The 55634-nt window shown below is 67.2% G+C and carries 57 protein-coding genes, 1 tRNA gene and 1 pseudogene (1 of these 59 running past the window's edge); 25 read left to right on the top strand and 34 right to left on the bottom strand.

Annotated features, from left to right (window positions below):
• Positions 1 to 93 precede the first annotated feature (93 nt).
• Positions 94 to 1506, bottom strand: coding sequence for an aminotransferase-like domain-containing protein (locus H289_RS0100010; protein ID WP_020098692.1), 1413 nt, complete (start codon positions 1504 to 1506; stop codon positions 94 to 96).
• A gap of 78 nt (positions 1507 to 1584) precedes the next feature.
• Between H289_RS0100010 and H289_RS0100015 the strand changes: the two genes are divergently transcribed.
• The 5 genes from H289_RS0100015 to H289_RS0100035 all read left to right on the top strand — a co-directional run bounded on the left by H289_RS0100015 (position 1585) and on the right by H289_RS0100035 (position 6505).
• Positions 1585 to 2232: a pyridoxamine 5'-phosphate oxidase family protein gene (locus H289_RS0100015; protein ID WP_020098693.1), complete on the top strand. Its 648-nt coding sequence runs from the start codon at positions 1585 to 1587 to the stop codon at positions 2230 to 2232.
• A 191-nt stretch (positions 2233 to 2423) separates the two neighbouring features.
• Complete coding sequence (gene dnaK, locus H289_RS0100020; RefSeq protein ID WP_020098694.1) at positions 2424 to 4286, top strand: molecular chaperone DnaK; 1863 nt, start codon at positions 2424 to 2426, stop codon at positions 4284 to 4286.
• Positions 4283 to 4918, top strand: coding sequence for a nucleotide exchange factor GrpE (grpE, locus tag H289_RS0100025; protein ID WP_020098695.1), 636 nt, complete (start codon positions 4283 to 4285; stop codon positions 4916 to 4918). The genes dnaK and grpE overlap by 4 nt, the downstream gene beginning before the upstream one ends.
• A 28-nt stretch (positions 4919 to 4946) precedes the next feature.
• Positions 4947 to 6137, top strand: a complete 1191-nt coding sequence (gene dnaJ / locus H289_RS0100030; protein ID WP_020098696.1) for a molecular chaperone DnaJ — start codon at positions 4947 to 4949, stop codon at positions 6135 to 6137.
• The gene (locus H289_RS0100035; protein WP_020098697.1) at positions 6134 to 6505 is read left to right on the top strand and encodes a heat shock protein transcriptional repressor HspR; all 372 of its coding nucleotides are present in this window, start codon (positions 6134 to 6136) and stop codon (positions 6503 to 6505) included. The genes dnaJ and H289_RS0100035 overlap by 4 nt, the downstream gene beginning before the upstream one ends.
• A gap of 3 nt (positions 6506 to 6508) precedes the next feature.
• Here the strand turns inward: H289_RS0100035 and H289_RS0100040 are convergent, their stop codons facing one another.
• From H289_RS0100040 to H289_RS0100060, 5 genes are read right to left on the bottom strand one after another with little or no spacing between them, the layout of a single operon-like run.
• A complete protein-coding gene (locus tag H289_RS0100040) occupies positions 6509 to 7234 on the bottom strand; it encodes a potassium channel family protein (RefSeq protein ID WP_020098698.1) in 726 nt (241 codons plus the stop codon).
• Between the two features lie 37 nt (positions 7235 to 7271).
• A complete protein-coding gene (locus H289_RS0100045) occupies positions 7272 to 8171 on the bottom strand; it encodes an aldose 1-epimerase (RefSeq protein ID WP_020098699.1) in 900 nt (299 codons plus the stop codon).
• 14 nt (positions 8172 to 8185) lie between these two features.
• On the bottom strand, positions 8186 to 9352 hold the full coding sequence (locus H289_RS0100050) for an FAD-binding oxidoreductase (protein WP_020098700.1): 1167 nt from the start codon (positions 9350 to 9352) through the stop codon (positions 8186 to 8188).
• A complete protein-coding gene (locus H289_RS0100055; RefSeq protein ID WP_020098701.1) occupies positions 9342 to 9986 on the bottom strand; it encodes a CYTH domain-containing protein in 645 nt (214 codons plus the stop codon). Before H289_RS0100055 ends, H289_RS0100050 begins: the two co-directional genes overlap by 11 nt.
• 15 nt (positions 9987 to 10001) lie before the next feature.
• The gene (locus H289_RS0100060; protein ID WP_020098702.1) at positions 10002 to 10667 is read right to left on the bottom strand and encodes a GAP family protein; all 666 of its coding nucleotides are present in this window, start codon (positions 10665 to 10667) and stop codon (positions 10002 to 10004) included.
• Between the two features lie 187 nt (positions 10668 to 10854).
• On the opposite strand from H289_RS0100060, the gene clpB reads away from it, so the two are divergent.
• Positions 10855 to 13401, top strand: coding sequence for an ATP-dependent chaperone ClpB (gene clpB, locus H289_RS0100065; protein ID WP_020098703.1), 2547 nt, complete (start codon positions 10855 to 10857; stop codon positions 13399 to 13401).
• A gap of 94 nt (positions 13402 to 13495) precedes the next feature.
• On the opposite strand, the gene H289_RS0100070 is transcribed toward clpB, so the two are convergent.
• Together H289_RS0100070 and H289_RS0100075 are read right to left on the bottom strand one after the other, a co-directional pair.
• Positions 13496 to 14572, bottom strand: coding sequence for an NAD(P)H-dependent amine dehydrogenase family protein (locus H289_RS0100070; RefSeq protein WP_020098704.1), 1077 nt, complete (start codon positions 14570 to 14572; stop codon positions 13496 to 13498).
• A 4-nt stretch (positions 14573 to 14576) separates the two neighbouring features.
• Positions 14577 to 15551, bottom strand: coding sequence for an aromatic ring-hydroxylating dioxygenase subunit alpha (locus H289_RS0100075; RefSeq protein WP_020098705.1), 975 nt, complete (start codon positions 15549 to 15551; stop codon positions 14577 to 14579).
• A 69-nt stretch (positions 15552 to 15620) separates the two neighbouring features.
• Between H289_RS0100075 and H289_RS0100080 the strand changes: the two genes are divergently transcribed.
• The 5 genes from H289_RS0100080 to H289_RS0100100 all read left to right on the top strand — a co-directional run bounded on the left by H289_RS0100080 (position 15621) and on the right by H289_RS0100100 (position 19863).
• A complete protein-coding gene (locus H289_RS0100080) occupies positions 15621 to 16226 on the top strand; it encodes a TetR/AcrR family transcriptional regulator (protein ID WP_020098706.1) in 606 nt (201 codons plus the stop codon).
• A 66-nt stretch (positions 16227 to 16292) separates the two neighbouring features.
• A complete protein-coding gene (ttfA, locus tag H289_RS0100085) occupies positions 16293 to 17105 on the top strand; it encodes a trehalose monomycolate transport factor TtfA (RefSeq protein ID WP_020098707.1) in 813 nt (270 codons plus the stop codon).
• A gap of 24 nt (positions 17106 to 17129) precedes the next feature.
• A complete protein-coding gene (locus H289_RS0100090) occupies positions 17130 to 18041 on the top strand; it encodes a hypothetical protein (protein ID WP_036419920.1) in 912 nt (303 codons plus the stop codon).
• Positions 18013 to 18699 (top strand): TrmH family RNA methyltransferase, encoded by a 687-nt coding sequence (locus tag H289_RS0100095; protein ID WP_051128367.1) that lies wholly within the window; start codon positions 18013 to 18015, stop codon positions 18697 to 18699. The genes H289_RS0100090 and H289_RS0100095 overlap by 29 nt, the downstream gene beginning before the upstream one ends.
• A gap of 15 nt (positions 18700 to 18714) precedes the next feature.
• A complete protein-coding gene (locus H289_RS0100100) occupies positions 18715 to 19863 on the top strand; it encodes a glycoside hydrolase family 76 protein (RefSeq protein WP_020098710.1) in 1149 nt (382 codons plus the stop codon).
• 1 nt (position 19864) lies between these two features.
• Here the strand turns inward: H289_RS0100100 and H289_RS0100105 are convergent, their stop codons facing one another.
• Positions 19865 to 20185 (bottom strand): DUF732 domain-containing protein, encoded by a 321-nt coding sequence (locus H289_RS0100105; RefSeq protein WP_020098711.1) that lies wholly within the window; start codon positions 20183 to 20185, stop codon positions 19865 to 19867.
• A gap of 228 nt (positions 20186 to 20413) precedes the next feature.
• Between H289_RS0100105 and H289_RS32700 the strand changes: the two genes are divergently transcribed.
• The 4 genes from H289_RS32700 (at position 20414) to H289_RS0100125 (ending at position 22747) form a co-directional block, all read left to right on the top strand.
• Positions 20414 to 20632 (top strand): hypothetical protein, encoded by a 219-nt coding sequence (locus H289_RS32700; RefSeq protein WP_138158296.1) that lies wholly within the window; start codon positions 20414 to 20416, stop codon positions 20630 to 20632.
• 105 nt (positions 20633 to 20737) lie between these two features.
• Positions 20738 to 21190 carry a lipoprotein LpqH gene (locus H289_RS0100115; RefSeq protein WP_036419921.1) on the top strand — a complete coding sequence of 151 codons (453 nt, stop codon included), beginning with the start codon at positions 20738 to 20740 and terminating at the stop codon, positions 21188 to 21190.
• A gap of 38 nt (positions 21191 to 21228) precedes the next feature.
• Positions 21229 to 22386 carry a chromate efflux transporter gene (chrA, locus tag H289_RS0100120; RefSeq protein ID WP_029104610.1) on the top strand — a complete coding sequence of 386 codons (1158 nt, stop codon included), beginning with the start codon at positions 21229 to 21231 and terminating at the stop codon, positions 22384 to 22386.
• A 121-nt stretch (positions 22387 to 22507) separates the two neighbouring features.
• Complete coding sequence (locus H289_RS0100125; RefSeq protein ID WP_138158297.1) at positions 22508 to 22747, top strand: hypothetical protein; 240 nt, start codon at positions 22508 to 22510, stop codon at positions 22745 to 22747.
• A gap of 14 nt (positions 22748 to 22761) precedes the next feature.
• Here H289_RS0100125 and H289_RS0100130 read toward each other — a convergent pair whose 3' ends face one another.
• The gene (locus H289_RS0100130; protein WP_020098716.1) at positions 22762 to 23115 is read right to left on the bottom strand and encodes an Rv2640c family ArsR-like transcriptional regulator; all 354 of its coding nucleotides are present in this window, start codon (positions 23113 to 23115) and stop codon (positions 22762 to 22764) included.
• A gap of 99 nt (positions 23116 to 23214) precedes the next feature.
• Between H289_RS0100130 and H289_RS0100135 the strand changes: the two genes are divergently transcribed.
• Positions 23215 to 23640: an ArsI/CadI family heavy metal resistance metalloenzyme gene (locus tag H289_RS0100135; protein WP_020098717.1), complete on the top strand. Its 426-nt coding sequence runs from the start codon at positions 23215 to 23217 to the stop codon at positions 23638 to 23640.
• Positions 23637 to 25105, top strand: a pseudogene (gene arsB, locus H289_RS0100140) (ACR3 family arsenite efflux transporter). The gene H289_RS0100135 and the pseudogene arsB overlap by 4 nt, the downstream one beginning before the upstream one ends.
• Here arsB and H289_RS0100150 read toward each other — a convergent pair.
• Together H289_RS0100150 and H289_RS0100155 are read right to left on the bottom strand one after the other, a co-directional pair.
• Positions 25102 to 26151: an oxygenase MpaB family protein gene (locus H289_RS0100150; protein WP_231387938.1), complete on the bottom strand. Its 1050-nt coding sequence runs from the start codon at positions 26149 to 26151 to the stop codon at positions 25102 to 25104. The pseudogene arsB and the gene H289_RS0100150 overlap by 4 nt on opposite strands.
• Before the next feature lie 17 nt (positions 26152 to 26168).
• Positions 26169 to 26801 carry a TetR/AcrR family transcriptional regulator gene (locus tag H289_RS0100155; protein WP_020098721.1) on the bottom strand — a complete coding sequence of 211 codons (633 nt, stop codon included), beginning with the start codon at positions 26799 to 26801 and terminating at the stop codon, positions 26169 to 26171.
• Between the two features lie 66 nt (positions 26802 to 26867).
• On the opposite strand from H289_RS0100155, the gene H289_RS0100160 reads away from it, so the two are divergent.
• Positions 26868 to 28775 (top strand): acyl-CoA dehydrogenase family protein, encoded by a 1908-nt coding sequence (locus H289_RS0100160; RefSeq protein ID WP_020098722.1) that lies wholly within the window; start codon positions 26868 to 26870, stop codon positions 28773 to 28775.
• On the opposite strand, the gene H289_RS0100165 is transcribed toward H289_RS0100160, so the two are convergent.
• Positions 28772 to 29296, bottom strand: coding sequence for a DUF1254 domain-containing protein (locus H289_RS0100165; protein WP_020098723.1), 525 nt, complete (start codon positions 29294 to 29296; stop codon positions 28772 to 28774). The two genes, H289_RS0100160 and H289_RS0100165, sit on opposite strands and share 4 nt — an antisense overlap.
• 143 nt (positions 29297 to 29439) lie before the next feature.
• The gene (locus tag H289_RS0100170) at positions 29440 to 29712 is read right to left on the bottom strand and encodes a hypothetical protein (RefSeq protein WP_020098724.1); all 273 of its coding nucleotides are present in this window, start codon (positions 29710 to 29712) and stop codon (positions 29440 to 29442) included.
• Between the two features lie 180 nt (positions 29713 to 29892).
• Between H289_RS0100170 and H289_RS0100175 the strand changes: the two genes are divergently transcribed.
• The gene (locus tag H289_RS0100175; protein ID WP_020098725.1) at positions 29893 to 30891 is read left to right on the top strand and encodes an AraC family transcriptional regulator; all 999 of its coding nucleotides are present in this window, start codon (positions 29893 to 29895) and stop codon (positions 30889 to 30891) included.
• 4 nt (positions 30892 to 30895) lie between these two features.
• Here H289_RS0100175 and H289_RS0100180 read toward each other — a convergent pair whose 3' ends face one another.
• The 7 genes from H289_RS0100180 to H289_RS31665 all read right to left on the bottom strand — a co-directional run bounded on the left by H289_RS0100180 (position 30896) and on the right by H289_RS31665 (position 37127).
• On the bottom strand, positions 30896 to 31387 hold the full coding sequence (locus H289_RS0100180) for a hypothetical protein (protein ID WP_020098726.1): 492 nt from the start codon (positions 31385 to 31387) through the stop codon (positions 30896 to 30898).
• Positions 31388 to 31389: 2 nt separating this feature from the next.
• On the bottom strand, positions 31390 to 33375 hold the full coding sequence (locus H289_RS0100185) for a glycoside hydrolase family 183 protein (protein WP_020098727.1): 1986 nt from the start codon (positions 33373 to 33375) through the stop codon (positions 31390 to 31392).
• A gap of 95 nt (positions 33376 to 33470) precedes the next feature.
• Positions 33471 to 33836, bottom strand: coding sequence for a hypothetical protein (locus H289_RS0100190; RefSeq protein WP_020098728.1), 366 nt, complete (start codon positions 33834 to 33836; stop codon positions 33471 to 33473).
• Between the two features lie 6 nt (positions 33837 to 33842).
• Complete coding sequence (locus tag H289_RS0100195; protein ID WP_020098729.1) at positions 33843 to 35240, bottom strand: threonine/serine exporter family protein; 1398 nt, start codon at positions 35238 to 35240, stop codon at positions 33843 to 33845.
• Positions 35241 to 35257: 17 nt separating this feature from the next.
• Positions 35258 to 35662, bottom strand: coding sequence for an HNH endonuclease (locus H289_RS0100200; protein WP_029104612.1), 405 nt, complete (start codon positions 35660 to 35662; stop codon positions 35258 to 35260).
• A gap of 43 nt (positions 35663 to 35705) precedes the next feature.
• Positions 35706 to 35780 (bottom strand) — tRNA-Thr (locus H289_RS0100205).
• A 42-nt stretch (positions 35781 to 35822) separates the two neighbouring features.
• Positions 35823 to 37127 (bottom strand): hypothetical protein, encoded by a 1305-nt coding sequence (locus tag H289_RS31665; protein WP_020098731.1) that lies wholly within the window; start codon positions 37125 to 37127, stop codon positions 35823 to 35825.
• Positions 37128 to 37259: 132 nt separating this feature from the next.
• On the opposite strand from H289_RS31665, the gene H289_RS0100215 reads away from it, so the two are divergent.
• Both H289_RS0100215 and H289_RS0100220 read left to right on the top strand, forming a co-directional pair.
• The gene (locus H289_RS0100215) at positions 37260 to 37979 is read left to right on the top strand and encodes a response regulator transcription factor (RefSeq protein ID WP_020098732.1); all 720 of its coding nucleotides are present in this window, start codon (positions 37260 to 37262) and stop codon (positions 37977 to 37979) included.
• A gap of 44 nt (positions 37980 to 38023) precedes the next feature.
• Positions 38024 to 39538: a sensor histidine kinase gene (locus H289_RS0100220; RefSeq protein WP_020098733.1), complete on the top strand. Its 1515-nt coding sequence runs from the start codon at positions 38024 to 38026 to the stop codon at positions 39536 to 39538.
• On the opposite strand, the gene H289_RS0100225 is transcribed toward H289_RS0100220, so the two are convergent.
• The 5 genes from H289_RS0100225 to H289_RS0100245 are packed head-to-tail and all read right to left on the bottom strand — an operon-like array spanning position 39485 to position 43801.
• Positions 39485 to 39889 carry an HIT family protein gene (locus H289_RS0100225; protein WP_020098734.1) on the bottom strand — a complete coding sequence of 135 codons (405 nt, stop codon included), beginning with the start codon at positions 39887 to 39889 and terminating at the stop codon, positions 39485 to 39487. The genes H289_RS0100220 and H289_RS0100225 overlap by 54 nt on opposite strands.
• A 9-nt stretch (positions 39890 to 39898) precedes the next feature.
• Positions 39899 to 40876, bottom strand: coding sequence for an enoyl-CoA hydratase/isomerase family protein (locus H289_RS0100230; RefSeq protein ID WP_020098735.1), 978 nt, complete (start codon positions 40874 to 40876; stop codon positions 39899 to 39901).
• Between the two features lie 9 nt (positions 40877 to 40885).
• Positions 40886 to 42247, bottom strand: coding sequence for a cytochrome P450 (locus H289_RS0100235; RefSeq protein ID WP_020098736.1), 1362 nt, complete (start codon positions 42245 to 42247; stop codon positions 40886 to 40888).
• Positions 42248 to 42262: 15 nt separating this feature from the next.
• Positions 42263 to 43177, bottom strand: coding sequence for an SDR family NAD(P)-dependent oxidoreductase (locus H289_RS0100240; protein WP_020098737.1), 915 nt, complete (start codon positions 43175 to 43177; stop codon positions 42263 to 42265).
• The gene (locus H289_RS0100245) at positions 43178 to 43801 is read right to left on the bottom strand and encodes a PaaI family thioesterase (RefSeq protein WP_020098738.1); all 624 of its coding nucleotides are present in this window, start codon (positions 43799 to 43801) and stop codon (positions 43178 to 43180) included.
• A 461-nt stretch (positions 43802 to 44262) separates the two neighbouring features.
• On the opposite strand from H289_RS0100245, the gene H289_RS0100250 reads away from it, so the two are divergent.
• The 4 genes from H289_RS0100250 to H289_RS0100265 are packed head-to-tail and all read left to right on the top strand — an operon-like array spanning position 44263 to position 49634.
• Entirely contained in the window at positions 44263 to 45429 is a 1167-nt protein-coding gene (locus H289_RS0100250; protein WP_020098739.1) for a thiolase family protein, read from the top strand.
• Positions 45407 to 47662, top strand: a complete 2256-nt coding sequence (locus H289_RS0100255; RefSeq protein ID WP_020098740.1) for an MMPL family transporter — start codon at positions 45407 to 45409, stop codon at positions 47660 to 47662. Before H289_RS0100250 ends, H289_RS0100255 begins: the two co-directional genes overlap by 23 nt.
• An 8-nt stretch (positions 47663 to 47670) precedes the next feature.
• Entirely contained in the window at positions 47671 to 48636 is a 966-nt protein-coding gene (locus H289_RS0100260; protein ID WP_155943977.1) for an SDR family NAD(P)-dependent oxidoreductase, read from the top strand.
• Entirely contained in the window at positions 48636 to 49634 is a 999-nt protein-coding gene (locus H289_RS0100265) for an NAD-dependent epimerase/dehydratase family protein (protein ID WP_029104614.1), read from the top strand. The genes H289_RS0100260 and H289_RS0100265 overlap by 1 nt, the downstream gene beginning before the upstream one ends.
• On the opposite strand, the gene H289_RS0100270 is transcribed toward H289_RS0100265, so the two are convergent.
• From H289_RS0100270 to H289_RS0100305, 8 genes are all read right to left on the bottom strand, one after another.
• Positions 49622 to 50044, bottom strand: coding sequence for a nuclear transport factor 2 family protein (locus H289_RS0100270; RefSeq protein ID WP_177127400.1), 423 nt, complete (start codon positions 50042 to 50044; stop codon positions 49622 to 49624). The two genes, H289_RS0100265 and H289_RS0100270, sit on opposite strands and share 13 nt — an antisense overlap.
• A 70-nt stretch (positions 50045 to 50114) precedes the next feature.
• Positions 50115 to 51245: an NDMA-dependent alcohol dehydrogenase gene (locus H289_RS0100275; RefSeq protein ID WP_020098744.1), complete on the bottom strand. Its 1131-nt coding sequence runs from the start codon at positions 51243 to 51245 to the stop codon at positions 50115 to 50117.
• Between the two features lie 92 nt (positions 51246 to 51337).
• Positions 51338 to 51913, bottom strand: a complete 576-nt coding sequence (locus H289_RS0100280) for a nuclear transport factor 2-like protein (protein WP_020098745.1) — start codon at positions 51911 to 51913, stop codon at positions 51338 to 51340.
• 17 nt (positions 51914 to 51930) lie between these two features.
• Complete coding sequence (fdx, locus tag H289_RS0100285) at positions 51931 to 52137, bottom strand: ferredoxin Fdx (RefSeq protein WP_020098746.1); 207 nt, start codon at positions 52135 to 52137, stop codon at positions 51931 to 51933.
• A 1-nt stretch (position 52138) separates the two neighbouring features.
• Positions 52139 to 53491 carry a lanosterol 14-alpha demethylase gene (cyp51, locus tag H289_RS0100290; RefSeq protein WP_020098747.1) on the bottom strand — a complete coding sequence of 451 codons (1353 nt, stop codon included), beginning with the start codon at positions 53489 to 53491 and terminating at the stop codon, positions 52139 to 52141.
• Positions 53488 to 54342, bottom strand: a complete 855-nt coding sequence (locus H289_RS29385; RefSeq protein ID WP_029120417.1) for an SDR family oxidoreductase — start codon at positions 54340 to 54342, stop codon at positions 53488 to 53490. The genes cyp51 and H289_RS29385 overlap by 4 nt, the downstream gene beginning before the upstream one ends.
• On the bottom strand, positions 54343 to 55530 hold the full coding sequence (locus tag H289_RS0100300; RefSeq protein WP_020098750.1) for a cytochrome P450: 1188 nt from the start codon (positions 55528 to 55530) through the stop codon (positions 54343 to 54345).
• Positions 55531 to 55568: 38 nt separating this feature from the next.
• Positions 55569 to 55634, bottom strand: partial view of a TetR/AcrR family transcriptional regulator gene (locus H289_RS0100305; protein ID WP_029104616.1) — the final stretch only. The gene runs 540 nt beyond the window's last position; the window shows 66 of its 606 coding nt (coding positions 541-606); its start codon lies off the right edge, out of view — the gene reads right to left on this strand; its stop codon occupies positions 55569 to 55571.

A 55634-nucleotide genomic window follows, 5' to 3' on the forward strand; every position in this document is an offset into this window, starting at 1 on the left:
CAACGAAGAACGCATCGCCGACGAACAATCGCGCCGCATCGAACACGAAAAGATCCGGGCAGCAGAAGAAGGCTGGAATGAACCCGCACCGTTCTAGGTGGCGATCGCCGTGGCAGTGCAATCGGCGAAGCGCCTGGCGGTCGAGCGGTCGATCTGCGCGAAATTGACTGCGATGCCGTTTATCTCGGAGTCGGACCGCCGAGGGAAGGTCGACAGTGGCGTGACGATGAGACCGTCGGCCTCAAGCGATGCGGCGACGTCGCGGTCGCGGTGATCGGCGGGCAGCAGGATGGCGACGTGCAGTCCGGCTTGGACGCCGAGCACGTCGAGATCGGGACAGCGTGCCTCGAGTTCCGTGATGAGAATGTCTCGGCGGCAACGGTATTCGCGGCCGGCCCGGGCCAGGTGTCGTTGCAGTTCCCCGGCGGTGATCAGTTCGGTGAGGGCGATGCGCGTGATGGTCGAGACCGCGATGCGGTGGTCGCGAAGGTAAGTCTGGACCGCGTCACGCAGGGGCAGTGGTGGCACCAACCAGGCGGCGCCCAGGCTCGGTGCGAGCATCTTGGACGCAGTGCCGACGTAGGCCACGTGTTCCCCGGCGCCGGGAATCGACCGGATGGCGGGAAGTGGCGCAACGCCGTAGCGGAACTCGCCGTCGTAGTCGTCTTCGATGACGATCGACCCGGTGCGCTTGGCCCACGCAACGAGCGCGGCCCGCCGATTCACCGAGAGTCGGTGCCCGAGCGGGTATTGGTGAGCCGGTGTCGTGTAGACGATGCCGGCCTCGTCGCCGAGTCTGTCGACGCACAGCCCGTCATGGTCGACGGGAACGAAAACCAGATCCAGGCCGGCGCGGCGGAATTCGTGAGCCGCGGCGGGGTAGCAGGGCGATTCGAGGTAGCAGCGGGTGAGACCACTCACGGCCGCCAGCGTCTGAAAAGCCGCCGTCGATCCGGGAATGTCGAAAACCGTGTCGGTGTCGATGCCCCGATTGGTGCGCAGGTGGCGGGACATGGCGGCAGTGAAGGCATCGTCGGTGTCCTGCCAGGGCGAGAGCGTCGTCGGTGGGGACGACGCCGCGGCCCGCCACACACGCGTCCAGGCCCGCATGTCGATGAGTCCGGTGTCCGGGGTGCCCGGGCGCAGATCGACAGCATCGGTGTGGTGCACCGCGGTATGTGCTGCCGGCGCGACGTTGGTCTTCTCGAGGCGGGGCGCGCGGCTGGACAGTCCGGCGCGGGCGGCCGCAGTGGCGCCGACGGTTGTCCGGGTTCCGGCGCCGGGGACGCCTTCGAGAAATCCGGCCGCGACCAATTCGTCGTAGGCTGCGGCGACCATCGTCCGCGAGGCCCCGAGCTCATGCGCGAGTGCGCGGGTTGACGGCAGCCAGTCGCCGTCGCCGACCTGCCCGGCGGCCATCAATGCCACCAGTTGGCTCGCGATCGCCCGGGCGCTGAGGTCGGTGGTATCGAGAGGCAGATGTACCGCCCGGGTGTGCCGCGCCACCCCCGCCAGAATACTGGCCTGCCAGAAATAGTATTTCTGGCTATTCAGATAAGGCCGCAATCATGGTGATCTGGGCTCATGGAAAAGGTCACCCGTAAGTATGGTCGTCAGTCCACGGCACGCGCCGCGCTGGAGGAGTTCCTCGATGAGCAGTGGTGGGGCGTGCTCAGCATCGGCGACGTGGCCCGTCCGAACGGCAAGGTCCGGCCGCTGGCGGTGCCGACGCTGTACGTCCGTCACGGCGACCGGATTCTCATCCACGGTTCGACCGGCGCGGGCGCGCTCGGTACGAAGGGGGCGGGCGCGCAGGTCGCCTTCTGCGTGACGGCCATGGACGCACTTGTGGTGGCGCACAGCACTTTTGACTCGTCGGTGCACTACCGCTCCGCGGTGCTGTACGGCGAGGTGGAGCCGGCGCGCCGGGAAGATCGGGCGGCCTTGCTCGAGCGCTTCAGTGAGCTGCTGATCCCCGGTCGCACCGCCGAGGTGCGCGCGATGTTGCCCAAGGAGATCGCGGCCACCAACGTCATCTCTCTGCCGATCGTCGACGGCGACTGGGTGTACAAGGTCAACGGCGGGCCCGTCGCCGAACCGGACGAGGAGACCACCGCCTGGGCGGGCATCGTGCCGTTCTCGGTCACCTACGGCGCACCCCAGCGAGCGGAGTGGTCGACGGCCGAGTTGCCCGAGTCGGTGCGGGCGATGGTCGCCACAGGAGGTGCCTGACCAGCGCAGATGGAACCGGATAGACATTTTTGGGGAATCGGGAATAGATCGGGAACTGCCCCCGTTGGACTCACCGACAACAAGTTGAGTGCACTCGGCTCAAGTTCGGCTTGACAGACGGCCCCGTCCGATAGCAAGCTTGAGCGCAGTTCGCTCAGATCACCCAACAATGTCTATCAGGAGGCATCACTATGGCTCGTGCGGTCGGTATCGACCTCGGGACCACCAACTCATGCGTCTCGGTTCTCGAAGGTGGCGACCCCGTCGTCGTCGCAAACTCGGAGGGCTCCCGTACCACCCCGTCGGTCGTCGCATTCGCGCGTAACGGCGAGGTGCTGGTCGGCCAGCCCGCGAAGAACCAGGCAGTGACCAACGTCGACCGGACCATCCGTTCGGTGAAGCGGCACATCGGCACTGACTGGACCATCGACATCGACGGCAAGCAGTACACCTCGCAGGAGATCAGCGCGCGCACGCTGCAGAAGCTGAAGCGCGACGCGGAGGCGTACCTCGGTGAGGACATCACCGACGCCGTCATCACCGTTCCGGCTTACTTCAACGACGCCCAGCGTCAGGCCACCAAGGAAGCCGGCCAGATCGCCGGCCTCAACGTGCTGCGCATCGTCAACGAGCCGACCGCGGCCGCCCTGGCCTACGGCCTGGACAAGGGCGAGAAGGAACAGACCATCCTGGTCTTCGACCTCGGTGGTGGCACCTTCGACGTCTCGCTGCTGGAAATCGGCGAGGGCGTCGTCGAGGTCAAGGCGACTTCCGGTGACAACCACCTCGGTGGTGACGACTGGGACGAGCGCATCGTGCAGTGGCTGGTCGACAAGTTCAAGGGCACCAGCGGCATCGACCTGACCAAGGACAAGATGGCGATGCAGCGTCTGCGCGAGGCTGCGGAGAAGGCCAAGATCGAACTGAGCTCGAGCCAGAGCACCTCGATCAACCTGCCGTACATCACCGTCGACGCCGACAAGAACCCGCTGTTCCTCGACGAGCAGCTGACCCGTGCCGAGTTCCAGCGCATCACGCAGGACCTGCTCGACCGCACCCGTCAGCCGTTCCAGTCCGTGATCAAGGACGCCGGTATCTCGGTCTCCGACATCGACCACGTGGTCCTCGTCGGTGGCTCGACCCGTATGCCCGCCGTCACCGAACTGGTCAAGGAACTGACCGGTGGCAAGGAGCCCAACAAGGGTGTCAACCCGGACGAGGTCGTGGCCGTCGGTGCCGCGCTGCAGGCCGGTGTGCTCAAGGGTGAGGTGAAAGACGTTCTGCTGCTTGACGTCACCCCGCTGTCCCTCGGTATCGAGACCAAGGGTGGCGTGATGACCAAGCTGATCGAGCGCAACACCACGATCCCGACCAAGCGGTCCGAGACCTTCACCACGGCCGACGACAACCAGCCGTCCGTGCAGATTCAGGTCTTCCAGGGCGAGCGCGAGATCGCTGCGCACAACAAGCTGCTCGGCAGCTTCGAGCTGACCGGCATCCCGCCGGCCCCGCGTGGCGTGCCGCAGATCGAGGTCACCTTCGACATCGACGTCAACGGCATCGTGCACGTGACCGCCAAGGACAAGGGCACGGGCAAGGAGAACACGATCAAGATCCAGGAAGGCTCCGGCCTGTCCCAGGAGGAGATCGACCGGATGATCAAGGACGCCGAGGCGCACGCCGAAGAGGACAAGAAGCGTCGCGAAGAGGCCGACGTCCGCAACCAGGCCGAGTCGCTCGTCTACCAGACGGAGAAGTTCGTCAAGGACCAGCGTGAAGCCGAGGGCGGCTCGAAGGTCCCCGAGGAGACCCTGACCAAGGTCGACGGCGCCATCGCCGAGGCCAAGACCGCGCTCGCCGGCACCGACATCGCCGCCATCAAGACGGCCATGGAGAAGCTGGGCGTCGAGAGCCAGGCCCTGGGCCAGGCGATCTACGAGGCCACTCAGGCCGAGCAGGCCGCCGGCGCGGGTGCGGGTGCTCCGGGTGGCGCCGCCGCAGATGACAACGTCGTGGACGCCGAGGTTGTCGAGGACGATCAGGAGAACAAGTGAGCCAGGACGATTCGCACGAGCCGGTGACCATCACCGACAAGCGGCGCATCGATCCGGAAACCGGCGAACCACGTGAGGGCGCTCCGGCGTCGGCCCCTGAGGGGTCGGCGCCGGAGGCCCCGGCCGCCGGCGAAGCCCTGGACGAAGCCGCTGAGCTCAAGTCGACGCTGCAACGGGTCAAGGCTGAGTACGACAACTACCGCAAGCGCGCGATCCGTCAGGAACAGGCCGCCGCCGAGCGGGCCAAAGCGCTTGTCGCACAGCACCTGTTGCCGGTCCTCGACGATCTCGACCGGGCTCGCGCCCACGGGGATCTCGAGGCCGGGCCGCTGAAGTCGGTGGCGGACAAGCTTTCTGCCGCGCTGGGCAACATCGGTCTCAGCGCATTCGGTGCCGAGGGTGACGAGTTCGATCCGTCGCTTCACGAGGCGGTGCAGCACGAGGGCGACGGCTCAAATCCGGTGCTCGGCACTGTGATGCGCCAGGGCTACAAACTCGGCGAGCAGGTGCTGCGGCACGCGCTGGTCGGGGTTGTCGATGCCGTGCCGACCGAGTTCGACGCGGCTGACCAGCCCGACACGCCCACCAATACCGACGCTGCGACCGAACAGAAACCAGAATCAAACGAGTAACCGAGCGACGCTGAGGAGGTGACGCGACATGGCTCAACGGGAATGGGTCGAGAAGGACTTCTATAAGGAACTCGGCGTCACCTCTGACGCCACGAAGGATGAGATCAAGCGCGCCGCGCGCAAGGTGCTGGCCGACAACCATCCGGACCGCAACCCGAACAATCCGGCAGCCGAGGAACGCTACAAGGCGGCGACCGAGGCCAAGGAAGTTCTGACCGACGACACCAAGCGTGCCGAATACGACGAAACCCGACGGCTTTTCGCCAACGGTGGATTCGGCCGCCGCTTCGGTGGTGGCGGTGGCGGTGGCGGCTTCGGAGGTTTCGGCGGCGACACGTCGGAGTTCAACCTGGGCGACCTGTTCGACCAGGCGGGGCAGACCGGCGGCGCCAACATCGGTGACCTGTTCGGCGGCCTGTTCGGCCGGGGTGCGCAGCAGCCGCGCCCCAGCCGTCCGCGCCGCGGCAACGACCTGGAAACCGAAACCGAGCTGAGCTTCCTCGAAGCGACCAAGGGCGTGGCCATGCCGCTGCGTCTGACCAGCCCGGCACCCTGCACCAACTGCCACGGCAGTGGCGCGCGCCCGGGCACCAGCCCGAAGGTGTGCCCCAACTGCAACGGCGCCGGCGTCATCAACCGCAACCAGGGTGCGTTCGGCTTCTCGGAGCCGTGCACCGAATGCCGCGGCACGGGCTCGATCATCGAGCACCCGTGTGACGAGTGCAAAGGCACCGGCGTCTCCACCCGGACGCGCACCATCAACGTGCGCATCCCTCCGGGTGTCACCGACGGTCAGCGCATCCGGCTGGCCGGGCAGGGCGAAGCGGGTCTACGCGGGGCGCCCTCGGGCGACCTGTATGTCACCGTGCACGTCCGGCCCGACAAGGTGTTCGGCCGCGACGGCGATGATCTGACCGTCACCGTTCCGGTGAGCTTCCATGAATTGGCATTGGGGACAACGCTTTCCGTGCCGACGCTGGAAGGCAAGGTTGGCGTCAGGGTGCCAAAGGGCACGTCCGACGGCCGCATCCTGCGGGTGCGAGGGCGCGGTGTGCCCAAGCGCGGCAGCGACGGTGGCCATGGCGACCTGCTGGTCACCGTGAAGGTGGCCGTGCCGCCGAACCTCGAAGGTGAAGCGGCGGAGGCGCTCGAGGCGTACGCAAAAGCAGAGCGGGCCAGCGGATTCGATCCGCGGGCCGGTTGGGCCGGGTCGCTATGAGCGCCCGGCGTAAGACAGAGGAAGCCCGGACCTTCCTGATCTCGGTGGCCGCCGAGCTGGCCGGTATGCACGCACAGACGTTGCGGACATACGACCGGCTCGGCCTGGTCAGCCCCCAACGCACCTCGGGCGGCGGTCGGCGCTATTCGCAGCACGACGTCGACCTGCTGCGCGAGGTGCAGCGGCTGTCCCAGGACGAAGGTGTCAACCTGGCCGGCATCAAGCGCATCATCGAGCTGACCAATCAGGTCGAGGCGCTGCAGGCCAGGCTCACCGAGGTGACCGCCGAACTCGAACGCGTCCGCAAGCCCAGCACCGCACTGGTGCTGTGGGAACCGCGGCGGCGGGGGAATTCGCAGCGGGGTTAGGCGTCAGTCAGCCACCTTGTCGCGCAACAACTCCCGCAGTTGCGCGATCTCGTCTCGCAGGTCTTCGATGTGCGCCGCCGTCACGGCGTCTTGTTTCTGATCATCGATCGACACAGTCTGCACGATCCACGACGCGATGGTCGCGGTGATCGAACCAACCAGGCTGATGCCGCCAATCATCATGAGGCTGGCCATGACTCGGCCTGTTGTGGTGACGGGGTACATGTCGCCGTAGCCGACGGTGGTGATCGTGGTCATCGCCCACCACACGGCCAGACCGAAGCTCGTGATGTGGGCGTCCGGCGCGCCGCGTTCGGCTTCGTACACCGCCAGCGCCCCGACGTACACCAACAGCACGGCACCGGAGATGGTGTAGATGATCACCTTGCCGCGAATGGCATTGCCGATGGCCTTCTGCAGCGCACCCACCAGCACGACCAGCCGGAGCAGACGAAGCGGCCGCAGCAGCGGCAGCAGCACAATGGCCAGGTCGACCAGATGGCGCAAGAACCAGTCCTTCCGGTCGGGGGCCAGGTAGAGCCGCGCCGCGTAGTCGGCGGTGAATACCGCCCATGCCAGCCAGGTCACCAGGGTCAGGAGCCGCGCGACGAATCCGTGCGGCTGGGCGAGGACCTCGATGCTGTACGCGGCGAGGAACAGGGCGGCGACGGCGGCCAGGGGCCACTCGGCGCGATGTTCCCACCGGTCGAGGCGGTCTTGCGTATCCACGTCAGAAAGTGTGCGACACCTGTCGCGATTTCGGAACTCAGTTGACCGTGATCGAGAACCGCGCTGTCGCCGGCCGGCCCGGAGCGGCGAGGCGATAGCCGCCGCGGCGCAGCGCGTCGGTGGGCGCGGCCATGGGCTCGATGGCCACCAATGCGTCGCCGGGCGGGGCGAACAGCTGCGCGGCGGGGTAGCCGGTTTCGAATGTCACAGTGATCCGGTGGTCGCCGCCGCGGAGGATGAACTGCGCGCCGTCGGGCACCTGGTCGAAGCCGTCATCGTAGGTGGTGTCGCCGAGCGGCGCGGACCGCGCCGGCCACGGCTCGACAGCGCCGGAGGGCAGACCGCGATCATCAGTCGGCAGATGCCGTAGCGCCGGCGTCTCCAGCACCCAATCCTCCCGGGGCGCATCCGGAATGGTCAGGTACGGGTGGTACCCGAAGCACAGCGGCACCGCCGCGGAGGCCGACGGCCGGACGGTGGTCTCGACCGTCAGAACACGGCCCGTCAATGTGGCCCGCTGTGTCAGCACGTGCGGGAACGGGAACGACGCCAACAGGCCCGGCTGGTTGAAATCGACTGCGGCGGTGACCGAATTCGCGGACTGCTCGACGATCACCCAACCCGGGTACGCGGCCAGGAGGCCGTGCATGGGCGAGCCGTGCGGGTCCGTGCGGACACCGCCGAAGCCGGGCGTCAATGTGACGACGCCACCGTCGACGTCATACGTGTTGGCGCCCAATCGATTCGCCCACGGATAGAGCAGTGGGATGCCCATGGTCTTGGCATTGGTCAGGTACGCCTCGAGGCCGCGGCGCTGGCCGAGGAACTCGAGATCGCCATCGGCGAACGACGTGCCGATCATGCCGGCGCCGGGGACGAACGTCGCCGTCATCGCGGACTCGGGGTCGCGCAAGACGACGGTGTCGAGTTCGGCCATCGATTCCTCCAGCGTCAGTGGGCCAACGGGTCGTGCTGAATACGTTCTGGTGGTGCGCCTTTGGCGATCAGAGCGGCTTTGGTCGCCGTGACCATCTCCGGTCCGCCGCACAGCAGGATCTGCCGGTCGCCCCAGCTGCCGTAGCTCGTCACGACGTCGGGCAACAGCCCGGTCTGCCGGACGTGCAGCCCACGCGGCGGCTGGACGTCGGGGTAGTCGGCGGCCCACGGCGGGTCGGTGGTGTACTCGGACACCGGTGTGACGGACAGCCACGGATTGGTGGCCGCGATCTCCCACAGGACGCGTAGGTCGTACAAGTCGCAGGGATAGCGCCCGCCGAAGAACAGGTGCACGCGCGGATTCTCGGCCTCGCGACACAGATTCATCAGCAGGGCCCGCAGCGGAGCCAGGCCGGTGCTGCCGGCGACCATCAGCACATCACCGTCGGAACGTGAAACATGCATTCCGCCATGGGGATTGGACAGTCGCCAGCGGTCGCCGGGTGCGGTCTGGTTGACGATGGCGGTGCTCACCATGCCGCCGCTGACGGAGCGGACGTGAAACTCGATGGCACCGCTGGCATCCGAGGGCATCGACGGACTCAGGTGCCGCCAGCGTCGCGGCCACTGCGGCACCTGCACCGCGACGTACTGACCGGCGTGATACGGCAGCGCCTGGTCGAGCTGCAGTCGCACTACCGACACGTCGCGGGTGACGCGGAGGTGCTCGACGACGGTGCCGTCGACGTAGGGCGGTGTCTGTTCGGAGTCGGCGGCGCCGCGCATGACGCCGACGATCAGATCGACGGCGTGCGTGGTGGCCTCGGCGACCCGCGCGTCCCAGCGGTCGCCGAGTTCGTCGCGCAGGGTGGTCAGCAGTGCGTCCTGCAGCGCCGCGTAATGCTGATGTCCCACACCGTATTTGCGGTGATCCCGACCGAGCTGGGCCAGGAATGCCACGGGCTCCTCGGCGCGTTGCTCGATGAACTCGCCGAGCACCCAGAACAGTGCCTGGCTGAAGGCGGTGCGCTGGGCGGCCAGGTCCGGTGGGAAGAGGTCGCGCGCCGACAGGTCGCCGGCGAACCACCGGGTGTAGAAGCGGCCGATCACGTCGTCCCCGCCGCGCGCAGGGTCGACCGCGGCCCGCACCGTCATCAGCGCTTCGCGGTCGTCAAGTCCCATCAGACATCGGCGAGGTGGTGTCGAAGTGGTTCTGCCCCAACGTGTTGACGAAGCTCGGGCCCAGCAGGTCGAGTTCGCGTCGGTGTGCGTCGGCCCACGTGCCGTACGGCTGGTGAGCGAGGTATTCGTTGCGGAACCGGTCGTCCTCGGACACCTCGGTGACGCAGAACGTCGGGATCGCCAGGTCGACCACCGGGCCGCCGCGCTCGACCTCGGCCAGCAGGAGCGGGGCGTTGCCGCCCGTGAACCGGTCGATGATCCAGCCGTCCTCACCCAGCCACACCGAGTACCGCACCTTGGTCACGACGTGTTCGGCGCGACGCACGATTTCGCCGGCCACCAGCGGATCGAGTTCGCGTTCGGCCTCATAGCGGGTGCCGCCCGTGGCTGGGCCCTTGGCGGTCATGGTGCCGATGGAGTCGGTGCCGATGGCGTCGATGAGGTCCATCGCGGGATCGCTCAGATCGGCCGGAGCAGGGCCCTGGATGCGTACCCGGACGGCATAGCCGTCGGATGCGAACAGGTAGGCCTGCACGATCAGCGCAGGACTAGGGTCGGACGCTGTGACAGCGGGCAGGTCGCGGACGAGGAACTTTCGTTCGAACTCGAAATCGCCGAAGCCGGACTCGGACATGGTTAAACGGTAGTCCTAGAGGTGGCTCAGGCCCTTGTATGCCACGAGAAGTCCGATGATGATCAGGATTCCGGCGACCAGCACCGCGTGCTGGCGGTGCAGCCAGGCGCCGAGGCGGGCCATGGCCGGGTCCAGCCGCTCGCCGGCGGCGGCGTAGGTCAGGATCGGGATGGCGACCGAACTGCCGGCGACCACGGTGAAACACAGCACCGACGCCAACGCCGCCGCGTGGGGGAGCTCGTCGGTGCTGATCGCCAGACCGGCGGCGACGCACATGAACAGCACTTTGGGGTTCACGACCGCGAGCACCGCGGCGGTCACGAAACCTCGGGCGGGGGTGACGCTGGTGAGCTTCCGCATCCAGGCCGGCTCGGGCGCGTCGTGGTTGCGGTTGGCCCAGCGGTAGATACCGAAGGCGACCAGCAGGACGCCGATCACGATGCGCACCCACGACGCCGTGGTCGACGGATGGCCGGCCTGGGGCATGAGGCCGGACAGTTGGACGAACACCCCGGTGAGGACCGCGATGGCCACCAGCCAGCCGGCGAGAAAAGTCAGGCCGGTGACGCGGGCGTGGGGGGATTGCAGCACCAGGACGGCGGGAATGATCGACAGTGGAGAAAGGGCGATCACCAGGGCGAGGGGAATCAGTTCGGTCAGGACCGAAGCCCAATCTGTCATGCGTGCACCCCTTCGCGGTCGCGACAAGTATGCCTGCGCCGGCAAAGGGCATTCGGACTGCATGGGAGAGGACTTGTGGCGGTATTGAAAATTGGTCGAAATTTTCTAGACTTGAGCGGAACAGACTCAACCTTGACGACGTTGAACTCAGCGACAAGCATTTTTCTGTAGACGAAAGGGAGGTGTCGTGGACTCGTTCAACCCGACCACGAAGACTCAGGCGGCGCTGACCTCAGCGTTGCAGGCGGCGACTGCCGCCGGAAACCCGGAGATCCGTCCGGCGCACTTGTTGATGGCTCTGCTGACCCAGAATGACGGCATCGCCGCGCCTCTGCTGGAGGCCGTCGGTGTCGAGCCCGCCGCCATCCGGGCCGAGGCCCAGCGGCTGATCGACCAGCTGCCGAGTGCCAGTGGCGCCAACTCGACGCCGCAACTGTCTCGTGAGTCGGTGGCAGCCCTGACGGCTGCCCAGCACCTGGCCACCGAGATGGACGACGAATACGTCTCCACCGAGCACCTGCTGTACGGCCTGGCCAGCGGCGACTCCGACGTCGCCAAGCTTCTGGTCAACCACGGCGCCGCACCGCAGACGCTGCGCGAGGCGTTCGTGAAGGTCCGCGGCAGCGCCCGCGTCACGAGCCCCGACCCCGAGGGCAGCTACCAGGCGCTGGAGAAGTACTCCACCGACCTGACCGCACGCGCTCGCGAAGGCAAGCTCGACCCGGTCATCGGTCGCGACACGGAGATTCGTCGTGTCGTGCAGGTCCTGAGCCGGCGCACGAAGAACAACCCCGTGCTGATCGGTGAGCCCGGCGTCGGTAAGACCGCGATCGTCGAGGGCCTGGCCCAGCGCATCGTTCAAGGTGACGTGCCGGAGAGCCTGCGGGACAAGACCGTCATCTCCCTGGACCTCGGGTCCATGGTGGCCGGCGCCAAGTACCGCGGTGAATTCGAAGAGCGGCTCAAGGCCGTCCTCGATGACATCAAGAACTCGGCCGGGCAGGTCATCACCTTCATCGACGAGTTGCACACCATCGTGGGTGCCGGCGCGACCGGCGAGTCCGCGATGGATGCCGGCAACATGATCAAGCCCATGCTGGCCCGTGGCGAGCTGCGGCTGGTCGGTGCGACCACGCTCGAGGAGTACCGCAAGTACATCGAGAAGGACGCCGCTCTGGAGCGCCGGTTCCAGCAGGTGCTGGTCGGCGAGCCGTCGGTCGAGGACACCGTCGGCATCCTGCGCGGCCTCAAGGAGCGTTACGAGGTGCACCACGGTGTGCGCATCACGGACTCCGCGCTGGTCGCGGCGGCCACGCTGTCGGACCGCTACATCACGTCGCGCTTCCTGCCGGACAAGGCCATCGACCTCGTCGACGAGGCCGCGTCTCGGCTGCGCATGGAGATCGACTCCCGGCCCGTCGAGATCGACGAGGTCGAGCGACTCGTCCGTCGCCTCGAGATCGAGGAGATGGCGCTGTCCAAGGAAGAGGACGACGCGTCGAAGGAGCGGCTGGAGAAGCTGCGCTCGGAGTTGGCCGACTACAAGGAGAAGCTCTCCGAGCTGACCACCCGGTGGCAGAACGAGAAGAACGCCATCGACATCGTCCGCGAGCTCAAGGAACAGCTGGAGACGTTGCGCGGTGAGGCCGACCGGGCCGAGCGTGACGGCGATCTGGCCAAGGCTGCCGAGCTGCGGTACGGCCGGATTCCGGCGGTCGAGAAGCAACTCGACGCGGCGCTGCCCGTTGCCGAGGCCCGCGAGAACGTCATGCTCAAGGAAGAGGTGAGCCCCGACGACATCGCCGACGTCGTGTCGGCGTGGACGGGCATCCCGGCCGGCCGCATGCTCGAGGGCGAGACCGCCAAGCTGCTGCGGATGGAGAGCGAGCTGGGCAAGCGCGTCATCGGCCAGGCCGAAGCGGTGGTCGCGGTGTCCGACGCAGTGCGCCGGGCCCGGGCCGGGGTCGCCGACCCCAACCGCCCGACGGGTTCGTTCCTGTTCCTGGGTCCGACCGGTGTCGGTAAGACCGAGCTGGCCAAGGCGCTGGCGGAGTTCCTGTTCGACGACGAACGCGCGATGGTCCGCATCGACATGAGCGAGTACGGCGAGAAGCACTCGGTGGCTCGTCTGGTCGGTGCCCCTCCCGGCTACGTCGGCTACGACGCCGGTGGTCAGCTGACCGAGGCGGTGCGGCGACGCCCGTACACGGTGGTGCTGTTCGACGAGGTCGAGAAGGCCCACCCGGACGTGTTCGACGTGTTGCTGCAGGTGCTCGACGAAGGGCGGCTGACCGACGGTCAGGGCCGCACGGTCGACTTCCGCAACACCATCCTGATCCTGACGTCCAACCTGGGCGCCGGAGGCACTCCGGATCAGGTGATGGCGGCGGTGCGCGCCAAGTTCAAGCCGGAGTTCATCAACCGTCTCGACGACGTGCTGATCTTCGACGCGCTGAACCCGGACCAGCTGGTGTCCATCGTCGACATCCAGCTGCAGCAGCTGCAGAAGCGGCTGGCTCAGCGGCGCCTCCAGCTGGAGGTCTCGCTGGACGCCAAGAAGTGGCTGGGCGACCGTGGCTTCGACCCGCTGTACGGCGCGCGTCCGCTGCGCCGGTTGGTGCAGCAGGCGATCGGCGACCAGCTGGCCAAGAAGCTGCTGGCCGGCGAGGTGCACGACGGCGACACCGTCCCGGTGAACGTCAGCGCGGATGGCGAGAGCCTGGTCCTCGGCTGAGGCTGAGTTAGTTTCCGAGTGGACGTGAGAACCCCCTATTTCCTTGGAAATAGGGGGTTTTCGCTTGGCGCGCGTACTTCTCGCCGGGCTCGGGTCAGATGTTGAAGCGGCCCGCGAAGCCGCGTAGCGGCACGTCGGCGCTCGTCAGCAGTCCGGGCGGGGCTTTGACCACCGAGGCGATGACGTTGAGCGCGGGCAGCCCCGTCACGGTCATGCCGATCGAGGCGAAGTTGTCCGGATTCGACAGGTCCACACCGGGTTTCGGGTAGATCATGTGCTTGTTGTAGACGCAGGGGTCACCCTTGATCTGAGTGATGTAGCAGCCCTTGATGTTCCAGCTCGGGTCGGTGTGCGGCGTCATCTGCCATTCCAGATGCGTCTCGATGCGCGGCACACCGTCGACCATGCCCTGGTACTTGATGTAGTTGCCGCCCAGGGAGCCCTTCGGCAGCGTGTACCAGCCCAGGTCGACGTCCTTGGTGCAGGCGCCGAGTTCGGCGCTGAACTTCACCTCGTCGAGTTCGAGCCCGAAGCAGTCGGCCATCATGAGCACGCTGTCGGCGAACACCCGGGTGTACTTCTCGAGCTTCGCCGGGATCGACGGATCATCAACGGGCAGGCCATATCCCACCTCGATCCAGGTGTCCTTGCTGTGATGGCAGGACACGTCGACCGATTCGATGGTGGTGACGTTCTCGATCTCCGCGACGTCGGCCGAACACACCACGCCCAGGATCTGGTTGACGCCGGGGTTCATCCCGGTGCCGTAGAACGTCGACCCGCCCTTGGCGCAGGCCTCGGTCAGCAGCTGTGACACCGGCTTGCCGGAGGGGTGTGGGTGGTTGGTGTCGCGGTGCCAGCCGGTGATCCAGTCGGCCGTCGTCACGATATTGATCCCGGCCTCAAGGACTTTCACGTAGAGGTCCTCGTCGGGGAAGACGCCGTGGAAGGTGAGGACATCGGGTTTCGCGGCGATGATGTCGTCGACCGAGCCGGTTGCGATGACGCCGATGGGTCCGATCCCGGCGATCTCGCCGGCGTCCCGTCCCACCTTTTCCGTTGTGTAGCAATGTAATCCGACCAATTCTAGGTCGGGGCGCTTACCGATGCGCTTGATCATCTCGGTACCGACGTTGCCGGTCGCCACCTGGAAGACGCGAATCTTGGACATCTGGTCAGCCCTTCGGGGTTTCGGGATAGAACTGCATGGCCCACTTACGGATTGCGGTGAAGCCTTCGTATTCGGCGGTGGCCAGCGCCGGCGGATCCGAGTAGCGCTGGTGCGACCAGATGTGGATGTCCTGGGTGAACTGCCGGATCACCTCGTCGCCGAAGGCGTTGGCGCGCTCGGCGTTCCAGGGCGCCCGCCCGATGTAGACCATGAAGCGCACGTCGGAGGTGGACTCGTCGACGGGTGTGACGGCCGAGATGGTGCGGTTGTCGATCATGCCCCAGCTCTTGGTGACGGCGATGCCGAGACCGCCGTTGATGGCCTCGACTCCGCTGCGGACATCGTCGATCGACTGCTGGTCGCTGCCCTCGAAAGTGATGGTGAAGTCGACGTAGGAGATCGGTGCCGCGAAGTCGTGCCGGGTGAACACCGGCACGATCGGCGTCTGGTGCACGAACTTGAAGTGTGCGAAGTCGACGCCGTTCTCCAGGACGTATTGCGGGTGCAGCTCGAGGGTTTCGCGGAACAGTCGCTGCTGGGGGTAATAGTCGGCGGCGCTGCTGCCGTCGTTGAACGACGCGAACACATCGGGCGCCTCGAAGAACGGCTCGCGGCCCTCGACGTCGTGCCAGATGTAGATGGCCTCGTTGCGCTCGGTGACGGGGTAGGTCCGGATGCGGCGGCCGCGGTTGGGCCGGTCCTGGTACGGGATGCAGACGTTGTGGCCGGCGGCGTTCCACTGCCAGCCGTGGAACGGGCACTGGATGGTCTCGCCGACGACGTGGCCGCCGAAGCCGAGGTGTGCCCCGAGGTGCTCGCAGTAGGCGTTCATGACGGTGACGGCGCCGGATTCGGCGCGCCAGGCGACCATCTCCTCGCCGAAGTACTTCATGGTGCGCACCGCGCCGACTTCGACCTCGTCCGACCAGGCGACCTGGAACCATCCCGTCGGCTTCATCGGCAGCTGGGGTTTGGCCATGACCCGAATCGTAGGGGGTTCTGTGAAACTTTGAAAGAGGGTTCTGCGAAACTGCGCTAATCTCGGACGATGACCGCGGCGGCACGACGGACCAACAAGCGCGGCGACGCCACCAGGGAGAGCATGTTGGAGGCCGCGCGCAAGGCGCTGGCCACGGGCGATCCGGGCGCGGTATCGGCCAACCGGATCGCCAAGGAGATCGGCGCCACCTGGGGTGCCGTGAAGTACCAGTTCGGCGACATCGACGGCTTCTGGGCCGCTGTCCTGCGCCGCACCGCCGAGCGTCGCGCGGGCATGCTCAGCCACCACGACAGCGCCACTACGCTGCATCAACGCGTCGCGACCATCATCGACCTGCTCTACGACGGCCTGACCATCGGCGATTCGCGCGCCATCGAGAACCTGCGCGCGGCGCTACCGCGAGACCACGCCGAGCTGGAGCGGCTGTACCCGAAGACCGCCGCGGAGCTGTCGTCGTGGGGGCAGAGCTGGCTGCAGACGTGCCAACAGGCCTTCGCCGACCTGGACGTCGACCCTGAGCGGGTGCGCGAGGTGGCCTCGTTCATCCCCGGCGCGATGCGCGGCATCGCGTCAGAGCGTCAGCTCGGCACCTATACCGACCTCGACGTGGCCCGACGGGGGCTCACCAACGCGATCGTGGCCTACCTCAAATAGCACGTGACCAGCTTGTAACCAATTCGAGTTCGAGCATTTCGGGTACCAACCAGTAGGCTTGGCCCGATGGTCCCGCTCTGGTTCACGCTTTCCGCGCTCTGCTTCGTGGGTGCGGCAGTGCTGCTGTATGTCGACATCGACCGTCGACGTGGCCTCGGCCGGCGCCGCAAGTCATGGGCGAAGTCGCACGGGTTCGATTACGAACACGAGACTCCCGACCTGGTCAAGCGGTGGAGCCGCGGCATCATGTCGACCGTCGGTGAGAACGTCCATGCCCGCAACGTCGTGCTCGGACAGATTCGCGGCGAGGCCGTGTTCATCTTCGACCTCGACGATGTGGCCACCGTGATCGCTCTGCACCGCAAGGTCGGCACCAACGTGGCCGTGGACGTCCGCCTCAAGGACATTCCGGAGCCGCGGGAAAACGACATCTGGCTGCTCGGCGCCATCGGCCCCCGCATGGTCTACTCCACGAACCTCGATGCCGCCCGTCGCGCCTGCGACCGCCGGATGGTGACGTTCTCGCACACCGCCCCGGATTGCGCCGAGATCATGTGGAACGAGCAGAACTGGACGCTGGTGTCCATGCCGATCACCAGCACCCGCGCTCAGTGGGACGAGGGTCTGCGCACCGTCCGCCAGTTCAACGACCTGCTGCGGGTGCTGCCGCCGGTGCCGTCCGGCCAGAACAGCGTCGCCGGCCAGGCCGTCGCGCGTCGCAGCGGTTCGCCGAGCCGTCCGCTCAGCGCCGGCCCGATGCGGCAGAACGAACTGCCCGCCGGCCGCAGCAACCAGGCCCCTGGCCGCGCAGACATCGGCCGCTACACGCAGTTCGCGCCGGCCCGTAACGGCCGCCCCGCGCCGAATTATCAGCGCTGAGTCCCTGCGGCTAACCTTGGCCGCATGTCTTTTCGCAGGTTGGCCTCGCGGCTGCTGACTGTGCTGCTGGCCGGTGTGCTGGTCGCGTGTTCCAGTGACAGCTCCGCGAACTCCGTCATCTTTGGTGCGCCCAGCGCCAAAGTCGGCGAGTCGCAGGCACTGCTGGGCTGGAACGTCTCGGTGTCCAACCTGCGCTTCCAAGACGACCAGGTGCTGATCGACGTCGATCTGGCCGCCGCGAAGGCCGGTGGAGAACACGCCAAGCCCGAGGCCCTGCGCTTCGGCCTGTACGGCGCATTGGCGCATCCCATCGAATCGAACCTGATCGGTGGCTGCGACGGGGTCCCCAACCTCAAGATCAACCCGGCCGTCGTACAGAACCCGGACAAGGTAACGGGCACAGTCTGTTTGGGCCCGATGCGCGACCAGACCCAGGTGCGTGGCGTCTACCTGTACTCGCCCGCCGACCGCATCAAGGACACCACCGTCGCCTACGGCGCGGCGTACCCCGTCGGCCTGACGCCGACCAACGAGTCCGACACGGGGCTGACGCTCAAGGCCACCAGCGTCGACGGGTTCCGGGCCGACGGCGGGCAGTTGATTCCCGCGGCGCTGGGAGATCCGACGGCGTTCACCGGCAAGGGCTACATGCTGCTCGGTCTCGAAATCGGTGGTCTGGCAAGCCGGTACAAAGATGACTCGGCCAAGCGTGGCGGGCCGCTGATGATCGCGGTGGCGCCGACACTGCCGCCGCCCGGCCTGTCGCACATGTGTGACGTCTACGGCGCGACGCTGCTGGTGCTGCCGGACGCGAAGGTCGGGGCGATCAACACCCGTGCCTCGCTGTGCACGCAGGGCGACATCAACCAGGCGCTGCTGTACGCCACCGTCACCGTGGTGGGAACACATGCGGCGGTGTGGATTTCGCGTGAGTGATCAGGTCGCCGATCACGCCGATGTGCCAGGCCCCACCGAGTGGGGCGCCGGGCCCGGCGTCGGCCCGTGGTCCGGTGAGCTGCCCGACGATCCGCGCTACGACCCGGAGTTGTTGCGCGAGGGCGACACTCGCAACGTCGTCGACGCCTACCGGTACTGGACGCGGGAGGCGATCATCGCCGACATCGACCAGCGCCGGCACCCGCTGCACATCGCGATCGAGAACTTCGGCAACGATGCCAACATCGGCGCGGTGGTCCGCACCGCCAATGCGTTCGCGGTGGACACCGTGCACATCGTCGGCCGCCGGCGGTGGAATCGCCGGGGCGCCATGGTGACTGACCGCTACCAGCGACTCATGCACCACGCCACCACGGCGGAACTGCTGGCCTTCGCCGAAGCCGCGGGGCTGACCCCCGTCGCCGTCGACAACGTCCCCGGCTCGGTGCGGCTGGAAGAGACGACGCTGCCCCGCGAATGTCTACTGATCTTCGGGCAGGAGGGGCCGGGCATCACCGACGACGCCAAGACGGGGTCGATGATGACGGTGTCCATCGCACAATTCGGCTCGACCCGCAGCATCAACGCCGGGGTGGCCGCGGGGATCGTCATGCACACCTGGATCACTCAACATGCAGGACTGGATCGGGCCTGGTAGGGCAGGATAGAACGCATGGATCAGCGTCCGGTGGAGCGAAGCGACGGGGATGCAGTTTGGGCCAACCGTGCGGCCAGCGCGGAAACGGCTGTGTTCAACCGGCATATCCGGCGGCTCTGGGGGGTGCCCGGCACTCAGCTGGGCGTCGTGGCCTGGCCGTCGACGCGCGCCGACCGGCTGTTCAAGAGCTGGGACTACTGGTGGCAGGCGCATCTGCTGGACTGCATGATCGATGCGCAGCTGCGCGACCCGCAGGAGTACCGCGTCGCCCGCATCAGCCGTCAGATCCGTGGACATCGACTGCGCAACAACGGGTCCTGGACCAACAACTACTACGACGACATGGCGTGGATGGCGCTCGCGCTGGAGCGTTCCGGCCGGTTGGTCGGCGTGGGCCGGCCCAAGGCGCTCAAGACGTTCACCGACCAGTTCCTCAATGCCTGGGTGCCCGAGGACGGCGGCGGTATCCCGTGGCGCAAGCAGGACCAGTTCTTCAACGCCCCGGCGAACGGCCCGGCCGGCATCTTCCTGGCCCGCCACGACCGCCTGCGGCGGGCGCAGCAGATGGCCGACTGGATCGACGGCACGCTGATCGATCCCGATACGCACCTGGTGTTCGACGGCATCAAGGGCGGTTCCATGGTGCGCGCCCAGTACACGTACTGCCAGGGCGTGGTGTTGGGCCTGGAAGTGGAGCTTGCCGTGCGTACCGGCGACCCGCGGCATGCGGAGCGGGTGCACCGCCTGGTGGCCGCGGTCAACGAGCACATGCTCGACGACGGCGTGATCAGGGGTGCCGGCGGCGGCGACGGTGGCCTCTTCGGCGCCATCCTGGCCCGCTACCTGACGCTGGTGGCCACCACCTTGCCCGGGGATACCGAGGAGGACGACGCGGCCAGGACGACCGCCCGCGGCCTGGTGCTGAAATCTGCGCAGTCGGCGTGGGACTACCGGCAGTCCGTCAACGGCATCCCGCTGTTCGGCGCGTTCTGGGACCGCGCGGCCGAGCTGCCGAAGGACGCCGGTGAAAAGGCGAAATCCGTTGACGGTGCGGTGAATTCATCCGATATTCCGGAACGCGACCTGTCGGTGCAGGTGGCCGGCTGGATGCTGATGGAAGCGGCCCACGTGTTGACGGCCGACGCGGACGCCGACGAGTCCTGACCTACTGTCCCTTCGGCGTCAACTCGCGGCAGTACGCGTAGATGGCCAGCCCGCCGAACTTGACGGCATCGTCGTTGGACAGGTTGGCGGCGTTCTTCTTCAGGTAGGTCAGTGCAGAGTTGACGCCGCCGCTTCGCATCGCGCTGCAGGTGCCGTGCGCGAGCTTGAGAGCGGTGCTGTTCGGCATGAGGATGCCTTTGTCGTGCACGGCCTGCAGGAACATGGGATCGATCTGGTCATCGGCGTGGGCGGGGACGGCCATCACGATGGCGGCCGCCGACGAGACCGCCGCGAACAGAGCTGCTGTGCGTGTGCGTTTCATTCGGATCCCCCATGCAAGATCGGTTTGCTGACAGGCTACGCGAGGCTCGGCGATCCCGGACGGAGTCGCTTGGGGACGACCACCGGAATTTCTTCAGAAACGTCAGCGTCATATACTTAGACCGCATATTGCATTTTGATTTTTTGCTTATTTCGGAGGATGGCTATGGCCACGATGAAGAAGATTGCGTCGACTACAGCACTTGCAGCAAGCCTGGGAGCTGCGATTTTGGGTGTCAGTGCGGGAGTTGCCAGCGCAGCTCCGGCGCACGACCCCGCCACGATCCCGATGGACCGCGGTCACGGCCACGGCCACGACGACTGGGATGATCACGGCCGCGGTTGGGGTGGCCCGGGTTGGCGTGGTGGCGGCTGGGATGGCCCTGAGGTCTACGTCAACCTGCCCTGCGTGACCGGCCCCGCCGGCATCGTCACCGTTTGCCCGTAGCTCTTTGCCGCTGACGGCTCGTGGCCGCTGACGATTGATCTCCTTCGCTCCGGGGAACCCCTGGCTCGTATCGCCAGATATCCCGGACGCGAAGGAGGAGAAACGTTGGTACGCAAGACTCTCGTGATCGGTGTGGTCGCGCTAGGGCTGGCCGGTTGTTCCACGGAGAACTCCGAACCGACTGCCGGCTCACCGAATTCGGGCTTGCGCGCGCCGCAGGTCGTCGTCGACGGACAGCCCCGAGCCGTGAGCGGTGGGGTGACCTGCCATCAGGCGGGTGACAACGTGACGATCGGGATCGGCGACGTGTCCAGTGGCGTCGGCGCCGTCGTGACGACGAGCGATCCGCCGCAGGTTCGTACCGTCGGCCTCGGCACGATCGACGGCGTCGCGTTGGGGTTCACGAGCTCCGAGCCCGGCGAGGCGGACAACGCCGTAGCCGCGGTGCGGGGCAAGTCGTACGCGATCAAGGGCACTGCCAGCGGCAGCGACTTGAGCAATCCGCGGTCGCCGCAGCAGGTGAGCAAGAGCTTCGAGATGGATGTCGCCTGCCCGTAAGGTGCATGATGCGGCGTTACCCGCCAGGATGATTGGTCGTGACCACTCCGGCAGAGGATGCATCGCCCCGAGTGTCCCTGGGCACCGTCCTGCGTGAGTGGGGCACCATCGGATGCATCGGTTTCGGCGGGCCGCCCACGCACATCAAGCTGTTGCGCAGCCTGTGCGTGGAGCGCCGCCGGTGGATCGGCGCCACCGAGTTCGAGGACGCGATCGCCACGTGCAACCTGTTGCCGGGGCCGGCGTCGACGCAGCTGTCGATCTACTGCGCCTGGCGCGTCCGCGGCCGGCTCGGTGCGCTGGTCGGTGGCGCCGCGTTCATCGTTCCGGGGCTCATCGTCATCCTGGGTCTGGCGGCGTTGTTCCTGGCTGGATCACCGCCACGGTGGGTGCTGGCCGCGGGGGCCGGCGCGGGCGCGGCGGTGGCTGCTGTCGCCGTCCATGCGGGGGCCGCGTTGGTCCCCGCCAGTTGGCAGCGGCGCACCAGCTCCGTCCGGTGGCTGGTGTATGGCGCATCGGGTGCGGTCGCGGCCGCGCTACTGGGCCCGTGGCTGGTGGTGGTGCTGTTGGCTTGTGGCGCAATCGAATTGGCGCGGACGACGACGCTGCCCCGGTCCGGTGCGCGCAGCATGCCGGTCCTGGCGTTCCAGTCCCTGGCGCTGGGCACACTGGGTTCGCTGTGCTGGGTGGCGTTGAAGGTCGGCGCGCTGTCGTACGGCGGCGGCTTCGTCATCATCCCGCTCATGCAGGCGGACGCTGTTGACCACTACCACTGGATGACCGGTGCGCAGTTCCTCAATGCTGTTGCGCTGGGCCAGATCACGCCGGGACCGGTGGTGCAGACCGTCGCCGTCGTCGGCTATGCCGCCGCGGGATTGCTCGGCGGCGTGCTGGCCTCGGTGGTGGCCTTCAGCCCGTCGTTCGTGTTCATCCTGTTGGGCGCCAAGCACTTCGACCGGATTCGCGGCAACAACTACGTGCGGGCCTTCCTGGACGGCGCGGGTCCGGCCGCCATCGGTGCGATCCTGGGCTCGGCGGTGCCGCTGGCCCTGTCGATCAGCCAGACCTGGCAGTACGTCGTCCTGGCGGTGGCGGTGGTTGCCGTGTTCAGCCGGGTGAACGTCGTGATCACGTTGCTGCTGGCCGCCGGGGCCGGCGTTCTCGCCACCGCGTTCGGCCTGCCCTTGCCGGGCTGATTTAACTGGTCGGGGAATGTCATCGACCGCCTGACCGTCTTACAATAGAGGGGCATTTATTGCCTATTTGTATTTGTTGTTTCGGAGGTTGGCCATGGCCAAGTTCAGAACGATTGCATCGATGACAACACTCGCCTTGGGCCTCGTGGCTGCGGGTTTGGGTTTCGGCTCGGGTATCGCGAGCGCCGCACCGGCGGTCGGTCCCGGAACGATCCCGATGGACCACGGTTGGGGCTGGGGTGGCGACGACTGGGACGGTCACCACGGTCACGGCCGCGGCTGGGACGGTAACCGCGGTTGGGGCCCCGGCTACTTCCCGCCGCCGTGCCTGACCGTCCCGTACGTCACCATCTGCGCCTAGTCGCGCGAGGGCTGTCAGCAGCAATTCGGGTCGAGCACCCGGCATAGCGCGGCGAGCGCATCGCGTCGCGGGGTGTGGTGCACGTTCATGCCCTGACGTTCGGAGATGACGAACCCGGCGGCCCGCAGTTGGCCGAGGTGGTGACTGACTGTCGATTCGGCCAGGCCCACCGCGGCCGCAAGGGAGCCGGTGGTGCAGGGCTCGCCACAGGTGAACAGCAGCGACATCAGTTTCACGCGCGCGGGGTCGGCGAGTGCCTTGAGCCGCATGGCGAGGTCGAGCGCGGCGGCGTCGTCGGTCGGGCTCGCGGCCACGGGCGCGCAGCACAACGGCTCGGACATGTCGATGACGGGCAGTGCCTTGGGCATACCACCGATCCTACCTCAGCTTGTTGACATATATCGAAAAGGTGCGGTAGAACTGTGCTGCGGATTTCGATATACGTCACATACCTCGGGAGGTCTGCCATGTCTCGTGTCCAGCTCGCTCTGAACGTCGACAACCTCGACGAGTCGATCGCCTTCTACCGCAACCTGTTTGGCGCCGAGCCGGCCAAGGTGAAGCCCGGCTACGCGAACTTCGCGATCGCGAACCCGCCGCTCAAACTGGTGCTGCTCGAGAACCCGGGACACGGCGGGTCGATCAACCACCTGGGTGTGGAAGTCGAATCCAGCGACGCCGTGCACACCGAGATCGCCCGCCTGACCGAGGCAGGAATGTTCACCGAAGAGGAGATCGGCACCACCTGCTGCTTCGCCACGCAGGACAAGGTTTGGGTGACCGCCCCCGGCGGGGAACGCTGGGAGGTCTACACCGTCCTCGCCGACAGTGACACCTTCGGCGCTGCGCCGAGCGGATCGGATGATGCGGTGTGCTGCGGGGCGCAGGCATGACGCAGACCGCTGACGCCGCTCCGGCGACAGCTCGACTCTCGACGCTCGACCGGTATCTGCCGGTCTGGATCGGCTTGGCGATGGCGGCCGGGCTCTTGCTCGGCCGCTGGGTCCCCGGACTGGACGTCGTGCTGGAAAAGGTTCAGGTGGATGGCATTTCGTTGCCGATCGCGCTGGGCCTGCTGATCATGATGTACCCGGTGCTGGCCAAGGTCCGGTACGACCGACTCGACACCGTCACGTCCGACCGCAAGCTGCTGCTGTCCTCACTGGTGCTGAACTGGGTGCTCGGGCCGGCGCTGATGTTCGCGCTGGCCTGGCTGTTCCTCGCGGACCTGCCCGAGTATCGGACCGGGCTGATCGTCGTCGGCCTGGCTCGCTGCATCGCCATGGTGATTATCTGGAACGACCTGGCGTGCGGCGATCGGGAGGCTGCAGCTGTTCTGGTGGCGCTCAATTCGGTGTTCCAGGTGCTGATGTTCGCGGTGCTCGGCTGGTTCTACCTCTCGGTGCTGCCGGGCTGGCTGCACCTGCCGCAGACCGCGATTGCGACGTCCCCGTGGCAGATCGCGAAGTCGGTGCTGATCTTCCTCGGCATCCCGCTGGCTGCCGGCTACCTGTCGCGCCGACTCGGCGAAAAGGCCAAGGGCCGCGCCTGGTACGAGTCGACGTTCCTGCCCCGGATCGGGCCGTGGGCACTGTACGGGTTGCTGTTCACCATCGTGATTCTCTTTGCGCTGCAAGGGCATCAGATCACCACTCGCCCGTGGGACGTCGCCCGCATCGCGCTCCCGCTGCTGGTCTATTTCGCGATCATGTGGGGTGGTGGCTATGCGCTGGGTGCTGCTCTCGGCCTCGGCTACGAACGCACCACGACGCTGGCGTTCACCGCAGCAGGCAACAACTTCGAACTGGCCATCGCCGTCGCGATCGCCACGTGGGGCGCGACGTCCGGTCAGGCCCTGGCCGGCGTCGTCGGACCGCTGATCGAAGTGCCGGTTCTGGTCGCGCTCGTCTACCTGTCGCTTGCGCTGCGGCCGCGGTTGCGGAGTGTGCCCGCATGAGCCCCAAACCCAGCGTGCTGTTCGTCTGCGTCCACAATGCCGGCCGGTCGCAGATGGCGGCCGGGCTGCTCACCCATCTGTCCCAGGGGCGCATCGAAGTGCGTTCTGCGGGAACAGCACCCGCCGATGCGATCAACCCGGTCGCGGTCGCGGCCATGGCTGAACTCGGCATCGACATCACGGCCCAAGCGCCAAAGGTGTTGACAGCGGACACGGTGGAAGCGAGCGACGTGGTGATCACCATGGGCTGCGGCGACACCTGCCCCTACTTTCCGGGGGTGTCCTACCGGGATTGGAAACTCGATGACCCGGCGGGTCAACCCATCGAGGCCGTGCGGCCCATCCGCGATGCCATCGCCGACCGGGTTCGGGACCTGGTCGACGAACTGCTGCCGCGCTAGGCGAGACTCCCGAGGTAGGCCTGCGACTCGATCAGGCCCTCGTCGCTGGGCGCCTGCCCCTCGCCGAACACCCGCTGCTGTTGCTTTGCGCGCAGATCATGGTGTGCGTCAGCGGGTTTGACGAATCCGAAGCGGCGGCGCGCTTCTTCAGGAGTGAACACGGCATCGGTGATCGCCGGGATGCCGAGGATGTACGGCGCGGCCACCTGGGTCACCGACGGCGCGATCAGCTGCGCCACGGCGAGTTTCAGCCGTGGGCTGCGATCGACGATGCCGTAGGCAACCTTGAGTACCGGGCGCACGGCGATGTCGACGACGCGGGGCTGGTCGAAACCGCTGAGCTTGCGCATCCAGCGGGGCATTGTGGCGATCGTGCCCGCGCGCAGGACGAGGTTGACGAGCTCGACGACCGGCTTCAGTACCCGCGGCGCCGGAGGCAGTACGACTTTGGCATTGAGCAGGTGGTCCATCATGGCGCGGGCCGCTTCACTGACCGCCAGGTGCGGGCGCATCTCGTCGAAGTACGCGCGCACACCGGCGCTGGTACGCGGCACATCGGCCGGGTCGCAGGTCTGGAACTCCGCCGCGATGGCGCACTCTTCCCAGTACTGGTTCTCTTCCTCCGGGGTGAGCTTGCCTCCGCCGTACATCTCGTACGCGGTCAGCACCGAATGCCACCCGGTCAGCAGGATCCACAGCTGCGAATGCGGGTTGTTGGCGTCGTACTTGTTGCCGCTGACGGGCTCGGTGCCGATCGCCTTCGAATGCACCTTGACCAGCACGTCAGCGGCCTTGACCACCGACTGGCTATCGCCGAACGCAACCGTCGCGAAATACCGCACGGTGCGGTCGTAGCGTGTGCGGGGCCGGTCGTAGTTGGCCTGCGTGGCATCGACGGCGGCGATCAGAGACGGGTCGAGTTCCTCCACCACGACGGCGCGCTGCAGGCCCGTCACCGGAGTGGTGGTGTGTCCCCACACCTTCCAGGTGACGGTGCCGGGGCCGAAGAAGCCGTAATCGGCGAGGGGTTGCACTGGCTGGGACACGACTTACTCCTTGTTGGTCAGGCCGCGGCGAACGCGCGGCACATGAGTCGTCCGTAGAATTCGCCGAGACTGTCTGCGTCCCAGTCGTTCTCGGGGTCGAGGAGGGACCGGACCGCGGCCTCGCTGGAGGACACGAACAGTTCGGTCAGTACCGGCATCTTGCGGTTGAGGTCGGTGGTCTGCCACCACGTAGTCAGCGCCGGCGCGATCCAGCGCGACGAACTTCTCGCGAGTGTACGACGGGTCTCCGCGACCATGTCGGCGACCGCCGGGTCGGCGTGCGCCAGGTATACGAAACGCCAGGTGTCCGGTTGGCCCTCGACGGCATGCAGCAGTGCGCGGTATCCGTCGATGAACGCGGCCTCCGGGTCGTCGCCGCGGCCGGTGTGCAGGGCTGCCAGCAGGGTCTCGCGCAGCGACTCGCCCTCGCGATCCAGCAGTGCGGCAAGAAGTTCCACGCGGTCCTTGAAGCACGAGTAGACCACCGGCCGGGTGACGCCGAGGTGGGTGGCCACGGCGCCGATGGTCACCGCAGCCGTGCCGGATTCCGCGGCGATCTGCAGTGCGGCGTCGAGGATCTGCGGACGGCGGCGCTCGGGGCCCAGATGGGCAGCCCGCTCCCGGGGCTTCGTTGCGGCGTCGGTGGCCATGAACCGAATGTAGCAGAATTATTCTTGTTTGAATAATTTTTCTTCATCCTTGTAGGATTGCTCGCCATGACCATGCTCAACCCGCACAAGCCGGACTTCGCCGACTTCGACGAGCGGACCCAGCAGGTCTTCGTCGCGACTATCGAGTTCTTCGAGAGCCACGGCAAGGCCTGGTTGACGCAACAGGACCGCGACCGCGTCTGGTACGCGGAGTTCATCGAATTCCTCAAGAAGGAAAGGGTTTTCGCGACGTTCCTGACGCCGGCATCGGAGGCGGACGGTGACCCCGACAAGCGATGGGACACCGCGCGCAACGCGATGTTCAGTGAGATCCTGGGCTTCTACGGCATGCAGTACTGGTACGTCTGGCAGGTCACGATCCTGGGACTCGGCCCCATCTGGCAGTCGTCCAACGCCGTGGCCCGCAAGCGGGCTGCCGAGCTTCTCGACGCCGGCGCGATCTTCGCGTTCGGCCTGTCGGAGAAGGAGCACGGCGCGGACGTGTACTCCACGGACATGGTGCTGACGCCGGTCGACGACGGCTACCGGGCGAACGGCGGCAAGTACTACATCGGCAACGGCAACCTGGCCCGCATGGTGTCGGTGTTCGGCCGCCGGGCAGACAAGCCGATCCTGGACAGCTCGACCGCGCTGGACGGCGGCAAGCCCGACGAGGATTTCGAGGGGTATCTCTTCTTCGCCGCCGACAGTCAGCATGCTGACTACAAGCTGCGCAAGAACGTCGTCAACGGCCAGATGTACGTCGCCGCTTTCGATCTCGAGGATTACCCGGTCGACGCCGAGGACATCCTGCACGCCGGCAAGGGCGCGTTCCATGCCGCGATCAACACCGTCAACATCGGTAAGTTCAACCTCGGCTTCGGTTCCATCGGCACGTGTGAGCACGCCATGTACGAGGCCGTCACGCACGCCGAGAATCGAATCCTGTTCGGAAAGCACGTCACCGAGTTCCCGCAGATTCGCCGCATGCTCACCGAGGCCTACGCCCGTCTGGTCGGCATGAAGCTCTACAGCGAGCGCGCCATCGACTACATGCGGTCGGCGTCAGCGACCGATCGGCGCTACCTGCTGTTCAACGCCATCGAGAAGATGACCGTCACGCGCGAGGGCGAGAAGATCGTCACGCTGCTGTCGGACACCATCGCCGCGCGCGGGTTCGAGAACGACATGTTCTTCCCGATGGCGCTGCTCGGCTCGGTCGGACTGCCTCGCCTCGAGGGCACCGTCCACGTCAACATGGCGCTGTCGCTGAAGTTCATGCAGAACTTCATGTTCCGTCCCGCCGACGCCGGACTTCTTGCGCTGCAGCAGCTTCCCATCGAGTACTCGCCCAACGCGGCGACGCGGGCCGTGGCGGGCGGCCTGCGTGCGGCGGGCTCGGCTGTCGTTCCTCGGATCGCGCGGATTCCGAAGGCTCCGAAAGCATTACGCACCGAGAAGCTGCCGGTGGTGCGCCGCCGTCGGGACTTCACCAACGACGACTTCCTCTTCGCGCAAGGCCCCAGCCGCGGTCTGGGCCGGGTCGCTTTCGCGGACTGGCGCGGCGTCCTTCAGGAGTTCGCACACATCCCCAACGTCGCGGTCTTCCTCAAGCAGGCCAACGGTTTCCAGACTCTGCTGGCCGCGGCCACGCCGACCGCGCAGCAGCAGGACGACGTCGACTTCCTGTTCGCGATCGGTGAGCTGTTCACTCTGCTGCCCTACGCGCAGCTGATCCTCGAGCAGGCCATCATCGACCAGACCGACGACGACGTGCTGGACCAGCTGTTCGAGGTTCTGGTCGCCGACTTCTCCCGGCACGCCACCACGTTGCACTGCAAGCCCAGTGCGACTGCCGCACAGAAGAAACTGGCGCTCGATCTGATCGCGGAGCCGGTGGGCGACCCGGCACGCTTGGAGCGCATGGTCCGCACCGTGCGCGACCTGGCGGGCCGGTACGAGATGGCGCCCTAGTCGGACACGAATTGCGTGACGTAGGCACTCAACGGAATCAGTGAAATCCGGTTCAGCAGATCTTGGGCGGCGGCGCGGTCGTCGGCCGTGCTCGTGCACTCGACGCGCCCCAGCAGCCAGATGATCGGGGCGGGCGAACGGTGTTCGGTGACACCGGCAGGCAGTTCGCCGTTCCAGTTCGGGCCGGTGATGGCATACGTCTGCGGCGTCGTCCAGGCGACGTGCTCGTCGGCGTCATCGAACACGTCGGCTCGGCCGGAGAGCACCTGGAACAGATAGCGGCGGTCGGCGGCGTCCGGCAGGGTCAGCACCCAGGGCTCGGCGTTCACGTCGAGGAATCGGTCGACGTAGATGGCGTCGGTTGCGCTCGTCCGCATGAGCTGCTGCAGCGGGCAGCGGCTGGCTTCGGTCTCGCCCTCGGCGCGGTGGGCACGGCGTGCTGCCGGTCCGGCCAGGATCACCAGTGCTGCCACGGCGATGGACAACGTGCCGCACCACGGCAGGATATCGGCTGCTGACATGACGGCCGTAACTCCAATCCGGGTGTGGCCCATGGTCGGTCGCGGGCCGGGTTCGGTCCGCTCATCTCACTGTGCAGCACGGCGCTGCCCGAAGTCTTGACACCTAGAGACCGATTCTTGACTTTTCGGGACAGTGCGGGGTCTCAGCAGGGAGCGCCGGGCGGCGTGTAGTAGGGCACGCCTTCGTCTGTGTAACAAGGAACTTCACCGGCGACATACGGAACGTGGGCCGCCGCGATGGCGGTGCCCACGGCGACGTCGCCCGCGATGTTGGTGCAGCCGCCGGCCGAGAAGTGCCGGCCACCGGCGCTGGCGCAGACGTCCGCGGCGGCGGCAGGCGCTACCGCCAGCGGCGCCACGGCCAGGGCGGCGCCCAGCAGTGGGACGGATACCAGCGCGGTGATGCGTGGGCTCATGGTGCTCCTCGGGGTGCTGGAGATGACACGGTCGCGCTTTGCTGAATGTGCGACATGTGGGGGACGAGGTCGTCGAAGGGCCGGCGCGACGCTGCACCGGCCCTTCGTGGAACTCGACTGTGCTGCACCACACCGGTTCGTGTCTTGACATTTCGCGACAAATTTTTGACAGTTAGAGACATGTCGGTCATCCGAGGCACGGCACTGACGAGTTTTCATGAGTTGGTTGCTGAACTCGGCGGCGACGGTGACGCGCTTCTTGCCGCGGCGAATATCGCGAGCGCGGACATCGGCCGTCACGATCGGTTCATCTCCCTGCCCAGCGGAACCCAGGCGCTCGAGTTCGCCGCCGTGGCATTGCGCACTCCCGATTTCGGACGTCGACTCGCGTTGCGCCAGAGCATCGACATCCTCGGACCCGTCGGGCTCGCGGCGCGCAACGCCGAAACGGTCGCGGATGCCTTCGTCATCTTCGACAAGTTCATGGCCGCCTACAGTCCCGCGATCAGTGCCCGTATCACCGTCCCCGTCGGTACCGACCTGCGCCGCTTCGAGTTCGAGTACCTCTTGGACCCGGCGCCGCCGCAGGCGCAGGCCATCGAGTTGTCGCTCGGTGTCACGCTGCAAGTATTGAGACTGTTCCTGGGCCCGGACTACCGCCCGCTCGCTGTACACCTGCCGCACTCGGCACGCACCCCGGCCGGCGAGTACCAGGCCTACTTCGGCTGCCCGCCGTCGTTCGGTGAACCGGTCGCCGGGTTCACGCTGCGCGCCGCCGACTTGGCGCGACCGTTGCCCACCGACCGGATCGCGCATCAGACGGCCATGGACTACCTCATCAGCACCATCGGCGAATCCGAGCCTGCCACAACCCAATTGGTTCGCACCCTGGTCCGTCAGTTGCTGCCCGGTGGGGCGGTGGGACTGCAGGACATCGCCCGTCATGTCGGGCTGCACCCGAAGACACTGCAGCGGCGCCTGGCCGTCGAGGGCGCGACGTTCGGGGACCTGGTCGACCAGACCCGCCGGGACACCGCGCAGCGGTTACTGCTCGATACCGAGCTGACCCTCGACCAGCTCTGCCGGAATCTCGGCTATGCCGAACAGAGTGTGCTCACGCGGTCGTGCAAGCGATGGTTCGGGACGACTCCCACGGCCTACCGCAATGGCAGGCGCTGACAACTCAGCCGAGCCGCGTCCAGAGGCAGTAGCCGGAGAACTCGACCGACGACGCCGTGGGTGCCACGTCGAAGTGCAGCGTCTGGTTCGGTTCGCCGTCGGTTGCCGCGGGCGCACTGACCACACCGGCGCTGATCACCGCGCGCTGCTCGACGTGGCAGCGGTTCCCGGGGCCGAGCGGAGTGCCACTCCACTTGCCGGACATCAGGTTTGGATTGCGCATGCCCTGCCCGCGCAGGGCGATGACGGGGCCGGTGCTCCACCAGCGGTCGCTGGGTTCAGCGGGCAGCGCGACGGGCTGCCAACGCCCTTCGTGGCACTGCAGCGGCGTGTTGGCGCCCGCGGTGGGCGCGGGCGTCGTCGGCATGGTGGTGGCTTCGTCGGCCGTCGGCGGACACGGCTGATCCTGTTGCGGCGCAACGGGATCAGCCGCGCACAACGGTGCCACCGCGGTCGCCATGGCGACTGCGGCCATCGCGACGGCCGTGCGAATCATGGCTAGAGCTTCGTGAGATCGGTCTTCATCAGCATGACGTTGTACTCACTCCACAGTGACAGGTTCCAGTACAGATCGGTACCGGTACCCAGGGTCGACGGTGACCAGGGCTGCATCATGGGCGCGTAGATTCCGCCGTTCTGTTGCGGCATCAGCACGGTGGCCGCCGACCACGTGCCCTGCGGGGCGTCGGCGGTGCGCAGCACGACGTTGTTGAACTGGTCGGCGTAGAGCGTGACGTACTTGCCGAGCGTCGGGTTGTACTGCACCGACATCTCGCTGACGTGGTTCCCGGCTTTGGCGATGCCGCATGCTCCGGTGTCCTGGCCGAACACCACGCCGGCCTTCGACGGGTCCTTGTACCAGCCCTGTTTGATCGCGCCGATGCCGAACCAGCCACCCGCGCTGCCCTTGTTGTAGTACTCGTACTTGGACGCGTCGAGGATGTCGGCCTCGGCCACCCGCGAGATGTAGGCAGCGCCACCGCGCCCGTTCGGTGTGCCGTACGAGTAGACGTAGCCGTCACCCGGACGAACCAGGGCCGCCTGCTGGAAATTGGCGTTGCCGCCCCAGTTCTGCCGGACGCTCTGCGGTGCGATGGTCCAGTTCTCGCCGTTGTCGGTCGAGTAGGCCATGGCCGAGTAGTTCGTCGTCCACTGGCCGGGCGCGCCCCACTGCTTGACCGACATGAAACTCAGGTACTGGGTGGCGCCGAACTGGGTGCCCGGCGTCGGCACCGAGATGCCCGAGGTCGGGATCAGCGTCACGCCGGACGGCAGGCCCGCGGGGAGTTTGGCGGGCAGGATGATCTGGCGTGCCGTCGTCGCCGATGACAGGGGAGTGCCGCCGAACATGTTGCCGTTGAGCCACTGACCGGCCGGGATCGAGATGCCGTCGGCGAGGTTGGCGTCCGACGAGCGGAACAGGATGTTGTTGAGCCAGTTCCCGGTCATGTTGGGGCCGCTGAAGGTGTCACCGAACGCCATCAGCACCTGATGCTCGTTGATCGGGGTGCTGGGATCGTCGGCAATCCCGTTGTCCCACGCGGTGCCGACGTCGGTGCCCCAGACGCCGAAGCGGTTGTAGGTGTCGTTGGGCGCGAAGTTGCCCGTAACCCAGTCGACGAAACTTGTTGAGGCAGTGATCTGTTGGCCCGGCTTCGGCCAGGCCGGCCGCGGGTTCATGGCCGCCGTGACCGCGGCCAGGGGGTTGCTCAGCACCTGGCCGGTGGTGGTGAGTGCGCTGACGACGTTCTGCGGCTTGATCGCCGTCAGGAGGTTGTCGATCTCTTTGCGTGCGAAGGCCAGCACGGTCCACGCCAGTGTGGGCTGGGCCGGGCTGCCCAACGGGTTGAACGCCCAATTCAGCGCGCCCGAAACGGCTTTCATCACTGCGGCCACCGGGTTGGTCGGCTTGACCGTGGGCGCGGTGACGTTGGGCGTGAGGAGGTTCGTCGTCGCCGAGACGGGGCTCGGGGCCGCCGTGACCGCGCTGGCGGTGACCTTCATGACCGTCGGTGCGACGGCCGCCACGCCGGCCGGCTTGGGTGCCGCGGCCTGCGGGCCGGCCGGCTTGGTTGGCGTCAGCTGTGGGCGTTTCGGGGTTTTCGGGACCGCGGCGGCCGGTGCCGCGTCGTTGACGTTGTTGTTCTTCGGTTTGTTCTTGCGATCACGGCCCTTGGCCGGCGCCTTGGTGGGTTTGTCGGTCTCGGGGTCGGCTGTGGTCTCGGTCGTGGTGCCCGCGGCCGGCGTTTCGGTCTTGTCGTCGCTCTTCTTGGGCCGGGGCTTGTCGCGACGCGGTTTGGTAGAGGTGCCCGAAGTGCCGGGCGCCCCGGCGGTTTCGCCTGTCGCGGAGGCTGCCGCGCCGGCGGGCGCTCCTGTTTCAGTCTGGTCGGCCCATGCGACGGCCTGGCCGGATGCGATCGCGGTTCCGATGCCGAGTGCGACGGCGAGCCTTCCGACTCTGCCGACGTAGCGTGCGGCGCTCATCGTGTCTCCCTGCTGTTCCAGCTAATTAACTAATGGAACAACATCGGCTCGAGCCGCGGGAGATTTTCGACGGGGTTGTTTCCGTCTCGATACCGTCAGCGGAGCAGGCCGGCCTCGCGGAGCGCATCCTCGTACAACTCGATGGCGTGGTCGATGCCGCGATCGACCCAGCTGTCGACGAAGGCCACCCTGTCGGCGATCAGCTGGATTCCGGTCGCCCAGCGCTCGAAATCCCCAGTGCGGCGCAGGATGTCGATCTGGACGCGGGTGCCCTTGATGTGGATGAACCCGCCCAGCTCCGTCGTCTGGGGACGTAGCACCGTGACGTCGAAACCTTCGATCCGACCGTCGTCGACGAGGGCCTGCAGGTAGCCACGGGCATCGCGCAGCGCCGCGAGGGCCTGGAGTTCCCGTCCCTGGGTGGGCAGTCCCCAGGCAATCCAGATTCCGGTTTCGGACATGACGCCCTACGCTACGCGCGAGCCCAGCAGCAGGCGGGGAAGGCGCGGGCGTCGCATGGTGCGCGCCGTCCATTCGCCGAGGGTCACGCCGGCGGCCAGCGTGCAGCCGACCATGACGGCGGTGAAGAGATTGGAGATGGCCGCCAGGGTCTGGCCCGCCATGATCTCGGACAGCCCGCGGTAGACCGCGAGACCGGGCACCAGCGGAGTGATGCCGGCGACGGCGACGATGATCGGCGGGACGACGGCGCGCCGCGCCAGCAGGCCACCAGCCAGACCGACGACCGTGGCGGCGACCGCGGACGCGACGATCGGTCCCAGCCCGGCGTTCAGGGTCGACCCGACCAGTCCGGCGCCGACGGCACCCGATGCGAACGAGGTGGTGAGCGCCTTCAGTGACGCGTAACTGGCGAGCGCGAAGGCCGCTGACGCCAGGCCGCCGGTGAGCACCATGATCGGCAGCGGCGCGTAGGGCAGTACCTCCTGTTGCATGGGCGGCAGGCTGGCGCCGAGGGCGGAGGTGAGGCGCAGCGCGATGCCGACGCCGCCGACCAGGCCCGCGGTGTAGACCATCACCTCGATGAACCGGCCGGCCGCCGTGACGGGCGCGCCCGTGATGGCGTCCTGCACCGAACCGACGAGCGACAGCCCGGCCATGAGCACGATGATGCCGGACACGATGATGCGATACGGCGCCACGACGGCGCTGTGCTCGAGGGCGAGTTTGTAGATGAACGCGGCCGGCACCGTCGCGATGAAACCGCCCATGACCTGCTGGAAGAAGTACGGCAGGCCGAACTTGGCGAGCGAGACATTGATTCCGTAGATCGCGGCGGTGGTGACGAACGAGACGACGGCGAGCGTCGGGCTGCCGCCGAGCATGAGCGTCACGGCGGCCGCCATCAGCGCCCAACCGGACAGCGCGACCTTGCGTGAATACGGATGGTCGGCGGCGACGATGTGGTCGAGCGCCGCGCGGGCGGGCTTGAGGCCGAGATGTCCGCGGCCGATCTGCCGGAGCAGCGTGTCCAGCTGTTCGAGCCGCGTGTAGTCCAGCGAGCGGTACTTCACCGTGCGCATGTAGCTGGTGGGCGGCAGGCCCGGACCGCGCCGGGCCGAGACGTGGATGGCGTTGTAGGTGACGTCGACGGCGCAGTCCGGCAGGCCGTAGGTCGCGGCGACGAACGCGATCTGCTTACTGGTGTCGATGGCACCGGTGCCGGAGTCCAGCAGCACCTCGCCGACGTTCATCGCCAGCTCGACCACCTCGGTGACGGCGCGCTCGTCGCTCAGGTCGACGGGCTGCGCGGGCGCGATGACGGGCAGGCCCGCGGTGTCGGCGGTGGACGGCCGGTCGCCGAGAATTCGCCGCCGGGCGGAGGCGACGCGATCGCGCAGTGTCACAAGAGAATCGTAGGTCCCTAGTAAGACTGCCCATTGGCGTATCGCTCGCGACGGAAGTGGCGGCCGTTGCCACGGTTGCGGCTCTTGTACGTCGGCAGCTGTGAGTCACAGTTCGGGCAGATCAGCCGCAGGTTCTCCCGACGGTTGTTCGTCGGGTCGCCGTCGATGTGGTCCAGTACGAGCGCCAGCGGCAGGTCTTGCCAGGTTGCGTTACCGCCGCAGATCGCGCAGCAGCCGGACTGGGCGCCGGCGAGGTATCGGCGGATGTAGTGATCGTGATAGGTGGCGACATACGCCTCGCCGGTCTCGAGCCAACGTTTCGTTCGGGCGTCGCTGCGGGCCGATGCCTGACACGCGTTACTGCAGTAGACCCTCTGGCTGCGCTTCACGAGCGGACTGCCACAACCCTGGCATGACCTCATGCACGGACGCTACGACGAGCCACCGACAAGCCGCGGCTGCTAATGGAGCCCCCGGTCAGGATTGAACTGACGGCCTTCCGCTTACAAGGCGGGTGCTCTACCACTGAGCTACGGAGGCATGCGGTTCGACGGAACCGCCCTGAATCCTAACCCGTGGGGGTCAGTGGCCGGATCCCGGCTGGCCCTGGCCATTCTCGTCAACGGCTTGCCGCGCGGCCGCGGCCTTGGCGGCGCGCTTGCCGCGCTGGCGACTCAGCGGGATGCGCCCGGCGATGTTGCTCAGCGGATTCACCGCGTCGTTGAGGACCAGCACCGCGTCGTACAGCTTGTCGACGGTCGGGGCGAGCCCGGCGAGCACGGGTGCCAGCTGGTTGAGGTTGTCGACGACGTCGTTCAACTTCATCAGGGCACCGTCGGGTGCGGTGAGGACGTCGATCGCACCGCCCTCGTCGAGCAGTCGTTCGGCGATACCGCCCTCGCTGAGCAGTCGGTCCACGAGGCCGCCGTCGGCGAGCATCTTGTCGACGGGCCCGCCGTCGCCGAGCAGACGGTCGGCGATGCCGTCGGCGCGCAGCACCCGATCCACGACCCCGTCGTCGGCGAGCAGGCGGTCGGCGATACCGCCCTGGCCGACCAACCGATCGGCGATGCCTTCAGGTCGCAGGACGCGATCGACGATGCCGCCGTCGGCGAGCATCTGATCCACGACACCGCCTTCGGCGAGACCGCGGTCGGCCACCCCACCGGGGGCGAGCACCCGGTCGAGGATGCCGTCGGCCGACAGCACGCGGTCAACGACGCCGCCGTCGGCGAGGACGCGGTCGGCCGGCCCGCCCGGTTCGAGCAGCCGGTCGAGGATGCCGTCCGCGCTCAGCAGCCGGTCCACCACGCCGCCGTCGGCGAGGACGCGGTCGGCCGGTCCGTCCTTGGCGATCAGGCGGGCCGCGATGCCGTCCTCGCTGAGTACGCGGTCCACGACACCGTCGGTGGCCAGCACCTGCTCGGCGAAGCCGCCCGGGGCGAGCACTCGAGACAACGCGCCTTCGTCGGATGTCAGTTGATCCAGCAAGCCGCCGTCGAGGGTCAGTTGGTCGATGATCCCGCCGGGTGCCAGCGCCCGCGTCACGGCACCACCCTCGGCGGTGAGACGGTCGAGGAGGCCGCCGTCCTGGCTGATCTGATCGACCAAACCACCCGGGCGAAGCAACCGATCGAGCACGCCGCCCGGTGCCAGCGCCCGGCCCAGTGGAGCGTCGTCGTCGATCAGTCGGGTGAGGCGGCCGGCCCGGCTCAGGGCGTCGTCGAAGCCGAAGATGCGGCTCATCGACGGGGCCACGATGGCCGGCCCGCTGCCGTTGAGGCCGCGCTGTACGGCGGTAACGGTGTCGCCGGCGATCTCGAGGCCGACGCTGGCGATCTTGAACGGCGTCGCGGCCAGGTCTGACAGGGCTTTACCCAAATCCATCGGCCAAGTGTATGGCGCCGGTCACATCTGATGTGCCGAGGTGCTGGAGGTCTGGCAAATGACCGCGCGACTCACAGTATCTTCACAGCCACCAGGCAGGGAGGATTTAAGGCCTGCGAGGACCATGGCTGCATGGCCATGGCTGCAGTTCCTGAGGCGACCCCCGAAGCGCGGATCCTGGTAGTCGACGACGAGACGAACATCGTCGAGCTGCTGTCGGTCAGCCTGAAGTTTCAGGGCTTCGAGGTGCACTCCGCCTCCAACGGCCCCGCCGCGCTCGACAAGGCCCGCGAGGTCAAGCCCGACGCGGTGATCCTCGACGTGATGATGCCCGGCATGGACGGGTTCGGCGTGCTGCGCCGGATGCGCGCCGACGGTATCGATGCGCCTGCCCTCTTCCTGACCGCCCGCGACAGCCTGCAGGACAAGGTGGCCGGCCTGACGCTCGGCGGCGACGACTACGTCACCAAGCCGTTCAGCCTGGAAGAGGTCGTGGCCCGGCTGCGGGTCATCCTGCGCCGCACCGGCCGTGGTGTCGAAGAGCCGCGCAGTGCCCGGCTGACGTTCGCCGACATCGAGCTCGACGAGGACACCCACGAGGTGTGGAAGGCCGGCGAACCGGTTTCGCTGTCGCCCACCGAGTTCACGCTGCTGCGTTACTTCATCATCAACGCGGGCACAGTGCTGTCGAAGCCGAAGATCCTCGACCACGTGTGGCGCTACGACTTCGGCGGTGACGTGAACGTCGTCGAGTCCTATGTGTCGTACCTGCGCCGCAAGATCGACACCGGCGAGAAGCGCCTGCTGCACACGTTGCGGGGTGTCGGCTACGTCCTGCGCGAGCCGCGCTGAGTACATTCCGCGATTCCTGGGCGGGCATCGCCAACAATGGAGTGATGAGACGTCGACTGGGCGAGCGCAGCGACGGGAAGTGGCGCGGTACCCGCGGCATTCCGCTGCGGGTGGGCCTGGTCGCCGCGATGGTACTGCTGGCGGCCTGCGGTCTGCTGGCCTCCGGCGTCGCCGTCACCTCGATCATGCAGCACAGCCTGATCAACCGCGTCGACGAGACGCTGCTGGATGCCTCGCGCAGCTGGGCTCAGGAACCGCGGCGTATCCCGGCCACGCCGATCGAAGGCCCGAACCCGGCGCGGCCGCCGTCGAACTTCTACGTCCGCGGCATCGATCCTGACGGGCGGGTGTGGATCGCCGTCAACGACAACGACGCGCAGCCGGCGCTGCCGGACAGCAATGACGTCGGCCCGGTGCCGACGACGGTGGGCTCGATCCACCACTCCGACGTGAAATGGCGCGCCATGACGGTGCGCGGTCCGGCCGGGGAGTTGACGACGGTCGCTATCGACCTCTCCGACGTCGCGTCGACGGTGCGGGCGCTGGCGTGGTCGCAGGTCGGCATCGGCGCCGCCGTGCTGCTGATCCTGGGGATCGCCGGGTACGTCGCGGTGCACCGCAGTCTGCGGCCCCTCGTCGAGGTGGAGCGGACGGCTGCCGACATCGCCGCGGGACAGCTCGACCGCCGTGTTCCCGAGCGGGACTCACGCACCGAGGTCGGCCGATTGTCGTTGGCGCTCAACGGAATGCTCGCGCAGATCCAGAACGCGGTGGCCTCGTCGGAGCAATCGGCAGAGACGGCGCGTACGTCCGAGGAGCGGATGCGGCGCTTCATCACTGACGCCAGTCACGAGCTGCGGACGCCGCTGACCACCATTCGCGGATTCGCCGAGCTCTACCGGCAGGGTGCCGCCAGCGACGTCGAGATGCTGATGAGCCGCATCGAGAGCGAGGCCCGGCGCATGGGTCTGCTGGTCGAGGATCTGCTGCTGCTCGCACGGCTGGACCAGCAGCGACCGCTGGAGCAGCGGCCCGTCGACCTGCTGATCCTGGCGACCGATGCGGTGCACGACGCGCGGTCCATCGCGCCGCGGCGGACGGTGTCGCTGGAGTTGTTGGACGGGCCCGGGACCCCGGAAGTCCTGGGCGACGAGGCGCGGCTGCGCCAGGTGCTGGGCAACCTGGTCATGAACGCCGTGCAGCACACGCCGGAGACCGGTGGCATCACGGTGCGCGTCGGCACCGTCGGCACCGATGCCGTGCTCGAGGTCTGCGATCAGGGCCCGGGCCTGTCGGCCGAGGACGCCCACCGCATCTTCGAGCGCTTCTACCGCACCGACTCGTCACGTACCCGGACCAGCGGCGGCACGGGCCTCGGACTGTCGATCGTCGACTCGCTGGTGCGTGCGCACGGCGGCGTCGTCACGGTGACGACCGCGCCGGGGCAGGGCTGCCGCTTCACGGTCCGGCTGCCGCGGGTCGGCGGCGCCGCCGACCCTGCCGAATCAGCCGACGGTGCCGAGGGCAGCGATGATCTTGGCCTGAGCTTCGTCGAGTGATTCCGGCGACGGGTTGCGGTCCACATTGGCGAACCCGAAGTCGGACAGGTTGCGGGCCGGGAACACGTGCACATGCAGGTGCGGCACCTCGAGTCCGGCGATGATGACGCCGGCCCGCTCGGTGTCGAAGGCCGAGCACACCGCGCGGCCGATCTTCTGCGACACCGCCATCACCTTGTTGAACAGCTCGGGGTCGAGGTCCTGCCAGTTGTCCACCTCGGCCCGGGGCACGACCAGGGTGTGACCCTGAGTCATGGGCTCGATGGTCAGGAAGGCGACGACGTCGTCGTCCTCGTAGACGAATCGGCCCGGCAGGTCGCGGTTGATGATCATGGTGAAGACGGACGGCATGGGTCCAGCCTATTGCTCGACGCGGGTGCCCGACAGCCAGGGCTCGATGTCCCTGGCGAAGGGACTGTCGCCGATGGTCTCGTAATCCTGCTGAAAAGCGTCCGCCGTCAAGTGCTTTCGTGGATTGCGGCCGGTCCCGACGAATCCCGCGAGCTCGAAGTCGAGGGCGCCGGACAACGTCCTGTTGCCGCCGAAGTAGACGGCGCGTTTGACGGCCGCGACGGCGTAGGGGGAGCGGCGGGACAGGCGCTGCGCGGTGGCCCGCACATCATCGAGCAACCCCTCGGCAGGGGCGAGCCGGTGCACGACGCCCGCGTCGAGTGCCTCACGCGCGGTCAGTGGGCGGCCTTCCAGCATGTGCTCCAGCGCGGCGGACATGCCGAGCATGGCCGGAAGCCGTTGGCTCCCACCGCCTCCCGGTACCAGGCCGGCGAGAATCTCGATCAGACCGATGCGGACCTGGTCGGCGTCGGCCGCGATGCGCAGGTCGCAGAACAGCGCGAGCTCGAACCCGCCGCCGAGGGCCGCGCCATTGATGGCCGCGAGGTAGACGACACCCGACCGGTTCATCCGGGTGATGGTCCGCTTGAGGATGGCGCTGTAGACGATGCCGGTGCCCCAGTCGCCGCCGCGGGTCTCGGTGGCCCTGAGCAGGGCGGGCACGCGCATGGCCGCGTTGTTGAGTTTGATGGACCAGGTCACGGCGCGCGACGGCAGCGGCGGCGTCGCCATCTGGAAGAACAGTTGCACCTGTTCGGGTTCGGAGTGCGAGATGAACTTGTCGCCGGTGCCGGTCAGGATGACCGCGCCCACCGACGGGTCTTGATCTGCCGCGCGGGTCAGTTTGTCCATGTCCTTGACCAGCCTCAGCGACAGGAACTGGTTCGGCGGATCGTCGAATTGGGCGGTGAGGACGCGGCCGTCCTGGTGCAGCGTCAGGGTTTCCAGATTCAGCTCGGCGGTGCGTACGGGGGCTCGTCGTGGCACGGCGTCGTCCTAGGAGTTCACGGTCTGGACCAGGGCCGGGATGGGCCCGTCCGGCACGATGGTGAGCGGCGCGGTGATGGGGAACGTGGTGCCGCGCGATGTCAGCCGGCAGTGCCGGACGATCGACGCGAGCTCCAGGGTCGCCGCGGTCAGGGCGAAGAACTCACCGATGCACGACCGTGGCCCGCCGCCGAACGGCAGGAACTGCCATTGCATGCGCGAGCGGCCCCCACTGAACCGATCGGGGTCGAATTCCAGTGGCCGGTCCCATAATTGGGGGTCACGATGCATGGCGTAGACGCCGACCATGAGCATGCTGCCGGCCTCGACGCGGAAGCCGTCGACGGCCATGTCCTGCCGCGCGATGCGCATCACGGCGGGCGTCGGGCCGCCCAGGCGCAGGGCCTCCTGGATGACGCTGACGGTGTAGGGCAGGTGGCTGCGCGGATTGGTCCGCAGCGCGGCCTCGTCGACCGCGGCGACCTCGGCCGCGACCCGGTCGAAGATCTCGGGATGACGGCCCAGTGCCCACAGCGCGTAGGCGAGCGTCGTCGCGGTGGTCTCCAGTCCGGAGGCCAGGAAGATGACGAGTTCGTGGCAGATGTCCTCGTCCGTCAGCGGTTCTGAGGTCTCCGGGTCGCGAGCTTCCATCATGGCGCGGACCAGAGGCGCGCTCAGCAGCGGATCGGCGCGGCAGTCCCGCAGGATCTGCGCGGCGAGATCGTGTGCCACCTTGTTGAACCGGACCGCGAAGCGCCGCTCCTTGGTCGGCACCCAGCTCGGCAGCTTCACCGGCGCGCGGCCGCGGTCGGCGATGTACTTGCTGATGCGGCGTAGCGGATCGACCAATTCGTCTGTGTACGAACCGGGTTCGAATCCCATGATGGTGCGGCCGAGCACCCGCATGGTGATCCGGCGGCTCTCCTGGTCCAGGTCGATCTCGGACCCGTCGCGCCACGAGGTCGCGGCGTCGGTGGCGATGTCGTACATCTGCTCGTTGAGTTCGGCGATGCGCGCGGTGGTGAACACCGGTTGCAGCATGCGGCGCCGCCCGACCCATTCCTTGTGGCTGAAGTTCAGCAGCGAGCCGCCGTTGAGCTTCTGCTGTTCGGTCATGAACGGGAAGTCGCGGTCGACGGCCGGGTACGTGGCGGTCAGGACGTCGCGGGCACCCTGCGGCGAGGTGACGGCGATGATCGGCGGCATCATCCACTTCGGCGCGATGCGCACGGTGGTGACGGGCCCGCCGGCGTCACGGAAGGTCTCACATCCGCTGTGCGCCATCTGGATTGCGGCGATGCGTTCGCGGAGAGTCAAGGGCACGTCGGGGGCGAGGGGCAGCCGGGCGACGTCCGGTGCGTCGGTTGACACGGTCGGCTCCTGTCGTCAGATGTCGTACCGGACACCGGTGTGGTGTTCGGCGGCAACCCAATTCGCGGTCATCAGGGCCTGGTCGGTGGCCGCGCGGCCGGCTTTGGCCGGCGCCGGTAGTCCGCGCATGCCGAAGAACCGGTCGGGTCCGTAATAGCCACCGCCAACAACGTCGTCTGCGGCGGCGGCGTAGGTGATCGAGAGGGCCGCGACGTCGGCCGGCTGGCCGATGGCCCGGCACGAGGCGCGCCACGAGAGGTCGCCCCACTTGCGGCCCGAGTGCATACCGGCGTCGGTGTCGGCCCAACCGGGTTGTGCGGATACCGATTTCACCGTGCTCCCGGCGGCCTTCAGTCGGCGCTGCAGTTCATTGGCGAACAGCAGGTTGGCGAGCTTGGCCTGACAGTAGCCGTCGAACGCGGAGTAACGACGGGTCCGCCAGCCCGGGTCGGCGGGCATGAGCTTGCCGAATCCCGGCCGCCCGACGAACTCGTGCGCGCGGCTGGTGACCACCACGACCCGATCGGTGATCCGGTCCAGGAGTTGGCCGACCAACGCGAAGTGTCCGAGATGGTTGATGCCGGTGTGCAGTTCGAAACCGTCGGCGGTCAGGCCGTAGGGCACGTGGCACACCCCGGCCAGCGCGACCACGGTGTCGACGGGTCCGCAGGCAGCCGCGGCCGACTTCACGGAGTCCAGACTCGCCAGGTCGAGGTTCAGAGTCTGCGCGGCAGAACCGATTTCGGCGGCCAGTGCCTCGGCCTGTGCCGGGCGGCGGCAGGCCAGGATCACCCGGGCGCCGGCGGCCGCCAGATGCCGCGCGGTGGCGGCACCGAGGCCGCCGTTGGCGCCGGTGATCAGGACCGTGCGGCCGGTCTGGTCAGGAATGTGGGCGCTGAGCCAGTCTTTGGCGCCGATCGACCGCGCCATCTAGCCGCGGGCCCACTTGGGCTGGATGAAGACGCCTTCGGCTTCGATGGTGACACCCTGGTCGTCGGCGATGTGGGCGACCCCGTAGGCCTTGAAACCCTCGGTGCGCACGATTCGTGCCTCGGCCCGCAGCTTGCCCAGCGGGGTGGGGCGCACGTACTTGACGTTGATGGTGCCGGTGAACCGGGTGGTGCCGTCGTTCGATGCCACCTCACCCAGCACGTGGTCGAGGATCATGGCGCAGACGCCGCCGTGCGCGTGGTTCGGCGGGCCCTCGTAGGCGGCGCCGAGGGAGAACTCGGACCAGACGTAGTCGGTCGCCTCGAGGACGACCGTCAGCGGCGGTGCGACCGGGTTGCGCAGGCCCACAACGGCATTGGTCCACGGCAGCCATTCGCCTTCGGTGGTGAAGCGCAGGCCCCACGTCTTCTCCAGCTGCTTGGAGCGCAAACGCGCGGTGGCCGAATCGATTTCGGCTTTCGCGGCTGCGATGACGTCGGCATCGGCGTCGCTGCGGGCGGTCGCGTCCATCAGTTCGCGGACCGATTGGGTCAGCGGCTCGAATACGGAGCGGAGGCGTTCGGCTTCCTCCGGGCTGAGGGTGTCGGTGCTGAAGTCGAGCATGTCGCTACTAGAACATGTTCTACCTGATGCTGTCGAGCCCAAAGTTTGCTGCATGGGTGGCTGACGGTTTGCCACAGCGACGGGCTTCGCCGAATTGACTGCGCGGTCAACGGGCCGATTCGGGGCGCCGGTGGATGGGGTTTGAAACGTTGTTATCGGTTGTGCGCCAACGCCGTTCCGGCTGTGACGGGGGTTACACCGATTCGTGCCATGGGCAAATATTGAAACAAGTTCTAACTAGTTCGCTAAATTCATAATTAACGCCTCTGACGTGGATATTTACGTTGATGGAATATAGACCGTGTTCGAATTGCGTGCTACAAACTATTGCCGTTAGTAGCTGGAATCAGCACCACGAAGTGCAGCCATGCCGTTATGTCCGCACGTACGCGACAGTTCTGGGCAGTCCGTGGATTGCGCGGTGCCGCACGCGGACGTCGTTGCCGAGGAGGGCAAGAACCTTGACCAATCCCGTAGTCGTTGCGTATGCGCGAACCCCGTTCACGCGTTCGCTGGTAGGCGGACTGGCCAACGTTTCCGAGTTCGACCTGGCGAGCACCGTGATCGGCGAGGTCATCAACCGCTCGGGTGTCGACCCCGAACTGATCGACAACATCGTGCTCGGTGAGGTGCTGCAGGGCGGCGGGTGTATCGCCCGGTACTCGGCCTTGGACATGGGACTGCCGCTGGACACTCCCGCCGTCGCGGTCGGCGGCTGGTGTGCGTCGGGAATGATGGCGATGCACCAGGCGGTGGCGACCATCAAGGCCGGCATGGGCAAGTGCGTCATCGCCGGCGGCCTGAACACGCCCTCGGCGTCGCCGCTGGCCGGTCCGCATTTCGCGGCCACCGGTATCACCGACACCAAGATCGCCCCGATGCATCCCGGCATCGGTGAGATGCCCGCACTAGACTTGGCCCGGACTCTCGGCGAAGGCACCGCGCGGCAGTTCGGCCTGACGCGCGAAGAGGTCGACGAATGGTCGGCCCGGGCGCACACCCTGGCCTCGGACGCCATCGAGGGCGGCGTCCTGGATACCGAGAAGGTCGCCGTAACCGTCGACGGCACAGAGGTTTTCGCCGACGAGTTGCCGTGCCGCGAATTCAACATGACCAACCTGTCGGCGCTGACGTCGTTCCTCGGCGAGGACTGCACGGTGACGCCCGGCAACCAGACGGGCCTCACCGACGGCGCCGCCGCGATGATGATCTGCGATCCCGAGTTCGCCAGCCGCCACGGCCTGACCCCGCTGGCCGAGATCATCGGCTGGTCGGTCGTCGGCTCGGAGCCCGAGCGGGCCACCGACGCGGCGATCACCGCCACCCGGCGGGCCCTCGACGGTGCCGGCGTCAGCACCGAAGCCGTTGACCTGTACGACGTCCACGACTCCTACGCCTCGATCGGCATCGCCTACGAACGCTCGCTGAACATCAGCCGTGACCGGCTCAACGTCCACGGCGGCGGCCTGGCACTCGGCCACCCGTACGGCGCCTCCGGTACCCGTGTGGCCGGCACCCTGATCAACGAACTGCAGCGCCGCGGCGGCGGTATCGGTGCGGGCGCGATCGTCAGCGCGGGTGGCCTCGGTGCCGCCGTCGTGCTCAATGTCTTCCCGCCGGCGGCGTGACGCGGCGATGCTCGAGCTGATCTCGCGCGTGGTGATCGCCGCGCCCAAACGGATTCTCGTCGCCACCGTCATGCTGATGTCGGTCTTCGGCATCCTGTCCGCTCCCGTCGCGGACCTGCTCGGCGCCGGTGGCTTCACCGACCCCGACGCCCAGTCGAACCGCGCGAACAAGGTGCTCACCGAAGAGTTCCACCGCGGCTTCGTGAATCTGAACCTGTTGGTGCAGGCCAGCGACCCTGGGGTGCCGGTGACCGCTGCTCCTCTGCGGGCACAGGTCGACCGGTTGGTCACCGAGCTGCGCGGCACCGAACACGTCGCGCGGGTGCTGTCGCCGTTCGAGGCACCCGATCCGGTCGCGGCCGGCCTGGTGAGCAAGGACGGGCGCTCGGCCCTGGTCATCGCCTTCATGGACGGCAACGAGACCACCGGCATCGCGTCCTCCACCGCGTTGGTGGAACGCTATGTCGGGCAACGCGATCCGGGCCTCACCATCTCGGCGGGCGGTCCCGGGGCGGTGTACTCCGCCGTCAACGAGCAGAGTCGCCACGACCTGACCCTCAGTGAGGCCATCGTGCTGCCGCTGACGTTCCTGGTCCTGGTGTGGGTCTTCGGCGGCGTGGTCGCGGCCCTGGTACCGCTGGCGGTCGGGGCCTTCGCGATCTCGGGTTCCGTTGCGATTCTTCGGGTTCTGGCCGAGTTCGTCGACGTCTCGGTGTTCGCGCTCAACCTTGCCGTGGCGCTCGGCCTGGCCCTGGCGATCGACTATTCACTGCTGTTGGTGAGCAGATATCGCGAAGAGATCGGCGACGGCTCCCACCCCGACGAGGCGTTGCGGCGCACCATGCGCACCGCGGGTCGCACGGTGGTGTTCTCAGCGGCCACCGTCGCGCTGTGCCTGGCGACCATGGCGGTCTTCCCGATGTACTTCCTGCGGTCGTTCGCGTACGGCGCGGTATCGGTGGTGGTCATGGCCGCACTCGCGGCCCTCGTCATCACGCCGGCCGCCATCCGCGTCGCCGGCAAGCGGATCGGCAAACCGGGCCAGCGTGGACCGCTCACCGAATCACGGTGGTACACCTGGACGCACGCTGTGATGCGTCGCCCCAGGATCGCCGCCGCCGTCACCCTGATTCCGCTCGTCATCGTCGGACTGCCGTTCCTCAACATCAAGTTCGGCTTCCCCGACGACCGCATCCTGCCGACCACATCGTCGGCCCGGCAGGTGGGTGACCACGTGCGCAGCGACTTCACGCAGGACGCCGGGCTGCCGGTGCACATCGTGCTGTTGCACGGCAACGGGTCCCGTGACAACGCCGCCATCGACGCCTACGCCGCCGAGCTGTCCAAGGTGCCGACCGTGGTGGCCGCGGCCGGACCGGGTGCCACCTACGCGGGCGGCCGCGCGATCGGGCCCGCCGGGCACGAGGCCGGCACCGGTAAAGACGCCAGCTTCCTGACCGTCACCACCACGACGCTGCCCTTCAGCGCGGCGTCCGACGAAGCGCTGGACCGGCTGCACGCGGTGCCGCCGCCGGCCGGGATGACGCCGCTGTTCACGGGAGCAGCGCAGTCCAACCGCGACGGCGTCGAGGCCATCGCGAGCCGGGTGCCGACGATGCTCGGGTTGATCGCCGTGGTGATGTTCGTCCTGCTGTTCCTGCTCAGCGGCAGTGTGATCATTCCGCTGAAAGCATTGGTGCTCAACGCCTTGTCGCTCACCGCGACGTTCGGGGCGCTGGTGTGGATCTTCCAGGAGGGCCACCTCGGCGGGCTGGGCACCACCGTCGTGGGCACCCTGGTGTCGACCATGCCGGTGCTGATGTTCTGCGTCGCGTTCGGGCTGTCGATGGACTATGAGGTGTTCATCATCGCCCGCATCCGCGAATTCTGGCTCGCCTCGGACAAATCCGATGCGGCCGGCCGCGAATCGGTGGCTCTCGGCCTGGCCGGAACCGGCCGGATCGTCACCGCCGCGGCGCTCGTCATGGCGATCACATTCGCCGGATTGGTCGCTTCGCAGGTGTCGTTCCTGCGCATCTTCGGGTTCGGGCTGGCGGTCGCGATCCTGGTGGACGCCATCGTGATCCGGACCATCCTGCTCCCGACTGTCATGGTGCTGCTGGGCAAGGCCAACTGGTGGGCGCCCGCCCCGCTGGCACGGCTGCACGCCCGCATCGGCCTGAATGAGGGTGCACCGTCCAGCAATTCGTCGGTTCCAGCGGAAGTCGGGTGATGAATCAGATGGCCACACGCAGTCTGCTGTTGACGGGCGCCACCTCCGGGTTGGGGCTCGGACTGGCGAAACGGGTCGTGGGAACACCGGGTTGGCACTGTGTGCTGCCCGTCCGGAACGCCAAGCGGGGTGAGGAACTCAAGGCGCTGCTCGGTGACCGCGCGGCCGACGGCACCACCCACATCGTGGTGTGCGATCAGGGTTCGCGCGAAAGCGTGCGCCGCGCCGCAGACGAGATCGCGCGCCTGGTGACGGACGGCGTCATCCCGCCGCTCAGCACCGTCGTGCTCAATGCCGCGGTGCTGCGCAACGACGCCCATGAACTCAGCCCCGACGGCATCGAATTGACCCTTGCCACCAACCTTTTCGGTCCGCATGCGCTGCTCGCGCGGATCAGCCCGCAGCTGGCGGCTGATGCCCGCGTCATGATCGTCGGGTCCCCGACCATTCGCCAGACGCTGTTCCAGCGGCTGGCACGGGTGAAGACCGCGGAATGGAAACCGCTCGCCGAGCAGTGCCTGCCGAGCGATGACGGTGTTCAGGCCTACGCGCGCACCAAGCTCGGCTTGTTCTACCTGTCCCGCGCGGCCGGGTGGTTGGTGCCCGAAGGCATGTCCGCGGCGTACTTCGATCCCGGCGTGATGCCAGGCACGAACATCTTGCGGGAGCGCGGCACGCTCAGCCAGGTGTACTGGCGCCGGGTGCTGCCGTACATCGCGTGGACGTTCGGCGGGGTCACCGTCGGCCGCGGTGCCCGGTCGATGTCTCCCTATGTGCTGCACCAGAAATCGATGGGGGACAGCGGATTCCTCTCGGTCAAGTGGGGCAAGCGCGCACCGGCCGTCGACCCCGAGCGGGTGCACGAGTACTTCATCGAAGCCAACGACATCACCGGGATCGGCGAGTCCGACGCCGCGCCGTGGTGGTCGCAACCGGACCGCCTGCTCGGCCGGCCGGTCGGGCCGCGCGCCTGATGGCACCACGCAAGTCACTGGTCATGGGAGCCAGTGGCTTCCTGGGCTCCCACGTGACGCGCCAGCTCGTCGAGCGCGGCGACGACGTCCGGGTGCTGCTGCGGGAGACCAGCCCGACCCGCGGCATCGATGACCTCGACGTCGAGCGGTGCTACGGAGACATTTTCGACGACGACGCGGTGCGGGCCGCGATGGCCGATCGGGACGTCGTCTTCTACTGCGTCGTCGACGCCCGGGCCATGCTGCCGGACCCGGCGCCGTTGTTCCGTACCAATGTCGACGGACTGCGGCGGGTGCTGGACATCGCGGTCGACGCCGATCTCGACAAGTTCGTCTTCGTGAGCACCATCTGCACCATCGCCGTCAGCGACGACGGGTCGGTCGTCACCGAGGACACGCCGTTCAACTGGGCCGACAAGGGTGGCGACTACGTCCGATCACGGCGTGCCGCAGAACAACTCGTGCTGGAGGCGGCGGCGCAACGGGGACTGCCGGCCGTCGCGATGTGTGTGTCGAACACCTATGGCCCGCGGGACTGGCAGCCGACGCCGCACGGCGAGATCGTGGCGCGTACCGCGGCCGGCCGGATGCGGTTCTATGCCTCGGACGCGGCCGCGGAAGTGGTCGGTATCGAGGACGCCGCCCGCGCGCTGCTCCTGGCCGCCGAGCACGGCCGCGTGGGGGAGCGGTACATCATCTCGGAGAGCTACCTGCCGCTGCGCACCATCCTGGAGACGGCGGCCGACGAAACCGGCGTCCGGCCACCGCGATTCGGGGTTCCCAAGGCCGCGATGTACGCGGGTGCCTACGCCACGGAGCCGCTGCGTGCGGTACGCCCGGGCAAGATTCCGCCGTTGGTCACCATTACGCGGCTGCTGCACATGACGTCACCGGCCGACAACGGCAAGGCGCGGCGGGAGCTGGGCTGGGAACCGGAGCCGACGGTGAATGCGATTCGCCGCGCGGCCCGGTTCTACGCCGACAATCAGTTGGCCTGATCGGCTGGCTGCTCGAACGTCATGGCCTCGAGATTCCAGTACCCGCGCAGGTTGGTGATGAGTCCCGCGGCATTGACCTTGTAGGTGAAGACTCCGCGGACGCTGGCCACGAAGCCGTTCGGGAATTCGGTGCGCAGCACCAGGATGTAGGCGATCTCGTCGGGTGAGCTCGACGGGAACGTCTCCTCACACGTGACCGTCAGCTGGTTCGGCCCGATGTTGGTGTCGTAGAAGGCGGCGAGCGCCTCCTTGCCCTTCACTCCCGTGCCGTCGGGGTTGGTGACGGCCTCGCCGATCGGGTCTTCGACGACGATGTCGTCGGCCATCAGGGCCAGCCAGCCCTCGCGGTCGTGAGTCTGCACGCATCGCCACGACGACTGCGAGGCGATGACAACAGGGTTGTCGGACAAGGGTTTTCCTCCTACAGACAACGCCGAGTCGGCCTGGGAGGTGCCCCAGGCCGAATCAGCGGAAGTGGGTTCAGCGGTCGGCGTCGGTGTACCGGATGACACCGCGGATGTTGCGGCCCTCCAGCATGTCGGCGTAGCCCTCGTTGATCTGCTCCAGCTTGTACTGGCGGGTGACCATGTCGTCGAGGTTGAGGCGGCCGGCCTTGTACATGGCCAGCAGCGACGGGATGTCGTGGTGCGGGTTACCGCCGCCGAAGATGGTGCCCTGCAGGCGCTTCTGCATCAGCGTCAGCATCGACAGGTTGAGCTTCACGTCCAGGCTGGCCATGTTCGCCACCGCGGTGACCACGCAGGTGCCGCCCTTGCTGGTGATGTTCAGGTAGTTGTCGATGTCCTCGCCGTGCAGCTCACCGACGGTGACGATGGTCTTGGTGGCCATGCGGCCCTCGGTGACCTCCGCGACGCCGGCCATGGCGCTGAAGATGTCCGGGTAGGCGTGGGTGGCGCCGAACTTCAGCGCGTTGTCGCGTTTGAACTCAACGGGATCCACGACGAAGACGTTGCGGGCGCCGGCGTTCAGCGCGCCCTGGAGTGCGCCGGTACCGACACCGCCGACACCGACGATGCAGACGTCGTCACCGGGGCGGACGTCGCCGCTGCGGACGGCCGAGCCGTAGCCGGTGGTGACGCCGCAGCCGACCAGGCAGGCTACCTCGAACGGGATGGTGGGGTCGATCTTCACGACCGAGCTCTTGTGCACCACCATGTACGGGCTGAAGGTGCCCAACAGGGTCATCGGGAGGACCGGCGTGCCGTCGGCGGCGTGGACGCGGTGGGTGCCGTCGGAGACTGCGGTGCCGGTCAGCAGGTACATGCCGAGATCGCACAGGTTGCGCATGCCGGCCTGACACGACGGGCATTCACCACACGAGGGGATGAACGACAGCACGACGTGGTCGCCGACGGCGATGTGGTCGACACCGGGGCCGACCTCGACCACGATGCCCGCACCCTCATGACCACCGAGGACGGGGAATCCGGCCATCGGGATGTCGCCGGTCACCAGGTGGTGGTCCGAGTGGCACATGCCCGAGGCTTCCATCTGGATCTTGACCTCGTCCTTGACGGGGTCACCGATCTCGATCTCCTCGATCGACCACGGCTTGTTGAACTCCCAGATGAGAGCACCTTTTGTCTTCACCGCATGTGCCTTCCACTAGAACCTGTTTCAGTTAGCGTAGAGGGAAAAGTTACGTTCGTCACACCCCACCCCCAATAACCGCTCGGCTGGTTTCACCAGATCGGGACGGGAGCCTCGCCGAGGGGGTAATAGCCGGGCAGCTGCTCGCCGGCCAGGCTGCGCTGGATGCGCTGCTGCATGCCTTTCGACAGTTTTCCGGCCGTCATCAGGTCCAGGTACAGCTTCTGCACGTGGCCGAAGTCGAAGAAATCGCGCTGCCACGCGATCTTCGGTTCGCCGTCGACGTTCTCCAGCCGGAACCAGCTGCCGCCGATGCCGTAGATCTCGTATTGAACGGAATCGGTCGCTTCTGCTGAATCGTCGGCTACGCCGACAATCTGCTTCCAGAAACCGACCACCTCGCCCTGCTTGTCGTCGATCACCACCCGCTGGTACGGGTACTTCCAGCCTTCGAGGCCTTCCATTTCCAAACCGAGTGCGATGTCGCGGATTTCGGCCTTCCCGAGGCACATGACGTCCTCTTTGGGGCCGATGTTCCAGCCGTACGTGGCGTCGTCGGTGTAGAAGTCGGCCATGGGCTTCCAGTCGCCGGCGGCTTCGGCGTCGCGGTTGACCTGCAGCCACCGCTCGACCCACTCTTCGAGTTGTTCGCGGGGGAATGACGTCATTGTCTTGTCCTTTGTTTTCAGCTGATTTCGCGAATGAACAGGGCTTGCGTGGGGCACTCGGCGACGGCGCGTTCGATCTCGTCGCGCGCGTCGTCGGGTGGGGCCTCGTCGAGGATCTCGACGGTGCCGCGCTTGGGGACGTTGAAGTAGTCCGGTGCCTCCAAGGCGCACATGGCGTGGCCCTGGCACAGATCGCGGTCGACCTCAACGCGGTAGCTGCCCATTTCAGGCGCGCTTCCGGTAGCGGACGGTCGCGGGCCGGGCCAGCTGGACGACCATCTTGGAGTGGTCGTTCTGGTAGCTCTCCGGGGGCTGAGCCATCTCGAACTCGTACTCGCGCAACAGAACCGAGAAGATGGCCTTGATCTGCATCTGCGCGAAGGCGGCGCCCACGCAGCGGTGCTTGCCGGCGCCGAACGGGATCCAGGTCCACCGGTTCAGCAGGTCTTCCTGACGCGGCTTCTCGTACCGGTTCGGGTTGAAGGCGTCGGGGTCGGGGAAGTCCTCGGGAATCCGGTTGGAGATCGCCGGTGAGGCCGCCACCATCTGGCCCTTGTGGATCGGGTGCTCGGCGACTTCGAACTCGTCCTGCGCGACGCGCATCAGGATGATCAGCGGCGGGTGCAGGCGCAGGGTCTCCTTCAGGGCGTTGTCCAGGTTCGGAATCTGGCGCAGCGCATGGAAACTCACCTCCTGGCCGTCGGAGTAGAGGTCGTCGAGCTCCTGCTGGACCTTGGCGTAGAAGTCGGGGTGGCGCAGCAGTTCGATCAGCGTCCACGACGACGTGCCCGAGCTGGTGTGGTGCCCGGCGAACATCAGTGAAATGAACATGCCGGTGACCTCGTTGGCGCTGAAGCGCGGATTGCCCTCTTCGTCCTTGATCGACACGAGGACGTCGAGCAGGTCGCGATCGCTCTTGTCCGTGGGCGGGTTGGCGATTCGGCCGTTCATGACCTCCTGAACCAGCTCGACCAGGTTGGCCCGGGCCTCGTCGCGGATGCGGAAGCTCTCGATGGGCAGGTACGGGTCGACGTAGCACAGCGGATCGGTGCCGCGCTCGAGCAGGTGGTAGTAGTTCGCGAACCGCGAATCGAGCTGGTTGCGGAACTTTGGGCCGATCAGGCAGGCCGTCGAGGTGTAGATGGTGAGCTCGGAGAAGAACTCCAACAGGTCGATTTCCCCGGATTCGCCCCAGTTCTCGGTCATCCGCCGGACCTCGCGCTCGATGGTCGCGGCGTGGCCCTTCATCTGCTCGCCGCGCAGCGCGGTGTTGTGCAGCATCTCGGCACGGCGTTCGGGATCGGCGTCGAACACCACGCCCTCACCGAAGATCGGGGTCATGAACGGGTAGGCCTCGGCCTGGTTGAGCTCACTGTCGCTGGAGCGGAAGAAGAACTCGTTGGCCTCGGCGCCGGTCAGCAGCACCACCTGCTTGTCGGCCAGCTGGAACCAGCCGACGTCACCGCACTCGTCGCGGACGCGCTGCATCAGGCCGATCGGGTCGGTGCGGAACTCCTCCAGGTGGCCATGCTCCTCGGCGCCACCCGAAACCCGTTGTACCTCTTTGGTAATGGTCATTTGCTCTCATTGCTCCTCGCGTCCGCGGGTTCCGGCATCCCTTGCTCGCCCAACGCGAGCGACTGACGATCCTTGGCCTCGGTCAGTGGCGCCTCGGGCTGCAGTTCCATGTTGGCGATGAACCCGCCGCGCGGGGTCTCGGCGACGAACGTGATGGCACGGGCCAGGTCGGCCGCGCGCAGGAAGTAGCTGTGGCGGGCCTGCCCCCACTTGGCCCAATCCTCAAGGGCCGGGCCGATTTTCTCGGCCGGCAGGCTCCAGCCCATGGACGTCATGGTCGGGCCGGGATGCACCACCGAGGCGCGGACACCGGTGCCTTCCAGCTCCATCTGGAAGTTGGTGACCATCGCGACCAGCCCGGCCTTCGCGGCGCCGTAGGCGCCCATGTGGGGACGCTGGCGCAGCGCCACGTCGGAGCCGACGAAGATCAGGTCGCCGCGCCGGCGCTCGACCATGCCGTCGAGAACGGCGCGGGCCATCCGGTTGGCGCCGACGAGGTGAATCTGCAACTGCTCGGCGAACTCGTCGGTGCTCATCTCGTGCAGCCGGCCGAAGTTGGTGTCACCGGCACCGGTGACCAGGACCTCGATGTCCCCGAGAGCGGCCGTCGCCTTGGCGACGAAGTTCTCGACCGATCCGGTGTCGGTGACGTCGAGCGGCAGCGCGATCGCTTCTCCGCCTTCGGCTTTGATCTGGTCGACGAGTTCCTGACACTTCTCCACCCGGCGGGCGCCGAGCGCGACCGGGAAGCCGCGCGCGGCGAGTGCCGTCGCCGTCGCGGCGCCGATGCCGGACGAGGCGCCGGCCACGATGGCAGGGCGGCGGGAAGGGTGTGGTTCGAAACGGGCCATTTAGCGTGCCTTCACTGTCATTGGGAGATGGGCAAATCCGCGTACGGAACTCGAGTGGACGCGGACGCAGTTGTCCTCGTCGACCTCGTAGCCGCGGATACGTTTGAACAGTTCGGTGAGGGCGACCCGGGCTTCCATCCGTGCCAGGTGAGCGCCCAGGCAGAAGTGCGCGCCGCTGCCGAAACTCACGAGCTTCGAACCGATGTCACGGCCGATGCGGTATTCGTCGGGCGCCTCGAACACCCGCTCGTCGCGGTTGGCCGAGCCGGCCAGCAGAATCAGCACGTCACCGGCGGGGACGGTGGTGCCGTAGAACTCGAGGTCCTCGACGACGGCCCGGGCCAGGAGCTGGCTGGAGGTGTCGTAGCGCAGCGTCTCCTCGATCCACGGCGAGATCAGCTCGTGGTCGTCGAAGACCGGCGCCAGCTGGTCGGGGTTCTGGTATCCCCAGTAAGCCGCATTGGCAAGCAGTTTCGTGGTCGTCTCGTTACCGGCGATGACCATCAAGAACAGGAACGCCATGATCTCGTCGTCGGTGAGCTTGTCGCCGTCGATCTCGGCCTCCACCAGCGCGGAGGTGAGGTCGTCGGACTGATTCTTGCGGCGCTGCTTGACCATGTCGGCGTAGTACATCAGCAGCTCACCCGATGCGGCCATAGCGGATGCCGGGACGTCGGCCGTCCCGTCTTCGCGATGCATCACGCCGTCGGCCAGCGCGCGGATGCGCACGCGGTCTTCTTGCGGGACGCCCATCAGCTCACTGATGACGTCCATCGGCAGCTTGCCGGCGAAATCGTCGACGTAGTCAAAGGTGTTGTGCTGCAGCGCCTCGTCGAGATGCTGGACGGCGATCTCGGTGACCCGGCCTTCCAGCTCACGGATGCGCCGCGGCGTGAAGCCCTTGGAGACCAGGGTGCGCAGCCGCAGGTGCGCCGGATCGTCAAGGGCCAGGAAGGACATCACGCGGTGGGCTTCGTCGTTGCGCGAGATCGGGTCCAGCGAGACGCCGTGCTTGTTGGACAGCGCGGTGCTGTTCCGGAAACCGCGCAGTACGTCTTCGTGGCGGGACAGGGCCCAGAAGTTGAGCTTGTCGTTCCGGTAGATCGGCGCCTCGTCCCGCAGGCGCCGGTAGTACGGGTACGGGTCCTCGTGGAAGTCGTAGCTGTACGGGTCGATCAGTAACTCCACTTGCCGGGGCGAGCGAAGCGACGGGGATGGGTTTGTCGTCACGCGTTGTCTCCCACGATGAGTCCGACGACATAGGACAGGCGGTCGGCGATCTGGTGATAGGT

The organism is Mycobacterium sp. 360MFTsu5.1 (assembly GCF_000383495.1).
GTDB lineage: Bacteria > Actinomycetota > Actinomycetes > Mycobacteriales > Mycobacteriaceae > Mycobacterium > Mycobacterium mucogenicum_B.

What these genes read in the sequence shown, in the direction of transcription:
- H289_RS0100015 (WP_020098693.1), top strand. Translation starts at nt 1,585, where the DNA reads ATGGAAAAGGTCACCCGTAAGTATGGTCGTCAGTCCACGGCACGCGCC.
- dnaK (WP_020098694.1), top strand. Translation starts at nt 2,424, where the DNA reads ATGGCTCGTGCGGTCGGTATCGACCTCGGGACCACCAACTCATGCGTC.
- dnaJ (WP_020098696.1), top strand. Translation starts at nt 4,947, where the DNA reads ATGGCTCAACGGGAATGGGTCGAGAAGGACTTCTATAAGGAACTCGGC.
- H289_RS0100035 (WP_020098697.1), top strand. Translation starts at nt 6,134, where the DNA reads ATGAGCGCCCGGCGTAAGACAGAGGAAGCCCGGACCTTCCTGATCTCG.
- H289_RS0100045 (WP_020098699.1), bottom strand. Translation starts at nt 8,171, where the DNA reads ATGGCCGAACTCGACACCGTCGTCTTGCGCGACCCCGAGTCCGCGATG.
- H289_RS0100050 (WP_020098700.1), bottom strand. Translation starts at nt 9,352, where the DNA reads ATGGGACTTGACGACCGCGAAGCGCTGATGACGGTGCGGGCCGCGGTC.
- H289_RS0100055 (WP_020098701.1), bottom strand. Translation starts at nt 9,986, where the DNA reads ATGTCCGAGTCCGGCTTCGGCGATTTCGAGTTCGAACGAAAGTTCCTC.
- H289_RS0100060 (WP_020098702.1), bottom strand. Translation starts at nt 10,667, where the DNA reads ATGACAGATTGGGCTTCGGTCCTGACCGAACTGATTCCCCTCGCCCTG.
- H289_RS0100070 (WP_020098704.1), bottom strand. Translation starts at nt 14,572, where the DNA reads ATGTCCAAGATTCGCGTCTTCCAGGTGGCGACCGGCAACGTCGGTACC.
- H289_RS0100075 (WP_020098705.1), bottom strand. Translation starts at nt 15,551, where the DNA reads ATGGCCAAACCCCAGCTGCCGATGAAGCCGACGGGATGGTTCCAGGTC.
- H289_RS0100080 (WP_020098706.1), top strand. Translation starts at nt 15,621, where the DNA reads ATGACCGCGGCGGCACGACGGACCAACAAGCGCGGCGACGCCACCAGG.
- ttfA (WP_020098707.1), top strand. Translation starts at nt 16,293, where the DNA reads ATGGTCCCGCTCTGGTTCACGCTTTCCGCGCTCTGCTTCGTGGGTGCG.
- H289_RS0100090 (WP_036419920.1), top strand. Translation starts at nt 17,130, where the DNA reads ATGTCTTTTCGCAGGTTGGCCTCGCGGCTGCTGACTGTGCTGCTGGCC.
- H289_RS0100095 (WP_051128367.1), top strand. Translation starts at nt 18,013, where the DNA reads ATGCGGCGGTGTGGATTTCGCGTGAGTGATCAGGTCGCCGATCACGCC.
- H289_RS0100100 (WP_020098710.1), top strand. Translation starts at nt 18,715, where the DNA reads ATGGATCAGCGTCCGGTGGAGCGAAGCGACGGGGATGCAGTTTGGGCC.
- H289_RS0100105 (WP_020098711.1), bottom strand. Translation starts at nt 20,185, where the DNA reads ATGAAACGCACACGCACAGCAGCTCTGTTCGCGGCGGTCTCGTCGGCG.
- H289_RS0100125 (WP_138158297.1), top strand. Translation starts at nt 22,508, where the DNA reads ATGACAACACTCGCCTTGGGCCTCGTGGCTGCGGGTTTGGGTTTCGGC.
- H289_RS0100130 (WP_020098716.1), bottom strand. Translation starts at nt 23,115, where the DNA reads ATGCCCAAGGCACTGCCCGTCATCGACATGTCCGAGCCGTTGTGCTGC.
- H289_RS0100135 (WP_020098717.1), top strand. Translation starts at nt 23,215, where the DNA reads ATGTCTCGTGTCCAGCTCGCTCTGAACGTCGACAACCTCGACGAGTCG.
- H289_RS0100155 (WP_020098721.1), bottom strand. Translation starts at nt 26,801, where the DNA reads ATGGCCACCGACGCCGCAACGAAGCCCCGGGAGCGGGCTGCCCATCTG.
- H289_RS0100160 (WP_020098722.1), top strand. Translation starts at nt 26,868, where the DNA reads ATGACCATGCTCAACCCGCACAAGCCGGACTTCGCCGACTTCGACGAG.
- H289_RS0100165 (WP_020098723.1), bottom strand. Translation starts at nt 29,296, where the DNA reads ATGTCAGCAGCCGATATCCTGCCGTGGTGCGGCACGTTGTCCATCGCC.
- H289_RS0100170 (WP_020098724.1), bottom strand. Translation starts at nt 29,712, where the DNA reads ATGAGCCCACGCATCACCGCGCTGGTATCCGTCCCACTGCTGGGCGCC.
- H289_RS0100175 (WP_020098725.1), top strand. Translation starts at nt 29,893, where the DNA reads ATGTCGGTCATCCGAGGCACGGCACTGACGAGTTTTCATGAGTTGGTT.
- H289_RS0100180 (WP_020098726.1), bottom strand. Translation starts at nt 31,387, where the DNA reads ATGATTCGCACGGCCGTCGCGATGGCCGCAGTCGCCATGGCGACCGCG.
- H289_RS0100185 (WP_020098727.1), bottom strand. Translation starts at nt 33,375, where the DNA reads ATGAGCGCCGCACGCTACGTCGGCAGAGTCGGAAGGCTCGCCGTCGCA.
- H289_RS0100190 (WP_020098728.1), bottom strand. Translation starts at nt 33,836, where the DNA reads ATGTCCGAAACCGGAATCTGGATTGCCTGGGGACTGCCCACCCAGGGA.
- H289_RS0100200 (WP_029104612.1), bottom strand. Translation starts at nt 35,662, where the DNA reads ATGAGGTCATGCCAGGGTTGTGGCAGTCCGCTCGTGAAGCGCAGCCAG.
- H289_RS31665 (WP_020098731.1), bottom strand. Translation starts at nt 37,127, where the DNA reads ATGGATTTGGGTAAAGCCCTGTCAGACCTGGCCGCGACGCCGTTCAAG.
- H289_RS0100215 (WP_020098732.1), top strand. Translation starts at nt 37,260, where the DNA reads ATGGCCATGGCTGCAGTTCCTGAGGCGACCCCCGAAGCGCGGATCCTG.
- H289_RS0100220 (WP_020098733.1), top strand. Translation starts at nt 38,024, where the DNA reads ATGAGACGTCGACTGGGCGAGCGCAGCGACGGGAAGTGGCGCGGTACC.
- H289_RS0100225 (WP_020098734.1), bottom strand. Translation starts at nt 39,889, where the DNA reads ATGCCGTCCGTCTTCACCATGATCATCAACCGCGACCTGCCGGGCCGA.
- H289_RS0100240 (WP_020098737.1), bottom strand. Translation starts at nt 43,177, where the DNA reads ATGGCGCGGTCGATCGGCGCCAAAGACTGGCTCAGCGCCCACATTCCT.
- H289_RS0100245 (WP_020098738.1), bottom strand. Translation starts at nt 43,801, where the DNA reads ATGCTCGACTTCAGCACCGACACCCTCAGCCCGGAGGAAGCCGAACGC.
- H289_RS0100255 (WP_020098740.1), top strand. Translation starts at nt 45,407, where the DNA reads ATGTCTTCCCGCCGGCGGCGTGACGCGGCGATGCTCGAGCTGATCTCG.
- H289_RS0100260 (WP_155943977.1), top strand. Translation starts at nt 47,671, where the DNA reads ATGGCCACACGCAGTCTGCTGTTGACGGGCGCCACCTCCGGGTTGGGG.
- H289_RS0100265 (WP_029104614.1), top strand. Translation starts at nt 48,636, where the DNA reads ATGGCACCACGCAAGTCACTGGTCATGGGAGCCAGTGGCTTCCTGGGC.
- H289_RS0100280 (WP_020098745.1), bottom strand. Translation starts at nt 51,913, where the DNA reads ATGACGTCATTCCCCCGCGAACAACTCGAAGAGTGGGTCGAGCGGTGG.
- fdx (WP_020098746.1), bottom strand. Translation starts at nt 52,137, where the DNA reads ATGGGCAGCTACCGCGTTGAGGTCGACCGCGATCTGTGCCAGGGCCAC.
- cyp51 (WP_020098747.1), bottom strand. Translation starts at nt 53,491, where the DNA reads ATGACCATTACCAAAGAGGTACAACGGGTTTCGGGTGGCGCCGAGGAG.
- H289_RS29385 (WP_029120417.1), bottom strand. Translation starts at nt 54,342, where the DNA reads ATGGCCCGTTTCGAACCACACCCTTCCCGCCGCCCTGCCATCGTGGCC.